The organism is Paenibacillus sp. FSL H7-0735 (assembly GCF_038008505.1).
GTDB lineage: Bacteria > Bacillota > Bacilli > Paenibacillales > Paenibacillaceae > Paenibacillus_AQ > Paenibacillus_AQ odorifer.
Genome location: NZ_JBBOZH010000002.1, coordinates 576715 through 634385 on the forward strand (window position 1 = coordinate 576715; position 57671 = coordinate 634385).

Consider the following 57671-nt stretch of genomic DNA (forward strand, 5'->3'; position numbering starts at 1 on the left):
AGCCGCTTTGTATCGTTAAGAAATTGATTGGACTCGTAAAAAAAGGACCGTCCAGCATAGCCACGTTCAATACTGCCATCAAAATTATCCCAGTGATTAATCATTCGCAGGCCGTTCACCGGACTCATAGACAAATTCAGAGCGTCTATTTCGCTTTCTGTTCCTATCAGCCGTAAAAGATGGAATACGCCATACAATATTCCAACAGGCGTTGAAGCACCGATAGCGATACATTTCTCAGCAGCGTTTGTACGTATAAGGAAACCTTCAGCACCCAGTGAATCGGTTCGCTCTCCTGCGAATACTCTACCAATTAACGGATTCCCCCCTTGGAAGGTTCCTATAACGATACACGGTCCTTCTGATTGCGCTGTGAGCAGTGGCGCTTTGCCCAGCATAGAGGTCATCCCCTGTATGAATTCCGCGGCTGCCGCCTGAATCGTTTCGTTGTCCTCCGTTACAACCAGCTCACCACACCAATTTGTATATTGATTGTATAGAGATCCAGATTTCAGCTGGCCATAGTTGAGCCAAGCCTCATAAGCGGTATTTGTCATGTATATTCCTCCCGTATAAATAACCCGCCCTGGATTGAAAAGGACGGGTTCATAATTCGCAAGCTTGAGCAGGTTACCCGCTCTATGATTTGGTGACAGCGTTAAGCAATTGGTGATAAGCCGGCTTAGGATTATGCTGCTCATCGAATAGAAATGGCCAATTTTTCCGTCCCCGAACAGGGAAGCCGTCCAGCCATGTATAGTCATCCGCTGCTCCCCAGAAAGTGACTGAGCTAATCACGTCGCGGTATTCTTTCAACAGAGCAAACATCGCTTCATACCGCTCTGCCTGCAGCTCGAGCAGTTCGGCAGGTGCAACCTTTAAATCCATTCGTTTGTCATCGAAACGGAACATGGACACATCCAGCTCTGTCAATTGGAGCTGAAGCCCTAAAGATGCATACTTCTCAATAGCAGCACGTATATCGTCTAAGTCCGGATCGTATAGATTCCAGTGTGCTTGCAATCCGACGCCATGGATCGGCACTCCTTGTTCCAACAGCGACTTCACCATTTTATAGATTTTATCGCGCTTAAGGGGATTAGACTCGTTGTAGTCGTTGTAGAATAATAAAGCCTTAGGATCGGCTTCATGAGCATATTCAAACGCTTTGCCGATAAACTCCGGTCCGACAATATCCAGCCACTTTGACCGGCGAAGAAGTTCTTCTCCTTCATCTGCAATAACTTCATTTACAACATCCCAAGCATAGATATCTTCCTTGTAACGCCCAACCACGGTCTGAATATGTGATTTGAGCCGTGCAAGCAATGCCTCTTTGCTTACAGGCCCACCCTTCTTATCCTCAAACAACCAGTCCGTAGTCTGGTTGTGCCAGACTAAAGTATGCCCGCGCATAACCATATGATATTTTCGGGCGAAGGCAACCAACTCATCTGCTAGCTTAAAGTTATAAATATCTTCAAGCGGATGCAGACTTTCAAACTTCATCTCATTCTCAGCGGTAATGCTATTGAAATGATAGGCGAGCAAGTGCTCCTGTGATTGAATCGTCAACGGGTTAACGGCTGCGCCAATTTTGTAATCCTCAGCAAATATTGTTTTTAGTGCAGGTTCTGTGTAATCACTAGCTTGTCTCAACAAGTTCCCTCCTGACAAACGCATTTATATCAGTATTCGAATAATTAAGACTGATAATCGAACCAATCGAAGTAGGCAGGCACCTCAGCTACCTTGCCATGACCTGTTGCATATAATCCGATAAGTACACCCGTAAATCCATTTCCTTTTACAGCTTGAGGGGATAATGGATACGCTGCTGCTGTTGATAGCTTATTCCACTCCTGCCCATCCAAAGAATACAGGAAGCTGTATTCGGTAAGCTCAGCCTTAACTTTCAAATAAATTCGCTCGGCAGTAGTTGGAACCTCTGCCGCTGTATGGGTTACTCCATCCATGGTCACATGAGCTGTAATCACTCTTTGGCCGTTTTTTTGAACAAGTCCAATTTCATAATGAGCGTTCTCATCTAATCTGGCGCAAAGTCCAGCCTCCACATCAGCAATAGATGAAGCCATTTCAAGCAGTGTGCTCCATTCTGCTGAAGTATGCTGCTGTCTTCTGCCTACAAAAGCCACTTGGCCTACTTCACTGAGACCTTTCGGTTGTCCTCGAAGAGATAACCATCCCTGCCGTTCGTTTAAGGACCAGCTTCCCTCAGCCGGATTCCGCAGAAAGGCTAATCCCAGCGGCAATACATGTTCATCAAAATCATATCTTCCACTAGTCTCAGGTTTTGGTGATTGACCAGGTACACGTGAAACCTTCATTTCCAGTCCGACAGTGTCTTCATTATTATCGATCATCGGCCATCCGTCTTCAGTCCAGCTTACGGGAGCAAGGAAAGTCTCTCTTCCAAGCACAGTAAATTTTGCATCTACTAGTCTTACTCCAAGGAATACGGCCCACCAATCCCCGTTACGATCCTCAATCAAATCGGCATGCCCTAAATACTGAATGGGATTGTCAGTACCGCTGTGCGTCAATATCGGATGCGGCAATCGTTCAAACGGTCCATAAGGAGAGGAGCTGCGGCCAATGATCTCCCGATGTTCCTTAGCCGTTCCTCCTGAAGCCGTCATGATATAGTACATTCCATTTATTTTGTACAAATGGGGTCCTTCCGTCCAAGGTCCGCCATCCCCAGTCCAGATGACAACAGGTTCTGTTAATGCTGCTCCCGTAGCGATATCTATCTCATATTGGATGGCATGGGAGTCATAATCTGCCCCCTGCTGGGTGGTTACATATACTTTTCCATCCTCATCAAACATTAGAGAAGGGTCAATTCCTCCATAAGGAATACTAATCGGATCTGACCACGGACCCGCAGGGTCCGTAGCCGTAACATAGAAATTTCCTTTCCCGTGTACTTCGGTCGTTATCATGTAAAACGTTCCTTCATGATACCGGATCGTTGGGGCAAATATCCCTCCAGAGCTCTTGCTTTTACGAGTATCCAGCTGACTTACACGATTGAGCACATGACCTATTTGTGTCCAGTGAATCAAATCCTGACTATGAAAAATAGGTACGCCAGGGAAATACTCAAAGGAGCTGCAAACTAAATAGTAGTCATCCCCTGCCCGAGTGATACTTGGATCAGGATAGAAGCCTGGAAGTATCGGATTCGTGTATGTGATTGAAGATGGGGTCATAATTTAACAGACAACCTTCCTATTACTTAATAGTGATTGCAAGCTCCTTATTCCTTCACGCTTCCTACGTTCATTCCAACTACAAAATATTTCTGCATGAATGGATAAACTAGCAAAATTGGAACCGAAGCAACAATAGTAACGGCTGCACGAATGGACTTTGGAGTAACCATTGACCCCGCTGACTCAGCAGTTACCCCTGCCCCGTTAGCTACACTTGCGTTACTATTCGCATTCATACTAGATGATATTAATTTCATTAATTCATACTGCAATGTACTCAAGTGTTGGCGGGAAGAAGTGTAGATAAAAGCATCAAACCATGAGTTCCATGCACCTACCGCGACAAAAAGGGCGATGGTAGCAAGAACAGGCTTACACAAAGGGAAAACTACTTTCATGAAAATCTTGAATTCCCCTGCACCGTCGATTCTCGCGGATTCCATAAGACTTTCATGCAAGCCGCCAATGTAAGTACGGATGACGATCATATTAAATGCACTTATCATAGTCGGTATTACATATACCCAAAACGTATTAATCAAATGAAGATCCTTAATTAGGAAATAGTTCGGAATCAGACCCGCATTAAAATACATGGTTAGGACGAAAATAAAGGTAATCTGTTTGCGGAAAACATATTCTTTCCGGCTTAAAGTATAAGCAAGCATTGTGGTCAAAAATAGATTCAGGATCGTAGATATCACTGTTCGTGCTACCGAAATCCAAAAAGCAGGAATAATTGTACCAGAGGCAAAAACTGCCTTGTAGTTTTGTATGGTCCACTCTCTAGGCCATAGATAAATGCCGCCACGGATGGTATCATTCCCCGCATTAAAGGAGACTGCTATAGTATTCAGGAATGGATACAAGGTAACAATAACTAGACAAACCATAAATATAGTATTGAAGGTGCCGAACACTACGGGTTCGAACCCCAAATTTCTCATCCGTTTTCCAGCATTGCTTTTTGGAGATTTTTGAGGAATCAATTGAGTTTTTTCCATGATTATAACAGCCTCTCTTCCCCTAGCCGCTTCGAAGTCCAGTTAGCTAATAGCAGCAACGTTACACTTACGACTGTTTTAAATATACCACCCGCAGTGGCTAAGGAATAATTCCCTTGCCCAATCCCGTATTTCAATACAAATATATCAATCGTATCCGACCAGTCTACAGTAAGCCCGTTCCCTAATAAGTACGGAACCTCAAATCCGACATCCAGTACATGTCCTATGGACATTATCATCAGGATTACAATGGTTGGTCTAATTCCCGGCAATGTTACATTGAACATTTTTTTGTACCGGTTAGCCCCATCAATCTCAGCAGCCTCATATAAAGCTGGATCTATAGAAGCAATAGCAGCCAAGTAGATGATAGTACTCCATCCAACCTCTTTCCAGACGGTTGAAGCACCCACAATACCCCAGAAATACTTCCCTTCACTCAACCAAAGAATCGGTGAATCAATAAGATGTAATTTCATGAGTACGATGTTGATAATCCCGTCGTTAACCGAGAGGGAGACACCTACAATCCCTGTTACAATAATCCAAGAGAGGAAGTGAGGCAAGTAGGATATGGTCTGCACGGTTCTTTTCCAAAATACGTTTTTGATTTCATTAAGAAGTAAGGCCAATGTTATCGCGGTTATAAATCCTAGAAAGAAATTAATTAATCCCATAGCCAGTGTGTTTCGCAGTACCCTTAAAAAGGTATCGTCCGTAAATAGAAACTTGAAGTGTTTCAAGCCAACCCACGTTTGTTCGCCAAAAGCCTTAGCTGGTTTATAATCCTGAAAAGCCATGGTCCATCCCCAGACGGGTACATAAGCAAATAATATAATATAAAGCAGCAATGGAACCGACATCCAAATTAGCTGTTTCTGATTCTTAATCAAGGTCATAGTAATCGGTTGCTTCTTTTTTCTTTTAGGATGCCGGTTAACTTTTTTTCCCGTTAAAATCTCATCCATATATTTTCTCCCCACATCATCCATATATTTCAGAAAGTGGTTGGCTAATAAGCCACCACTTTCTGATTTTTAAGCAAGCTCTAACTATTTAACACTCCAAGTATCAAATCTCCATTTAAGCTGTTCATTGATTCTGTCTTCGTAGGCTTTGATATCCGCTTTATTAAGTTCTTTAACAAATTCAGCCCAAACTTTATCGAAATCGGAAGGACTAGCCAAGATTGCTTTTGGCAAGAACTTGGTTTTAACTTCTCCCATCTTCGTATCGGCAATTTTTGCTGGAGAATTTTCAACAAGATCTATGGACCAAGCAGGGTAAGCTACTGGGTTCGGTCCAGGCTTACTGAAGAAATCTACATAACTGTTGAATCCATATGCGTCGAGGACTTCCTTGTCAAACGCTTCCAATCCTGCCTTATATTCTTCTGGTTGGGCTGCCGCATCCGTTGAGTTACCGTCTGCAAAGTACCCTTGCATTTTCGGAGCGGTAGCATACCAAGCTTCTGCTTTGTTACTCAGCTTCCATGTAGCATCAACTGCGTTATCCCGTTGTTCTTGGGTTCTCATAAAGCGGCCGTTTTCCACAATATAATCTTCGCCTTCAATACCCCAAGTGAGAGTTCTTTGCCAATCTTCTTGAATCAATGTGTCCATCAGTTTAAGGATTCTCACTGGATCCTTAGCATTGACAGTGATCCCGAATCCATTATTCAAGTTAAGCGCAGGGCGATCCAGATAATAATCTTTGGTGTTGGTATCATACACAAGAGGCAGACCTACATAAGTTCTCATATCTTTCTCTTGTGTCTTGAGTGAATCTTCTGCTTTACCAAAGTTCCAGTGCTGATCAAACATTCCCAGAACGGCTCCGCTGGACAATTTAGCTAAATATTGGTCATAATCCATTGTAAATGCTTCTTTATCAATAATACCCAATGCATTCATATCATTAAGCTTCTTGTAGTACTGCTTAGCATAGTCTTTATCCGCAAAGACTTCTGCCACGTTATCATTAACCACTACTCCGCCATCATTAGGATGCCCGATCAGATGCTGAGGAGCATTAAACAATCCCCAGTTTCTCCAGTCTTTGTTATGAATCTCAAACCCAACTGTTGGTTGTCCATCAATGGTTGGATTCTTCTCTTTATACTTAACGATAAGATCGAAATACTCATCCAAAGTTTTAACCACTGGATAGCCAGCATCTTTAAGTACAGCTTTCTGAATCCAGAAAGCTGGGCCAGAGTAATAGGTTGAATTCACATCACCGTTATACGCACCATAGTTTGGAAGTGTATAAATATGTCCATCATTTGGATCCTTCATCATGTTCCAGTAAGCTGCGTAATGCGCTTTCAAATTTGGAGCGTGTTCTTCAATCAAGTCCTCGAGAGGAATAAATGCACCTGCTGCCGTCAGTTGGGTATTAGAACTCATTAGATCTGGATAATCCGAACCGGCAATCATAACGCCAAGCTTCTGTTTAAGATCTCCTGCCAAGAATTCGAAATTGAATGAGGCGCCTGTTTTTTCTTTAATCATTTTATAAATTTTATTATCTGGTGTTGGTTGCTGGCCTGCTTCTCCAAGAAAGATACTAATTTCGAAAGGTTCAATCTTATCAGAATCTGTTCCTGCTGCAGTTGAAGTGGCTGTTTCTGCTGGTTTGTCTTCCCCCTTAGCCGTCGTATTGTTGCTGTTATTTCCTCCGCACCCTGCTAAGGTAAAGCTTAGGGATAACACAGCAATCAGACTAAGTTTCCATTTGGATATTAACTTGCCCCCCATAAAGCACCTCCATATATTTGTTGGTGTAACAATGTTGTAAGCCCTTACAAGTTAAATTATAGAGGTGATAATCTTCTGAAAATACGCCAGAATTAAAGATGTACCCCCAAAAAGTTTAGGTATTAGTGTTTTTAAATTCGTTAGGACTCATATGTAGCTTTTTTTCAAATTGCTTGAGGAACTGACTATAATTGCCATAGCCCACTTTCTCAGCGATTTCACTATTTTTTAACTTATTTTGTTGAAGTAAATGTACTGCCTCTTTTATTCGGAGGTTATGCAGCTGTTCATTGAAGTTAATTCCGTTCTTCTTGATCAATAATTGTCCCAGATATACCGGGTGCAGGAAAAACACCTCTGATAGCCTCTTAATGGTAAGACATTCGCGAAAATGCTCTTCAATATAATTGTTAATCTCCTGAACAATCCCCTGTGATCTTAGGTTTTGTTCCTTAAGAAGGATATCAATACTGGCCTCGCCGCAGAATAGCAAATTACGCATTAAGTCCGTCAAGGTGATCATTGAGTCTAACATCGCGGGGATTCTAATTTGATTAGATAAGGAGGACTCATGAACTTCACTGGCTTCCGAGGTAAACTCAATAATCTTATACATCATATGAATAACAATTTTCTTCACAACCTCTGGAGCGATGCGCTGTTCCCGGAAACTGCGGGCTGCCGAGTTCACAGCTTGGCTAAAGCCTGCGGAGTCCAGGGTGTTAATCGGTCTTATCAAGTCATCCATCAGTTGAATTTGATCATAATGATAACTGAAGGGACTATCCTTAATCTCTTGATAACTCAGGACCTCTGCATTTTCAGGATAATAAAAATAATACATTAATGCTTCTTTCGCCGTTCGGTAACTGTTCCCGATCTGAAGCAAGGAGCCTACGCCAGCGCCAGCTGCAATATACAAAGCTTGTTTAGGGTGTTCATTCAGCAAGGGAGTTGCGATCTGATCGATCACAGCTCCCTCAGTGGACAATGAATGGTATCCGTATACGATTCCAAAACAATGACTCTCCAGATCCATCAGAAACATCGAATCTTTATCGGTTAGGAGGGCTGAGGCTTGCTCTCTGATCTCTGTATATAAAACCGGCTCTGTCTGTATCAGACAAATATTCCAATGGCTTTTCCCTTCCGATAATCGGTTAAGTACCTCCTGATTCGACTGCTCAGCTTTCTCATGCAGTATTCCTTTCAGGAGAGAAACAGCCTCCTCCGCGGAGGCTATTTGATTTAAACTGCGCTTCTGAGCTTCCTGCTCCAGCTCCTGATAAATCTCCAGTAATTCTTCTACCGCTTCTTCTGGAAACACTGGCTTCATCAGATAATGATTAATTCCATAGTGTATAGCTGTCTTGGCATATTCAAACTCACTATAACCACTTAGTATGGCAAACTTAATCTCCTTAATCTCAGCTCGTTGCCAAGCTGCGACCATCTCCAGCCCATTCATTAGCGGCATATTAACATCCGTAATTACAAGATCTGGTTCGAGCTGTTTCATTAACTCCAGCCCCTCTTTGCCATTGCTGGAGGTTCCACATACCTCAAAGCCAAGCTCCTGCCAATCAATCCATAGCTGCATCGCTTCAAGCGCACTAGGCTCATCATCGATCAACAATACTTTGTATTTCATAGGGGGTCCCTCACTTTCTAGCTATTCTTCCGTTCCAGGAGTTTTAATGGAATGTCAAAAGTGACAATGGTCCCTTCATCCGGAACGCTGCTGATATCAAAACGGACCTGATCTTCATAATACAATTCTAATCGGCGGTACACGTTGCGGATTCCGATATTCGTTCCCGAAGACGCTTCATTTTGAACATTACCTAATAATTCTTGCAGCTTCTCTGGCTCTATCCCTTTACCGTTATCAGAGACGGTAACTTTTAAGCGTCCCTCCTCCACTAACGTCTTCACTTTTATCACACCAAGTCCCTCTATGGCCTGTAGACCATGTTTGCAGGAATTCTCAACGAGCGGCTGCATGCTTAGCTTGGGAATCTTATATTGAAGCGACTGCTCATCGATCTCAAATTGATAATCAAATTTATCCCGGAACCGGAATTTTTCAATTTTTAAATACATCTCGATGAAAGTCATTTCTTCTTCCAGAGTGACGAGATCTTCTTTCCAGCTCAGCAGCCGTCTAAGTAATTTGGATAAACTCTTAATAATATCTGTAACATCCGAATAATTATTTTTAGTACAGACCACCAAAATGGCATTTAACGTATTAAACAGAAAATGCGGATTCATCTGGCTTTGCAGAAAATTCAGTTCAGCTCTTACTCTTTCCATCTCCAGATTATTTTTTTGAATCTCCAGTTTATATACATCATTGATCAAGGAATTAATGGTAGTGGTCATCCTGTTAAAATTACGGATCAGTCCCCCGATCTCATCCTGGCCTTCATCGATTCGAATCAGCTCAAATTTCTCATTGGATACTTTCTGCATATGTCTGGATAACCGTTTCACCCGATAATTATAGGATCTTAACATCACATATAAAAAAGCGGTGGTGATTAGCGTGACAATGGACGCCAGAATCCCTGCATAAATCCGAATCTCCATTATCGCTTGGGTAATACGCTCACCTTGTGTAATTCCTATTATCCGCCAGCCCTTTATATAACTAGCTCCGCCGACGGGTACAATATGAACGTCCTCCTTGCGCTCATCATCCTGCAGCTTGAACACGGGATAAGGTTCCGCGGTGCCTCTTTGATAGCCGCTTTGTGCAGACATAATAATCTCGTCCTGCTCGTTAACTAAATAAAGACTCAAGTAATCTTTTTCTCTGATAATCACGTCATATATTTTACTGAGATCCAAATCAATTCTAAGCAGCTTTTCAAACTTATTGTATGAGCTGTAAGCGTCCATTCGCTCAATAACACTCAAATAAGGCGCTGTAGAAATCACACTAGAGGTATCACTCATATGATAAGCGGCAAGAAACAGATGTTTATCCGCAGCCTTCGACTGCTTATACCATTCACTATTCATTACCTTTTCATTGATGACCTGATAGTTGCTGCCGGAAACAATGGAATCATTGTTCGTAAATACAGTAATCCGTTCAATCTGATTATTCACCGGCATATAGCTGTTCATGCGGTCTCTCAGCTGTTCATCAAAAGTGTCATAAAATTCAATAGAGTTCCCATACGTCCGCTCAAGCAATTCATACAGGTTCTTATCGGCAGAAAGCGTATAGCTGACAGCTACCCCACCTTCAATGAAATCATGAATGTCCTTTCGGGCTCTTTCTAAAGATATTTCCAGGTTCTGCTGCTCTCTCGATTTGATCAGATCGGAAATCCGATCCAAAAAAACAAGGTTAATAATAATGATAGGGAGAAGAACACCTATGATATAAATAAGGGAAAATTTATAATTCAAGGGAATATCATTCACTACTTTTCTAAATCTGAATTTTTTTCTCTCCATATGAAACACCTTGCTTCCCCTAGAGCTGTTGGTTCTTATTCTCATTTTTATACACGGATGGTACTACCCCTACAAGCAACTTAAACTTATCTATAAAATAATCAGTGTTAGAGAATCCCACCTGCACCGCTATATCCGATATCTTTAGCTGTGTTCGTTTCAGCAGACTTTTCGCCTCTTCAATCCGTTTGGCATTTAGGTATTCACTAAAGCCCTGACCCGTTTGCTTTCTGAACAGTTGTCCCAAATAGGTAGAATTAATATGAAATTGTTGTGCCAAATCCTGAAGCTTTAATTTATTCCGAAATTCACGATCCACATACTGAATAACCTTGTAAATCGTATTTCGTTCATTCTGCTGCTCTAATTCAGACAGATAGACGGCAGCCCGTTCACACAGACTTTGTACATAACGGCTTAATATAAAATAATCACTAAGCTCACCTAGATTTCCGTATTCTTGCTGAAGCTTAATCATAATCGTATCCGGGTCTCCATTCATTTGAGCTATAATTCTACAGATCGTAAGCTCTAAATGGGCCACTTTTGCTTTTACAACTTCAAGGGTCAGCAGATTCTCGACGAAAGCAGTGAACGCTTCTTTTACACAAGGCTGGATCTGTTCCGTATCATTCGTTTGGACCTTATGCAGCAGCTGTCTGAAATGATCCTCATGAGGTTCTTCCTTTTTCAGGTTTCTAAGCTCACTATAATAAAAGACCCCTCTTTTCTGCTGGTGCGTTTTTCGTTTCCATACCTCAAGTGCCTGCCTATAAATCTCTCGAATAGAGCTCACCCCGACCATTCTGCTGCTAAGTGCTAGAAAGACCAGCTCCTGTGATTGTTCAGTGAGATCTGAATGCATCTGGTTGACGATAGTCTCCAGGCTCTCATTGCCGATAGAAGCAGACTGAAGAATGATCCCCGCTCTTCCCGATCCGTCTTGAAAGAAGCAGAAGTGTTCCTCGGAAAAATAATCACTTATCTGCGGTTGGAATGGATTCGTAGAGGAGGCGGGTTCGATAAGAATACACATTAACTCTGCATCCGCTTGAAGCTTCAAGGTGTTTCGGGTTAGAAGCTCTAAATTTTCGTTATACTCCCCTTGGATCAGGCGGTTGATGATATTATTTACGATAAAAAATTGCTTTTTATCAAACTCCTCATTGGAAGCGATTTCATTTTGGATTATTGGAGTGATCCTGCTTAATAAAGCCTCTATTTCTTCATCATCAATGGGTTTTAATAAATATTCATTTACCCGCTGGCGCAATGCCGTACGTGCATACTTGAAATCATCATATCCAGACAAAATCACAAATTTAGGAGGTTTCTCCATCACCTCATTCAACTTTGTAATAAGCTCAAGACCGTTAATTACAGGCATATTAATATCCGTAAGAACCAGTTCCGGTTTATTCTCCTGGATAAGCCTCATCGCATCCGTGCCGTTTTGAGCTTCACCACAAACTTCATAACCGAATTTTCCCCAGTCGATCATCGTCCTTAGCCCCTCAAGAACCCAGGGTTCATCGTCCACGATCAGAACCTTAAGCATGATGTTCGCTCCAATCTTATTAAGATAAGCCCGCGCTTTACACCAAAATATATAGATCATGCTATCATACTTGGATAATGATGTGAATTCATAAATTTTCCTTCTTTTGTTTAAAACAGTACTTTTTTTACTTGAAAAAACATACTAAAAACAGCGTATCCTAAATTTCAGACACACCTTTACAAGGGCCCATCATTCCATTATTATAGTTTACATCGAGTAAACCTTTACACAGTGTAAACTATATGGGAGGGCTATGATATGAGCAGCTTATCTAAGTCTGCTAGATTTCCACTTTTCATTCTGATGTTGAATCTATTTATCGCTTTATTGGGGCAAGGTATGGTCATTCCCATTCTACCTGAATATCTGAAACTGTTTAATGCGTCAGGGGCTGCCGCCGGATATCTTATTGCGGCTTTTGGAGCAGCACAGTTTATTTTTTCACCTATAGGGGGACAGCTCTCGGATAAATGGGGCCGAAAATCAATGATCATTTCCGGAATGTTTTTAACCGTCCTTTCAGATCTGATATTTGCTGTATCTACGACATTGCCCCTACTTTACATCGCTAGATTTATTGGGGGTATAGGTATCGGAATCATGGTCCCTTCCAATATGGCCTATGTCGCTGATATCACCACCCATGAAACCCGTGCAAAAGGTATGGGGTACTTGGGGGCTTCCATGAATTTGGGTATGGTACTTGGTCCAGGGTTAGGCGGGATTATCGCTGGGTTTGGAATACGGGTGCCTTATTTTTTTGCGGGTGGACTTGGGCTTATCGCTACGATACTTTGTTTTTATATGCCAGAGACACTACCAAAGGAAAAACGGAAATCCGTTAACAAACAGGACCCTCGGGAATCCATTCGTAATCAAATCGTAAATTCATTCCGGACGCCCTATTTCCGCTATCTTCTGCTCATTCTGATCATGACATTTGGTCTGATGAATTATGAAACGGTGTACGCCCTTTTTGTGGAACAAAAATACGGTTTTGATGCAACGAAAATCTCAATCATTATTACGGTTGGTGCTATTATAGGCATTATTGTGCAGATCTGGCTGCTTGATCATCTGATTAAGAGACTTGGCGAGATAAAGCTTATACGTATATCATTGGTGATGACCGCTATAACCTTATTGTTGATGATATTCAAGATCAATTTAGGTTATTTATTAGTTGTATCAGGTTTATTTTTTGCTTTTAATGCTTTTTTGCGCCCCACAGTAAGTACATTGATTGCCAATTCAGCTGGCGATCGGCAAGGATATGCTGCCGGATTAAATACAACGTACACCAGTATAGGAAACATACTTGGACCCATTTTAGCGGGATTGATGTTTGACAAACATATTAATATTCCCTATATTTTTGGGGCAATTATCCTGGCATCTGCCTTTTTCATCACCTTACAAAAACCAAAAAAAGAGCAAGAAAGGAGTGTCGCCCATGACTGAGAACTGGCACCAGAATTTAAAAAACAAAAACCGGGAAGAATTAATTGCTGCGGCGAAGGATCTTTTTATGAAGCAAAGCTTTCTCAAAGTTAATATTAAGGATGTCTGCGACGTGGCTGGTGTAAGCCGGGTTACCTTTTATAAGCATTTCCAGTCCATGAACGAACTGATTTTTGAGGTCCAGATGGAAATTCTGGAGAGCATGACCCAATTTGTTAGAAGCGCACCTTCTTCAATTGAAATGAATGGTAAGCAAATGCTTGCTTCGATGCTTAATGCTTGGATTGATTATGCCCGGCAACACCCAGGTTACATCAAATTCATTCTTCTATTCGATTTGCATTTTGAAGCCTATGATTACAGTAAAGAACTCAAAGAAAAGTACAAAGATTTTGTGATGCGGGGAAAAGAACGACATTTCTTAATGGATGCTCTGGAGGCCGGAGTTAAAGATGGATCGTTAAAATTTGATACAGAACCCTTATCCACTGCTCATTTCATCTTCACGTCTATGATGGGTTTATTACAGAAAATGAGCCTGATTTCCAAAGACGATTTCAACAACGAACTTCAGGATATTCAAATTGCTAACCGATTTGTGGACATGTTAGTTCAGTATTTAAGTACAGAAAGTGATGAATCTCCTGCCTTGAAGTAAGGGGATCCATCACATTCTACGTAATAGAGAGGAGTAGTTTAAATGAAATTATTCTTATTTAAGGAGCGGTTAGACTCATGTTTGATTAACCATTCTTTTCTGGCAAGCCCGCCTCCATAGCCACCCAATTCACCATTGCTGTTTATCACTCGATGACATGGAACCAAGATTGAGAGTTGATTGGTACCATTCGCCCTTGCTACAGCGCGGCAAGCAGAGGGATTATTGATTTTCTCTGCAAGCTCCCTATAAGAAGCTGTCTGTCCCAGAGGTATTTTCCGGAGTTCATTCCACACCTTTTGCTGAAAGTCTGAGCCCAGATAACGAACCGGCGTTGTAAATTCCGTAAGTTCACCTGTGAAATACAGCTTCAATTCCTCCTCAATTTGGTGAAGGACGGCTACCTTTTCAGGTAATATAGTTGCATTTAAGCGAGTGCGTAATCTTTTGATTTCATTTTCAAGACCCTTGCGATCCACAAATTCCAGCAGTAAAAGACTCTCTTCATCGGAGATGGCCAGCATGGAACCCAATATCGTTTCTATCCAAGTACAGTACAGCACTTTAATCTGCTTGGAATGATTCGGGACAGTCCCCATCGTTCGTGAAAAGGCATCCCTAAACCCATTGCTCGAATCGTACCCGCTTTCCAGTTGTGCGTTAATGATTGAATCCCCATTCCTAATATGTTTGAATGCCAGTCCTAAACGTCTAGAACGTGCATATTCGATAAAGGTCATCCCGAATTGTTTCTTAAATTGGCGGCGTGCCGTGTTTGCACTAATAGACAGCTCATCAAAATCTTTATCTGTCCATTTTCGTTCCGGATTGCTCTCAATAGCTTCTACAAGCAGCTTTACTTCAGGAGACATTTTTGTTGGATTGGATAACGGCTGACACCTTTTACATGGTCTATATGATGCTAATAAGGCTTCCTTGGCTGTAGCAAAAAACTCACAATTTTCTTTTAATGGCTTTTTAGCGGGACAAGTTGGCCTACACATGATCCCCGTTGTCTTCACTCCTACAAAAAATACGCCCTCATAATTCGAGTTTTTCTCGACCAGCATCTTATAATATTTATTGATATCCTGCTCATTAGTTATCATAGTATGGTTAGCTCATTTCTAAATAAAGTCCTGAGGCGTCAAGCGTTTGCCGGGCATTTTCCTGAAGATTATGTTGTGCCTGAAAGAAACTACGCGGGCCATAGCTAATACGTTTCACGCCAATTTTTTGCAATTCATGATTTGAAAGCATACCGTCCATAACCATGATATTCACAGGCAGTGGCGATTTTTTGACAAATTGTTCAATCAAGCTTGGATCAGCGAGCCCCGGTATAAAAATCCCATCCGCTCCAGCGTCAGCATAAGCATAGGTACGTTCTATAGCTTGATTCACTAGATCCATCGAATGTTCCTTATCCTTGAAAAAAATATCCGTTCTAGCGTTAATAAACACACGCTTTTGCAGTTTGGAGGCTACTTGTTGTATGGTTTTGATCCTACGGCTTTGTTCGCTGGTCTCCCATAGTTCATTGTTAGGATGATTTACAATCTGATCTTCAAAATTGATACCACAGATGTCTAATTGAAATAACTGCTCCATGTTATGCGCTAAAGTATCCTCATCTATAGCATATCCACCTTCGATGTCTACGGTCAATGGAACCGCTACTCGTTCGGCAATCTTTGAAATCATCCAAAGCATAAGCTCAAATGTAAGCTGTTCACCATCCGAATATCCCCACGCTTCCGCCATGGAATAGCTGCTAGTTGCTACCGCCTTTGATCCAGCTTGCTCTATTGCTTTAGCTGAGGCTACATCCCAGCAGTTGTACAGGATCAGTGGATTTTTTTGATCATGCAGCGTTTTAAAATAGTCATAGTTTTTACTGTTCATAAGTGGTCATCTCCATTTAGTTAAGAATAGAACCACTATATATTAGACATCCATTATCGATACCAGAAAAATTAACACCAATCTTTTTTTCCACAAAAAAAACACCGATAGATAATCTAATCCTCTCAGGATCAGATCATACCATCGATGTCAGTTTGCCGATTAAAGTTCTACCTTACGGAGTGATTGTTTTGGTGATGGTTTGGATGACTTATTCCCTGTCCCCATCGGTAGGATTTGTGGAGCTGCGATCCCGATCAGAACTACGATAATCCCGATCCAGCGAAGTAATGATACCTCTTCTTGCAGAACTAACACGGAGGCTACTACAGCTGCCGGTAACTCCGCTGCCCCTAAAATCGCGCCTAGACCTGAACCCAGCTTCGGAACCCCGATCGAAAAGAACAGAACTGGAATTACGATGCCCAACAAACCTAGAGGTAGGCCGTATTTCCAAAGCCCATCGGTAATCGCACCGTCATATAAAAACGAAGGAGAAAAAACAGTCATAATAATAACCATTGCACTAGTGGTCATATACAAGCTTTTATTAACGGCAGGTACCTGCGTAGCTACTCTTCCACTCACAAAAATATAGAAGGCAAACGACACGGCTGACATTAAGCCAAAAACCACACCAGTGGTCGTGATTCCACCTACACTCGGCTCAAGGATGCCCCCCGCTAATACCGTACCAATTAGAAGGATAACCATCGAAATCACTTTTTCCCGACTAGGAAGTTTTCGATCTACAACCGCCTCCAGAATTACACCGATCCAAGTAAATTGGAATAACAGTACAATCGCAATCGAAGCAGGCAATTGTTCAACGGCGAAGCCATAAAATATGCCAGTTAAACTGATAGTGATCCCAGCGGCTAATAATTTCCCGCCTGTTTTTAGCCCTAATTTCTTTCGAGAAAATAATAAGACCAGCAAGAGCAGCATACACCATCCAAAAAAGTATTGTGATCCTACCAATTGTTTCATTCTAAAGCCATCGTTCATTCCAAGCTTGACGATCGTAGAGAGTGAGCCATAACTACAAGCACCTAAAAAAACTAGTAAAGCATATTTGAATAACTTCATATTCATCGTAAACCTCTTCCCTTTCTCTTGAGCAAGCTCATTAACATAATAAAGCCCCTTGTCATCGAAATGACAAGGGGCGATTGAAACCAAAGAATACATCTTTGACAAAATTCCGCCACTCCATCCACTGGATAGAGTTTGGTTTATTTACTTATAACAACTCCAATCATAATATGATAAATCACACAGGGTGTCAACTTGAAATTTAAGGATTTAGCTGGAACAATCGATAGACAATAACAGCTGCCTGAGCACGAGTTGTATTGGCTTTAGGTGCAAAGTTATCTTTGCCTACACCTTGAATAATCTTTGCTCCGCTCATGAATTGTACAGCCTCACGAGCGTAGGATGAAACGTCAGCGGCATCATTGAAACTCACTGGCTGGTCCACTCCCACGACCGTAAGTTTGGCGAGTTGTGCTGCACGATAAGCCATCAACGCCATTTCCTCACGGCTAATTGTTTCATTAGCACCGAAGGTTCCATCAGATCTGCCCTGAATAATTCCTAGCTTCTGAGCAGCAGCAACGGAGCTGTAGTACCAAGCATCCAGCGAAATATCCTTAAATGTACTTGCCGCACTACCTTCCTCCAGCTCTAGTGCAAGCATCAGCATCTTCAGGAACTGCGCCCGAGTTACATTCAGCTGTGGCCCGAAGTTATGATCTCCGGTGCCATTCAGAATATCTCTGGCGGCAAGGGCTTGAATGCTATTTTGTGCCCACCCTAGTCCAGCGATATCCTTAAAGGAATTTTCCGCATATCCTACTGCGAATCTGCTGGAATTGTCTGGTCTGAAGATGATCTTGCCAGTTGTCGGATTAAACTGGGAGTTTCTAACCACCTCTACAGTCCCGTCTTCACGGATTTGGTAGGCTACTATTTGTTCTACACCTGAAGTTGTCTTTGGTTTGTAATCCCGTTCAACCTTCAGTCCACGCCCAAAGCTGTCAAACTGTTTGCCATCAACAAAGAACTTAAACTCATAAATATCCCCGACATCCGTCTGAAGCGACAGTGTCTTCGCGTCAACTTTGCCAACTACAAGCTTAACGCTTGCGGCGTCAGATCCTGCCATCGCAAGAAGCAGGTCAGCATTTATTCGGAACGTAGACAATCCCATGTCTATTTCCAAAAGTTGAATTGCTTTTGCTCCCGCTCCAGCCAACTCACGAGCTGGCAAGGTCAGTTCAACCACCGAGCTGGCAGAGGATGGCTTCACTGTGATTCTCAATACTCCATTCTGCATTGAGCCAATTGCTTGTTGCAGAATCGTCGAGGATACCTCTGCAATAGCTTTACCATTCACATCCGCTGTCACGGAAAGAGTAACTCCATCTGCGTTCACAGTTGGTTCCGGTTGTTTCACTGGTTTGACTGTCGTTGAAGATGAAGTACCGCCCGATTCTGAAACCTGCGATTCTGCCTTAATCTCAATGGACATCGTACCTACAACACCGGAGTCATCTTTAGCTGTCGCTCTCACCGTTACTTTGCCTGCTGCAATTGCAGTGAGCAAGCCGGTATCCGTAATAGTTGCTCGCTCAGTAGCTGATCCATCCTCATTCACTACTGACCAGGTCACTGCTGGATCGGATGCATGGTCCGGCAGGATTACAGCTGCCATTTGCAGGGTTTGCCCTGACTTGATTTCGCTCACATTATCTTTGGAGGAGACTTTTATCTCCATGACGGATATAGGAATGACATGAACAACCGATTGTGCCTCATGCAGGATGTCAAAATCAACATCTGTGTTGGATCCTCGGAAAGAAATAAATCCAAGCGGCACGGCGATTTCACGATTTGTCTTCTTCGCTTTGAAGATGATTTCTAAGAATTCCGCATCATCGGTCAGGATATTTCCTGCCTCCGTTCCAGCTACACTAACTGTTATTAGACCTGGACTGTCCTCATTAATATGAGTGATGCTGAATCCGTCTGGCAAGGTCTGAGCGGATATGAATTCCACACCAGATACGTCATATGCCATGGTAAAGTCTACAGCATACACTTCCTTGTAGACGGAGGTAGTAACATTTGTAAGCCCTACACGGTAAGTGAAATCCTGTCCTGCCACCACTGTGACCGGTCCGTTCAGCGTTGCAGCGGGCAGATTACGGGCAATCTCATCTTGTCCGCTGATATTAATCTCTAGGCTTCCGGATACTCCACTTCCATCTAGAGCTCGCGCAGTTACTTGTACGCTACCGTTCTTTCTAGCTGTCAGCAAGCCCTTCTCATTAATAACCGCTTTATCCGTAGAGGTTATCCCATCTGCTTCAGTTACCGTCCAGATAACTTTAGGATTCGTCGCATTCTCTGGAAGCACAGAGGCTTGCAGCTGCAAGGCACCGCCCTTCGACTCAATGCTGCTAATTCCATCTTTACCCGTTACAGTAATTGAAGAGACTTGTACCGCAGGTATCTGCTCTTGATCCACTAAGATCTTGGATTGCTGTGGATTCCAGCCATCACTTCCACCAAGCACAGCTTCAATCGTATAGGCAGCTGCCTCTTCTGCTGTTAATTGTTTGGACCAGCTGTAACGTGAAGCTGCATTAGCCCCCTCTCCGTAACTTAAAAACTCAGAGAACCGTGCAGTTTTGGAACGACCTTCATACCATTCATGCCAGCCAGTAGCACGAATATGAGCTCCCATCTCCGTGTTAATGAAGGTAGAGCTGCCATATTCTCTCCATGGCCGGCCCAAATCAACGGTTCCAGCAGCAACGCCCTCACTGGCAGTTAGTCGATTATTGATGAACACATAACCAGGCTTACCCGTTGCCGTGGAAGGCGCAGTAACATAACCAGCACCCGCACTTTGAATCACATTATTCTCGAATACAGCAGCGGAATTACCAAAGATAAAGTCCACTGTACCTTCAATATGGCTGTCGACGAAATAAGCTCTTCCCTTGTCTGCGAACAGGGTATCCTGATATCCAAGAAGTTTAACATTTCTGTACACTCCCCGGTCTCCTTCAGCATATAAAGCGACTGCCTGACCGGCATCCCGCCCAGCACTGTTCTCAACCGTCATGTTCTCCAGTGTGAAATCAGTTGCCGCAACCTTTAATGTATAGCTACCGCTGGTGCCCATTTCTTTACCATCTGAGCCAATGGTTTTCGCGGAGTCACCGTTAATAAGTACGGTACCTTCCCGGCTCTCACCGATGATACTAATATTCATCTTACTAGAAGGTACAAGCACCTTCTCCTTATACGTGCCGTTCTTCACTTTAATAATCGTGGTTAGGGCACTATTATCAGGTGCTGCTTGAATAGCGTCATTAATCGTTTTATAATCTCCTGTCCCATTCTGAGCAACAATAATGACAGGAGCTGGAATTCCCTTGACCACCTCGGATGGAACACTGGCACCCTTATCACCGATGGCGATTACCGCATATTGATAGGCAGTCCCGTTGCTCAAGCCTTTATCGGTATAATCTGTTGCTTCGATGCCGTCGGCCACGACCGCATAGCTGCCACCGCTCTCCGAGCGTAGAATTTGATAGCTGCTAGCTCCATCAGCTACATTCCAAGTCAGATGGATATCAGTGTTGCCAGGCTCAACGCTAACTCCTTGTGGAGCCTGCGGCTGGCCGGAATTCTTGTATGGAACCGCTGGGGTAGCAGCTGAATCTAGACTACTACGGGTACCGCTTATTGCTTTGACTTTGTAATAATACGGTGTTCCGTTTACGAGCCCAGCATCAGTAAAGCTTGTGTCTGATAAATCAGACCCGAGCACTTCATAAGGACCATTCGCCGATGAGGCACGTTTGACAATGTACTGGCTCGCCTCCTCAATCGCTGGCCAGCTTAGTTTCATTACACTGTCACCAGCTTCCGTGGAAACGACAGGTGTTCCCAAAGGAGATTCCGGAGTAGCTTCAACAGGCGCTGATTCTTTTCCCTCCCCGGCCACATTTGTTGCAGCTACGACGTAACGGTAGGTTTGCCCGTTGGCCAAACCTCCGACGCGGTAAGTTGTGCCGGTGATTTCTTTTGCCACGAGTTCATAGCTACCTGAAGTCTCATTCCACTTCTTGATGCTGTAGCTGGCTGCATTCTCCACAGCTTTCCAACTGAGATCCAGTTGTGCATTCCGACTTACAGCCGCAAACGATTCTGGCGCAGGCAATTTCACCGCCAAAGCGGATGGGGTAATACTAATTTCATTGGAATTTCCCGATTCACCAGTGGGCGCCGTCGCCGAGATAACATAATAATAGGTAGTTTCGTTGGTAACTTCATTATCAATATATGATGTCTCTGTAATAGCATTGGCAATAGTCTCATAAGGCCCCCCGCTCTTAAGACTTCTCTTAACATTGTAGGAAGTTGCGCCTTCAAGAGCAGGCCATGATAGCTGGGCTGCTTGGTTTCCTGGAAGCCCAGTCAGTCCAAGCGGTGTTTCAATGGGCTCAACATAGATCTTTAAATTGTCTAAGTAATAATTTCCTGAGCCGCCGCCCGGTGTCTTGGACAAGATACGCCCAATGCCGTAGCTGGCGAAATTCGTGGTTGTGAACGGAAAAGAGCCAGCAGGCTGATCATCGATATATACATCCACTTTATCGTTGTTCACATCCACCTTTAGCTTCAGGTTGTACCATTGTTTTAGGGAATAAGAGCTCATCAGTTGATGATACTGGCTGCTCCCCCTGCTCATGGTTAGCGTATATTTACCTGTAGCTTCAGGAAGCGTTGGCTTTCTGCTCTCAATGGAGAATGCCGTTTTGCTTCCATCTGTACTCTGGGCCTGCAGGAACACCGAGGTTCCCGATTCTGTCGCAAACATAAAGTCAGTGTCAATAACCAGTGCACCTGTAATTGGCGCAAATTTACGGATAAACTGCACGCTGCCGTTCGCACCATCGAACACATTCAACACTTGATCTGACGTATTCCCTTTACTGTCAGACGGTGTGGGAGATACAATAACCTTTTGAATTTCAGTCTGTGGATTTGGAGTTACATCATAATACTCTGGTGTCACACCTACGGCAACCTGCTCGAAGTCTTCATCCACATAATAGACATTACCTGCTTCACCTTCAGCTGTAGCGCTGGCCTCATCGGAATCAAAGCTTTCACCAAGCTCATTCACCGCGCTGACCACGTAATAATAAGTTTTTCCGGAGCTGAGTCCGGAATCAGTATACAAGCTATCTTTAATTTCAGTATTAATCGTTTTGTAGGGACCGCCGGAAACCTCGCTACGTTTAACACTATACGACTTGGCAGAAGCAACGTCCTCCCAATTCAACTTCACTTTCTCTTCACCGGCTGTGGCTGTAAGTCCACGGGGTGCAGCAGGAAACTGATCACTAAGCGGTTTCAGCTCCACCTCACTGAAGACAGACGCATTATAACGATTAACCTCGTTATCTACCTTAGCAGCATCGGCTGCAAGACCAAAATAAACCGTATCATTCAGGTCAAGCTTCACCGTGCCTACCTTGCTCCATGTTACTTTATCCGGCGATACCAGACCTGTCACTTCGTTACCAAGACGAACCAGCTTCACCCAATAAGGTGTATTGATGAAACTGTCCGGTTCTGTTTTTACCACCTTGGCTCCTGTGGTGGAGCGGGTAATCATAACTCCCTTCTTGCCATATTTGACATAAGGGATTGCCAGCATCGTCATTTTAGAATTGTCATTGAGATTATCACGAATCATGACACCTGCTTTGGCATAATCATCAGTTCCCGTTACGGAGTCGATTCTAGCAATAATTTCACCATTGCCTGTCAGGGTTTGATAAGCAAACTGAAAGTTATCAACAGCAGTTTCGCTCTCCGATGTAGCTCCGATAAGTCCAGCCGATTTGAGCGTAATTTTCCCGCTATCTGGATGAAGTGTAGTCACTCCCGCTATCCCTGGACCACCAACATCCACTGAAGTCCACGGAAGAACGGATCCAGAGGTGTTGACATGTATAGCTACGTTATCGGATTGTGTCTTAAGCCCTTTATTGTCTATAGCCTGAACAACAAGATAATAGGTACCATCCTGCACATTGTTCCAATTGAAACTATAAGGTGCTGTGGTAGCTTCGTCTTGCTTCACACCATTAACGATAAATTCCACCTTAGCAATACCATCGCTATCACTGGCAGAAGCTGTAACATTCACCTCGCTGCCTGACTCTATGATTTGGTTATTCACAGGATAATTGATAGCGGTTACAGGATTGTCCGTATGCTCATTCCCTGATTTCCCTAACACAATGAGATCATTCAAATACACTTCTAAATTTGTATATCCCTCCGAAGATAACGTCGACTTCTTGCCATCCTCAGGATCGGTAGGATCTAGTCCATTAGCAATCTCCCAGCTATCATCCATACCGTCATGATCCATGTCGATTACATTGGAAGCTGTCTCTGTATAGTCTGGGTAACCGCCTATTTCAATAGGTGAATTAATATGCTGTCCAGTGCGATTCTTCACATCATTAATGACACGCGCATCGTAAGCATCACGTCTTGGCAAAGTGGCACCAGCATCAGCCATTACATTTGCGTAGGCTTCCTCCGCCGACACTGCCGTATATGGGTTAGGCATCTTTGCCGGCTCCGCAAGCTTAGAGATATTCGAATACTTTTGCACACCCTTCCAGTTGTCTTCGGTAACCTTCGGATTACCATCCATGATGTTCCCATCTATAAACAACCGGGTTTCTGGAGACACTTCCCCAAACAATTGATTTTTTACACTGGTGTAGGTGTTTGGACCATTTTTATAATAATTGTTAGTGATATTATATCGATAATCTTCTGCTCCCCCACCATAGGTCGAAGCGAATCCCCAGTTATAGATAACGTTATTAGACATTTCCGTCAGGTCCACCAATTTGGTCACCGTCGGCAAACGGGGGTTGCGGCTGGTGCTATGAGCAATCAGATTGTGAAGGAAACTGGCATTTTTCCCACCCCAGATTCCTCCGTAGCCGTGACGTCCCTTCTGGTGAGTCGTCATCAGCATACTTTCAGCGGATATCGACCATTGTACGGTAGTATTCTCGTTGTCATACAGACTGACCACTTCATCCACCGACCAGCTGAATGAGCTATGATCGATAATGAGATCCTTATGGTACCTTGATCCAAAAGCATCATCTTCACTAGCTACCCGGTCGCCTAACCGGAAACGCATATAGCGCATAATAATATTGTCAGCTTCAACAGAGGTTGTGTAGTCGGCAATTGTAATTCCGTCACCTGGAGCCGTTTGCCCGGCAATCGTCAGATTTGAGCCGGTAATCTTGAGGGATTCCTTCAGATGGATGGTTCCCCCCACTCGAAAAACAATGGTCCGATTACTTTGACTTACCGCATCGCGGAAGGAGCCGGGGATCGGAGTTTCCTTGATACCATAATCAGCCAACGTCGTCACTTCATACACAGGTTGAGCTCTTCCGCCGGTTACATATTTGCCGCCACCTTCCGCACCCGGAAAGGCAGGAAGCGCTTCCAAAGAAGCGGCCTCGACACCACCAAATGGCATACATGTTGCAAGAAGACTCGCGACCAGCGCCCCAGATAACCATTTTTTCTTCATACAAGACCTCCTAATATCTATTGGAATAAGAAGGGGGCCCTGTCCTCAGAGCAACCCCTTCCTTAGTAAAGCCGTGTGTATTATTCCTTGCCCTGATAACGGAAATATGCGAAATCAGCACTGCTGCCACCGAACTGCTGCATATCATGCGCCGCAATGCCAACAAAGTTCCCAGTGAAGCCTCCCGATAAAAAGCTGATATTCTGCGGATCGCCAAGTGGCTTCCACTCCGTATCGTCACCCTTAAGATAAACAAATTGCCCAGTCACTTCCTGCACCTCAACCGCGATCCGCAGTGTCTCCCCTGCATTTAGTTCAATCATTACAGGCTCCGCAGTGAATTCATCCCGCTGACAGCGCATTAACCGCAGCACCTTGCCACGTCCTTCTTCATGGCTGATATACGCATAAAGATAGTTATCTTCATTCAGGTATAACAGTAGTCCTGCCATCTGCAGATAAGTATTCGGTTCATATTCAAGCGCTGTTTCGGCGCGGAAGCTTATATCCGTCTGGCGAATAGCCAGAATATGATGCTCAAACAGACTCTGCACGGATTCCCCGGCCCTGATTCTTAACCAGCCCGGTCTTTCAGCAAGGGAACACCAGCTTTCATTCCTAGGAATCCGCAGTGTATTCCAGTTCTTTTTCAATTCCGGGCCGTTAAAATCATCCTCGAATTCAAGCGTCCGCACTTGTTTCAGGACCTTCGTTCCTTTAGGTGCTGGTACCTTGAGCTGTGGCGCATTTCCGCCTGAGGTTAGTCTTAACCAGCCCTCCTCATTCCAGTGCACCTGCTGAACGGCAGTCTCTCTCCCCAGTATGGCGTATTCGCCTTCCAGGGGTCGGGTACACAAATGGGCCATATACCATTCACCTTCTGGTGTCTCTACCAGACTTCCATGGCCGGCACATTGAAGCGGCAGCTCGGGATTATCCCGTGAGGTCAACATCGGATTGAGCGGATCCACCTCATACGGTCCAAGTAGCGCCTTGGAGCGCGCTACGGTTACGGCATGCCCCGATCCAGTGCCGCCTTCTGCCGTAATTAAGTAGTAATAACCTCCCCGCTTGTAAATATGCGGCGCTTCCGTCTTCTTCAGCGGCGTGCAATCAAAGATTTTCACAGGTTCACCTATTAATTGGCATTGCTCTGGATCGTACTCCTGAATTACAATTCCGCAGGACTTGTTGCCTTCCGTAATCCGGTAATCCCACAGCTCATTCAGCAGCCATTTGCGCCCATCCTCATCATGGTACAGAGATGGATCAAACCCGCTGCTATTCAGGTATACCGGGTCAGACCAAGGTCCCTCAATATCCCCCGCAGTAATCAGATAGTTATGACAATCTTTAAAAGGCCTTTTAGTGCTCTTAACATCGGTATAAATCAGATAAAACAAACCGTCATAATAGCTAAGCTGTGGAGCCCAGATACTGCAATTTTTCGGATTTCCCCGCAGATCCACCTGATGAGTCAGAATATCTGTGCAATGCTCCCAGTCTGCTAAGTCCGCTGATTGATACACCCTTACACCGGGCAGCCATTCAAAAGAAGAAACAGCAATATAATACATCTCCCCCGCTCTTACAATACAAGGGTCAGGATTGAAGCCTTTTAATATGGGATTGTGAATAATTCCAGTCTGAATATTATCTGTAATCATCTTCATACTCCTTCCTATTTCCATACATCCGCACCCTTCACCCTAAGCAAATCTGCAGTCTATCCTGTTCAATTATCAGTCTGTCTGCTCACTTAGATCTTCCTGTGACGGGATAACGGTCACCTGCTGTACTAATTCTTCCACTTTACGGGTGTTTCTCGATTGGCAACCGGTGATATCTACCGTTTCTCCATTTTCAATATAAAAAGCCGGTCCCTCATGATTCTCGATCGTCACTTGGCGGAAGCGGATATCTCTTACGTTGCCAAGATAGAACCCACGGTTGTTCATATCCTGGATTCCTGACATCATGGCTGGACGACCAGGGATTGCATTCTCTGCCATGGAAATATCAATATTGGAAAAGGTAATTTCTGAAATGTATTGCTCCGCAAGGCCGTAAAGAAAACCTGCAGCAGCGTGAACATTCCGAGCAGTAATATTAGCAAAATGAATCCGTCGGAAGCAGGGGGTCTCCTCCGTCACCGGATAAGGATTCTTGTCCCATACGTATTTGTCCTTACCACGTGGTCCGCAGAAATAATAAAGATTAAGAATAAACGGACAGATCACGTCCTCCATCACGATATTACTGACACGAATATCTTCGACAACACCTCCGCGCCCGCGTCTGGACTTCAGCCGAATTCCGCGGTCTGTCTGCTTGAACACGCAATTGCTGATCACGATATTACGGATATCTCCGCTCATTTCGCTTCCCAGCACCACACCGCCGTGACCATGAATCATCGTGCAGTTAGTTATCGTGATATTCTCACACGCAACCCGCTCCTTCGTATCCTCCGTCCCTGCTTTAATGGCGATGCAGTCATCACCCACATCGATATTGCAGTTGCTGATGCGGACATTCACACAGGATTCTGGGTCAATGCCGTCTGTATTAGGCGAATCCGCCGGATTATAGATCGACAGATTATCAATCGTAACATCCTGGCAACAAATAGGATTCACAGTCCAGCTTGGGGAGTTTACGAGTGTCAGATCTCTGAGCGTAACTCTACGGCAGTTGTCGAAGCTGATAAGCTTCGGGCGGGGATACAGCAGTGAATCAGGAGAATTCCGATGTTTATCCCACCAAGGTGCGCCCCTTCCATCCAGCTTGCCTGCACCTGTAACCGATACATTCTCTAGATTTATTCCAAAAATACATGAAGCATGGACGTTCTGTTTCACGCCCTCCCAGCGGGAACTCACCACCGGATAATCGTTAGGATCAGAGCTGAAGCTAAGCTCAGCTCCAGGACTAAGCTGTAGCTCAATATTGCTTTTCATGAAGATAGCGCCTGTCTGATAGTGCCCGGAAGGAACATAAACTGTTCCTCCCCCTGCCTCGCTTGCCGCATGAATGGCACGGGCTATCGCTTCCGTTGAAGGCTCTGCACTATTAGGATGTGCTCCGTAGTCATTTATATTGTAGATAGACATGCGCTTCACTCGCTCCCTTTCGTCACGGCAGGACGCTGCAAATATTCATATTCTCCGCAAGCCAGGAGGAATGCGCCAAGCCCCTTCTGATCATTGGTAACAATCGGTTCACTGATATAATAGGTGTAAGTACCATCTCTCCGGTCTTCACCACCGAGTCCAGCGACCTGGCAGTTTTTATTCAGGTTAACCCAGCCATTTTTGGTTTCCAGCACAAATTCAGTAATAAGGCCTTGATAAGCACGGTCAAGTGTCTCGAACCAACTAGCATCCAGTACACCAATCCGAATGCCCTTAGCCATTGCATAGGTGATCATACTTGAGGCAGAAGCCTCCAAATAATTGCCTTTACGGCCGCCCATGTTTACAACCTGATACCAGACTCCGGCATCAGCATCCTGAACCTGACGAAGCGCTGTCAGCGTATCTGTCAGAATACGTGCCAAGATCTCGTAATCCGCGTGTTCCTTAGGGAGCATTCCGAGTACATCCACTAGCGCCATCACATACCAGCCCAGCGAACGCCCCCAAAAGTTCGGAGACAACCCCGTTTCAGGATCGCACCACGGCTGTACCCGCTTTTCATCCCATGCGTGAAACAGGAGACCCGTCTCAGTATCCTTGGTATGACGCTCGCACAGAATAAATTGCCGGGTCACATCGTCCAGACCCTTGCCGCCTTCATACTCAAGTAAATACTCCAGATAGAAAGGAGAGCCCATATACAAGCCATCCAGCCAAATCTGATAAGGATATACATTCTTATGCCAAAACGCACCTTCCGAGGTTCGAGGATGCGTTGTTATCTGCTTTCTTAATAAATCTGCTGCCATTTTATATTTCGCTAACCCAGTTTCTTTATGGAGCACAAACAGGATCTTCCCGTTATTTAAGTGATCAATATTATGTTCGCTCAGGCGATACCCCTTCACAGAGCCGTCTTCCTCAATAAAATAATCCATATTATCTTTGATGAATTGATAATATTTAACCTGCCCGGTCTGTCTCCACAGCAGCTCAAAACCCTTCAAGATGACTCCATAATCATAAGACCATTTTCCATGATATCCGTTATCCTCATATAATCTTGGCGTTCGCTCCATAATCGAATCTGCCATTCGAACACCCCAGCCCATACTCCTAAGTGCATTATTGTCTTTCATTTTTTCCTCCTGTTTGAATAGATATGGTCCTAAACGCAGCCTCCCCATTTAGGACCCATCTACTATTTTCTTAGAATATAGTCTGTAGTACTTCTTAAGGATTTACAGCTTTATAAGCAGCTTCATATTCAGTAATGATTTTGCTGCCGCCGGATTTCTTCCACTTTTCAACCTCAGCTTTAAATCCGTTCAAATCAATTTTGCCAAGAATATATTTATAAGTGGCATCTGTCATAATCTTCTGCAATTCAGATCCTTGAGTAGAATAGGTCTCAGATTCCAGAGAGTAAGCAGGATTCAGTACAGCATATTTAGCATTCTCAACGATCAGCTTATCAGCTTCAACTTTGAGTGGATCAGCATCATGGATAATGAACCCATTCTCTAATGGACGAGATGCCGAAAATGGCTGAACTTCTTGCTTCCAGAGATCCGTATCCTTAATCGTAACCGCTTGTTCTCCATCAATTGTGTAGTGAACATCCTTAATACCGTAGGTCATCAAGCCATAGACATCTTCATTCATAAGATCATTAACAAATTTCAGGATCCGTCTTAACTCATTTTCATCCTTAACTTCGGATTTCGGGAAAGACAGCAGTCCCCCAATTCCGTTATTACCAGCCCAGATGGCACGATCTGCTTCATTGCCAGTGGAAGTGATATCGTTAACCATAACCAAATCCATGCCATCCTGTATGCCTTTAGACAGATTCAGCAGGTTCTTGCTGTCAAACAAGGCACCCACATAAATTCCAGCCTTTCCTTGCGCAAAATTCTGCTGCTGATCTGTTTTAGCCGTCACAGCGAAATCCTGATTAATATACCCGCCATCATAAAGAGTCTTCATATAATCCATGGTTTTAACATAAGCCTCTGTATCGAACTCAGGTGTCATTTTACCCGCATCGTCAACGCTCCAATAGTTCGGTGTTCCAAAGTATGAGCCCAATGTCTTAAATGCTCCATATACAAGATCGCTGCGGTCCATGAAGCCTGTGGTATCCTTTTTGCCATTACCATCAGGGTCTTTTTCGGTAAACGCTTTCGCAACTTCCATCAACTCATCTGTTGTTTTTGGAACCTGCAGTCCAAGCTTATCCAGCCAATCTTTACGGATAACAACGCCGTTTCTAGCCAAGGACTTCTGGAAAGGAACCCCGTACAGCTTACCTGCAATCGATGCCGATGTACGTGTATCCTGTGAAATTTTAGCCAAATTCGGGAACTCATCAAGATAAGGACTTACTTCCCAGAACATACCGGCCTTCAGTGCATTACGTACAGAAGAGTTATCAAGAATAGTCAGGGTAACGATGTCCGCTAGGGAATTCGATGCTAATGAAGTATTAATACGTTCTTCTTTGGAAGGATCCGGAATCCATGAGAATTCAATCTCTGTATTCGTTAATTCTTCAATTTTTTCCAGAATAGGACCCGTTGGTGTTGTAGACGTTTGTAAAATGTTCAGCCAGCTAATCTTTGCTTTAGCATCTAGCACATCTGCAGGTGCAGCAGTTGTTTTAGCAGTTGAATTCGTTCCCCCATTTGAAGAATTTGACTCCTTCGCGTTATTGCCTCCTCCGCATGCAGTGAGTACTAACCCGCTACACAACATTAAGGCTGCAATTTTTTTGTAATTGCGATTCATCAACATTACCCCTTTTACTAATGTATTTGTTGTTGTATCTTCCACCTCTGCCCTTAAGGCAGAGGTAAGAATTCAGCATACTGTGAAGCCTAGTAAACACCATCTTCGCCGATTTTTTTAGCTAACTTGTTCGACAGCATTACGAGAATCAAGCCAACCACACCCTTGAACAGACCTACTGTGGTACTGAAACTCAATTGTCCGTTCTTTAAACCAGCTGTATAGATATAGGTATCGAAAATTTCTCCAACTTCGCGGTTCAAGGAATTGATCAGCAAGTACATATGCTCAAAGCCCAGATCCAGCGTGTGGCCAATCTTCAGAATAAGCAAGGTAATAATGATTGGACGAATCGCCGGCAGGGTGATATGCCATGTTTTGCGCAATCTTGCCGCTCCATCCATCTCAGCTGCTTCATATAACTGCGTATCCACTACGGTAATGGCTGCCAAATAAATAATGGTTGACCAACCAATTTCTTTCCAAATGATCTGTCCGATATACACGGTACGCAACCACTCGGGAGAAGTCAAAAAGCTGATCTTCTGCATCCCAAAGGCCGCCAACATCTCATTCAGCACCCCTCCATCCACATTCATAAATACATAGGAAATGGAGACGATGATAACCCATGACATGAAATGGGGGATATAAATAATCGTTTGAATGGTGCTCTTAAATAACTTGTGCTGAACTTCGTTAAGCATCAGCGCCACTATAATAGGTAGCGGGAAGAAAATAACAATGTTTAATGCAAACAAGATAAGTGTATTACTCAATAGCATAAAGAAGGTAGGTTCTGTAAACAATCGGACGAAATGCTTAAACCCTACCCACGGGCTATCCGCTATGCCCAGAAACGGCTGATAGTCCTGAAATGCAATGATAAGACCGCCCATAGGCAGGTACTTAAAAATAACAAAATACAAAAATCCCGGGAGTATCATTAGATACAATAACTTGTTTCTTTTTAAACTCAGCCAGCTAGGCCCCGTTCGCTTTTTTCTTAATGGATTAACTTTCGTGTTCAGCATGGTGACGTTTGCCTCTTTCACCTGATCGGCCTCCTTGATCGCGTTTCTTTACGATTCCCAGATTACGATCATTCGTCCATTACGTATATAATCATCAGATACTGATACTCCAAGAACCCTACAGCTATAAGGTTTTCCAGACCCGTGCATCTTATAGTGATTACTACAATACATAAAGATCATCTATGCCTTATCACGCTTTTTCCTCCCAAAACAAAGCCCAAGCTAATGATTATATACGGAATAACAGACCCCTGTTAAAGTTTCAATGAAACGATTACAAGGAGGATATCTGCATGTCGCAATCATCTTTTAAAAAAGAAACTATGGGTAGCCGGCTGTTTACTATTGTAAATACCACACTGCTTACACTCATTGCCCTAGCCTGTCTTTTACCCTTTGTCAATGTGTTTGCCAGTTCCTTTGCTTCAACACAGGAGGTAGTAGAAAAAAGCTTCATCCTGTTCCCGACGACATTCTCTTTGGATGCTTACCGTTATATACTGTCAACGCCTACTATCTTTAAAGGGCTTGGCGTATCCATCGGTGTAACCTTAGTGGGTACAGTTGTTAGTATGGTTCTTACCTCTTTAATGGCTTATGGATTATCTAGAAAATATCTGTACGGAAGAGATTTTATCAATTTCGTAATCGTGTTCTCCATGCTCTTCAGCGGAGGGATGATCCCTACTTTCCTAGTAGTTAAATATTTCGGGTTAATCGATTCCTACTGGTCCATGATCATGCCTGTTGCGATCAATGCTTTTAACCTGATCATTATGCGCAACTTCTTCCAGGCGCTGCCGGAAGGGCTAGAGGAATCAGCCAAGATTGACGGCTCTAATGATTTTGGTGTATTTTTCAAAATCATGCTTCCGCTGGCGATGCCATCTATCGCGACCCTCTCCTTGTTCTACGGGGTAGCTTACTGGAATACTTATATGAGTGCAGTTTTATATATGACGGACTCCACAAAGTGGCCTATACAAGTCCTGCTGCGCCAAATTGTTATCGTCGCCAGCGGGATGCAGGGAGATAATGCTTCTGTTGATATTATCCCACCTGCTCAAACCATCAAGATGGCGGTTATCGTAGTCGCAACCGTTCCAATGCTGCTCGCCTATCCTTTCGTACAAAAACACTTCACCAAAGGAGCCCTGCTGGGTTCTGTAAAAGGCTAAAACATTGCAGCTATACAAAACAGCCAGCCCCGGTCTCCCGGGGCTGGCTGTTTGTGTTCAGCGCCTTACTTCTCCTGTTTCTGGGTTCGGTATGCACCTGGTGTTACATGTTCTTTTTTACGGAAGGATCGAATAAAGTTCTGCGGATTATGGTACTGCAGCCTTTCAGCAATTTCTTTAATGGTCATATCCGTTTCTACAAGCCACTTCTTAGCCATTTCCAGGCGATAGTTCATTAGATATTCGCTAAACGTCATCCCGTACTCTTTTTTGAAAATACTGCTTAAATAGTTCGGACTGTAATGAAGGCGATCACCGATTAATTCTAACGTTAAGTCCTGATCAAATTCTGAGCGGACAATCACCGCAATTTTATCAGATAAAAGGCGGAACTGACGGTCTGTCTTCTCCTTAACACTGGTCACCATCGGATGAATAACTTCTTTGACCAAAATGCGTTCGATCTCTTCCGGATTACGGATGTCTAACAATCGGTGGTACAACGTAGAATTGTCCTCTGTCAGCAGAACCTCTACACCCAGCAGCTGCTCCAGCTGAATCAGATTGTTGACGAAACGTATTAATGTGACTTCGAAATTCAAAGGATTCTTACTGTGCTTCATCATTTCCCCGAGTAATGGATACAGAGAACAGGAGACTTGTTCTTCATCTCCAATCCGAATCGCGTCAAATAACTGGGACTCAAACTCAGACGGATAATGCAGTAGAACTGGACCCGAGATTACCTTCGATATATCCTCATAGAAAATGATGGACTCTTTGCCCAGATTTAAACGATGGTGCAGCGCCTGCTTACTCATCTCACAAGCTTCCTTACTAAATAATAAATTATCGTAAAAATTGCTTATTCCAACACTAACGGATAGTTTCAGGATTTCTCTAGCTGTTCGAATAATTGTCTTCGCATAGTCCAGTGCTATTCTCCGGTTCTCCTGTTCATTCGCTCCCTCAAAAATCAGGATGGTCGCTTGTGTACGGTCATTTAATAGGATAGGAATCATCCGCTTCTCCTGCGGAATCAGCTCTTCCACCAGTTTGTTGACCGCCACAAGCAGAAGGTCCTTGTCGCTAGCCTGCCGTTCCCCATAGTTATCCAGCTGTATCAGCAGCGTTGCATACACCGAATTCTGTGACAGCTCATAACCGAAACGAGGCAAACCTTGATTCAGCTCTTCTTGAGATATCCGGCTACGAAATAGATTTAGAATAAACTGAGTTTCCAACTTAGGCATCTCAGACTCAATGAGACCCTCTAGGCTTTCTTTCTCCGATAAGATGGTATCAATCGAATTAATAATCCAGTCTACCTCATTCTTGGGCTCTAGCTCTGCATTGGCAGGTAATAATCGGCGCTGAATCTGCCGGAATGGCTTGGTGAAATACAAAGAGATAACGTAAGCGACTACCGCAATCAACAATGTAATAAGCAGTACCATCATCACAATCCCGAATCGGGTTGTCTTTAGTGCATCTGAAATTTCCGATTTATCCAAAAGAGTTACGTAAATCCAATTATTATAAGAAGATTTAGCATAAATAGCTTTTATCGATTGGTGATCAGCCCGCTCCATGGCAATCGTCCCCAATTGCCCCCCGCCTCCGGCAACATTAGTAATATGGCTAAGCTGATTACTAGTCAGCAGGGACTTCCCGGTTTCCGACTCATATAGAAGCTCACCCTCCCGGTTAAGAATAAACACCGGTGTGTTTCCTTCGGTCTGAAGGGTGCTCTGCAAGGTCTGAAGTGATATATCAGATAAGGCAATCGCCTGTTTGGTCTGTGAGAATACCGGCAGGGTATTTACAAAGCGGATGCCTTTATCCGTCTTAACCCAAAATAAACCCCGGCTACGGTTATTGATATAGCTCTCATAAAGTGTCCTGCTCTCTTCTTCCGTTAAATGTGAAAGCTTCCCATTAGAAATCTGCCATTTCTGCTCCAAACTGATTAGAGAATAATTAACAAAATCCATCCCCATACTGGCAATGTAGTTAAGCTGGGAATTAATCTCGCGATACTCCTCAAAATCCTGCTCCGTGATCGGATTCTGCACAACCTCTCTGAAGGAACTGGTGGTACTGTAAGTATTAAAAGCGTATTCGATGGTCTGAATTTTCTGTTCCAGAGTGTTTTTAATTTGGGTAATTAAACTCTGTTTATCATCCGCTACTCTCTCATTTACCGAATTAATCGTCGTCAGATAAATATAGCCACCGAAGCTAATAACCAGGCCAATCCCCAGCACTAGAATAGGAACAAAAATCTTGTAGAATATCCTGCCTTTTTTCATGATAGACTCCTTAAGCATGTAATTATTTTCAATTATAGCGCTTCCAATAGGTTAAACCAAATGTTTTAAATGTGTATAATCGCAACCCTATTTTTATTAAAAATAGAAAACAAAAAAACAAGGCAAAAAACGCTTCATCAAGCCCAGTGCTCAATGAAGGTTTTTTGCCTTATATTATAATGCCTTTATTCCCTATCCTTATATTTCAATCTCTTCCGTTGAATCCGAAAGACCACCACTCTGCACGCCATTGTTATTGGCTACCGCAAGAACATATACTTTATATTTAACACCCTTAACAATTAATGCACCATTAACATCTCTTCTCGAGGCTACAATTGTAGGATTCGTTCCGTTAGGCGTTATCGACGTATAATACGAGGATTTCACCTCAATTGCTTCCGCTGATCCAAAACCTTGTTTGGACGGAACCACCAGGATTCGATATTCCGAAATGTTAGACTCGTTAGAGGAACGGTTGAAACTTACTAGTATTTTACCCTCATCCACACTGTACGTTACATTAGTGACAGAGGTTACCGGCAGCTTAGTGGATAAAGTGATGGCATTCGACTCTGAGGACAACACATTAGTGCCTGAGTACTTGCCGCTGCCAATCGTTAACACATACAATCTGTAACTGATTCCACTCTTTATTAAACTTCCGTTTACGTCTCTGGCTGAAGAATCCAAGACTTGACTGGTGTTATTTCCTGAAGTGCCTACCGCAGTGTAATTGGAGCTCGAAACAGCATTCGCCTGGGTTAAACTAAAGCTGCTGTAATAGGAAGTAGGAACAATCAGGATTCGATACTGGCTAATGTACGTTTCATCCGTGGCATGGTTAAAGGATACTTTTAAATCACGGCCGTCTTCGTAATCATTAACGTCCCTTACATCCAAGCTCGAAATAGGAGCCAATCTGTAATCTACATTCAACGTAATTAACTGTGAACCAGAAGAAAGAATATTGCTGCCCGAGTAATTCCCGCTTCCGACCGTTAACACGTACACTCTGTAATTGATTCCACTCTTTATCAGGTTACCGCGCACGTCCCTTGATGACGAGGTTAACACTTGATTGGTGCTGGATCCTGTTGTGCTCACTGCTGTGTAGTTGGAACTGTACACATTATTGGCGTCAGATAAACTGAAGCTGTTGTAATAGGAAGTAGGTACAACCAGGATTCGATACTGGCTAATATACGTTTCATTCGTAGCGTGGTCAAAGGATACTCTTAAATCCCGGCCATCATCATAGTCATTTACGTCGCTTACATCCAAATTGTAGACAGCACTCACATTGTAGTCCACAGCCAACGTAATTAATGTTGAATCCGTTGAGAGAATGTTGGTGCCCAAATTCTTCCCGCTTCCAATCGTTAACACATACACTCTGTAAGGTGTTCCATTCTTAATCAAATTACCACGCACGTCTCTTGCAGATGAGGCTAACACTTGACTGGTGCTAGATCCTGTTGTGCTCACCGTTGTGTAGTAAGAGCTGGAGACATTATTCGCCTCAGATAAACTAAAGTTGTTGGAATAAGCTGTAGGCACAACTAGAATCCGGTACTGGCTAATATACGTTTCATCTGTAGCGTGGTTAAAGGATACTTTTAAATCCCGGCCATCTCCAAAGTCACTAACGTCGCTTACACTTAAATTAGAAACATTGACCGAGGACAGCGTAATCGCAGATGAAGCAGCAGACAATAAATTATTGGCTGTATTACTGCCACTATCTACCCCCATAACAAACACACGGTAACCAACTCCCGTCTTAATGAGGGCACCATCCACATCCCTCGCTCCAGACGATAAGATCTGGGTAATATTGGAGCCTGTTTTGTTGACCTGTGTGTAATTTGAACTGCTAACAGCATTTGCTGCCGCCAAATTAAAAGAAGAATAATTAGTAGCTTTGACTACAAATATCCGGTAAGAACTCACCTTGGATTCATCCGATACCTTATTAAAACTTACGGCTAAATCGCGGCCATCACTATAATCGCTCACATCACTTACTTGTACATTACTTGGGGCAACGACTACAGTATTAGTGTTAAGTGATATAGTCGCAGAACTATACGAAAGAGCGCTGGTATTATTGCCTTTACCCACTGCGAAAACATAAGCTACATAGGTCTGATTACCTTTAATGAGATCACCATCAACATCCCTTGAATTTGCGGTCATTCTAATCGTAGGATTAGTGCCTCTAGCTAAAACAGTAGAATAATTGGCGGATGTAACCTTTTGTGCAGATGAGATATTAAAAGTGCTCCAAGCCTTTACAATCATTACCCGGTAATGATCCACAAGAGCTTCATTAGAAGATTGGGTGAAGCTGACCTGAAGATCACGGCCGTCACCGTTATCACTTACATCCTTCAACTGTACATTCGATGCCGGATTTACAGTTCCAGTTTTACCGCCGGAAGTCGTTATGGTCACTACTTTGGTGCTTGGGTTCCAACCCACATCATGACCCAGTGCCTCACTGACAAACCGTGTAGGAACCATCGTTCTCCCTTTCAAATTCTGACCAGGCACATCTAGAGTTACAGCTTTATTGTTAATCGTGGCTGTCTTTGAGCCAATCTTTAACATAATCGTTGTATCATCTTTAGTTGCTGTTACAGTTTGTGTTTTCTGATTCCACTTGATAGAGGCATTAAAGGCTTCAAAAATTGCCCGTAAGGGTACCATTGTCCGTCCATTCACCATCACCGGTGCTTGATCTGTGGACAATCGAACCCCGTCAATAAAAATACTGATGGGCGCAGTAGCAGCTTTCACTGAAGATTGAAACATCATCGGCAAAACTAATAAGCCCACTAAAATAGAAATCCATAACTTCTTCACAGATTCACCCTCCTGGAATGACGAATACATTTTTTTCCTACCCCTTTGACGCTCATACTAGGATAAAAGTTTCACGCTTTATGGTTACAATATTTTAATCTAGAACCCGTTCCTTTCATCCGCCACAAACCGCTCTGTAAAAAGAAAAAGAAAGCGCAGTTCGCGCTCTCCTTTTGGTTATTCGTTGATACTTTTATCCACATTTTTCTTCGGAATTCCATCCAATCCGTACTCCCAATCATAAGCATCAAAAATTTTTCTCGCTACAGGTGCTGCACTACTAGATCCAAATCCGCCTTCAGGAATAACTACAGCTACAGCAAGTTTTGGATTTTCACGTGGTGCAAAAGCTATAAACACTCCGTTATCACGGTTTATGTTTTTACTATCCGTCTGTTGTGAAGTCCCTGTTTTACGTGCAAAATCATAGGGGAAATCACCGAAGGCACTTTTAACGTCACTGTTCATCCCTTTCTTTATCTCCCGCCAATAGGATTTATCGAAAGTAGTCACTTCATCAAGCACTTCCCGTTTGAATTCTTTGATAACTTTACCTTTGGAGTCCGTGATCTTGCTTACTAGCTGTGGTTTGATTCGTTGCCCTTCATTGGCTAGTGTAGCCGCATATTGCGCCAACTGTAGAACGGTATAACGCCCCTGCTGCCCAAAAGAAGCATACACAAGCGCAGACTGAACTGAACCTGCTTTAGCTTCAGCTTTATAATTTAAATCACCCAAGTATTCCCTTGGCAAACCTATCCCTGTTGGAACACCCAGACCGAATTCTTTCATATATGTGTCCCATACCCCAATGCCCTTAGACTTGTATTTTTCGTACAATTTTTTCCCGATCATATCAACCATATATACGTTTGAAGATTTTTCAATGGCTGTATAAGGGTACAAAGAGCCGTATACATGATTGGATGAGTTCCTTACATTAGTCTCATGTCCTTCTCTACCAAATGAGGTGATCCCCTTATCTTGATAAGTAGAAGAAGTACTTATAAAGCCCTCTTTTAAGCCAATTAACACACTCAATGGTTTTATGGTCGAACCGAGCAGCACGGTAGATTCAAAATTATGCCCTGATCTTCCCGATGAGTATGGAGTTATCGTTCCATTTTGGTAATGCTTTTCAATTTTTTTATACACCTCTGGAGAGATCGAACCCGTAGCCCAGTTGTTGGTATCATAGTCAGGTATGCTTGCCATAGCAATAACATTACCTGTATCCACTTCCATGGCTACAGCGTAACCTGTTAAAGCATCAGGATGTGTTTCTCCCTGAACGGTGTGTGAATGCAACCACTGAATCTGATCTTTAATGGCTTCTTCGGTCTTTAGCTGAATTTTTTTATTAAGGGTAGTCCAGATAGTGCTTCCTTTGACCGGGGGTTCAATACTGACAATTTTTTCTGCCATATTCTGCGGATCTACGGAAACTTCCTTATAACCATTCTGTCCCCGAAGCTCCTTCTGGTATTGCAGCTCCAAGCCATCAAAGCCTACTAGCTCATCCTCTTTATAGTTAAGTCCAGGGTTCTGGTTATTTTTCATCGCCTGAAGTACATCCTTATAAAGATCTAAACTAGTAGAGGATTTGAAAAATTTCACGTAGCCAACAGCTTGTACAGCCACCGTATCGGTATCATAATGTCTGCTGCTTTCCTCTATCACTTCAAGGTTTGGATATTCGTTTTTGTGTTCTAAAAAATAAGCGATTTCTTTCTTAGTTAAACCTGATTTAATTCTTCGCGCTACATAACCAGAGAGTTTTTTTGAATATAAATCCATAGACTCAAGGATCTCTTCTGTGGTTAGTTTTTTCTCATTAGGATCACCATAAGTTTCGAAGGCTTCTGCTAACTTGCTGGCGAGTGCCTTTGATTTATTATTTGCCTCAGCAGTTAAGGTAACTTTTTTCGTAGTTTTATCTGTTTTTGTTGCGGTATATTCCTTATCCAAAGTAAGGTACAAAGATTGAACGGGCGTTGAGTATGCCAATTTCTCACCATCAGCGGCGAGGATATTCCCTCTCAATGCCGATAATGCCACTATTTTCGTATCCCGGTTAGCCTCAGCTTCAGATAACGTAGGTCCTTCGACAAATTGCAAGACCGCAAGGCGTAGGATAATTACACAAAAAATAATAAAAGTGCTAAAGAAAAAAATATTGATTCTTAATTCGCCAGAGTTGTTAATAGTTTTGCTTCCGTCTTGTACACTTTTTCTGTCGAAAAGCCTCACATAATCCCACTCCTTATTTCCAAAATTCTACAGTATAAGATTAAAGTATAAACTAGCAAACGGAAATATACAAAATTAAGAATAATAGTTAAATAATTGTTCACAAATCGATAATATCCAATTAAAAAAGCAGCTTTCCCCGGTATGGGAGAATCGCTGCTTTTTGTTTATGGGCGTTGGTGGCCTGCACCAATAAATTGTCATCATTCGCCGAGGCTTAAGGACTCAGATGACGTTATATGCGGATTTTTAGCCTTTGGAGCTTGGTTTCGGACTCCAGCGACGTTACTCCTTAGGAAGAGGGGCAAATTAAGCACTTTTCATGCCAATTGCGACTATGCGGTCCGTTGTCACTTCAAATGCGAGATAAAGCTGCGTTTAAGGTCAGCTGTGTCCGATAGCTGTAGCGTAAGCGAAAATCTTAATCGAATGAAACGAAGTTTGAGGTGTTCTAGATGGATTAAGCTCAAATTAATCAGGGGGTGCCCCAGCAGCTATTTTTACAGCTGATGGGACCCCCCCTGATTTTTCCATAGCAAAATCTACACTTTTCTAACCTGTGACCGGTACATTAAAAACAAGAAATACGGAGCCCCAATCAGCATAATAATAAGGCCTGAAGGGATTTCTTTCGGCGCCATTATGGTTCTTCCGAGCGTATCGGCAATAACGAGCATCAAGCCGCCAAGTAATCCTGACAAAACAATGGATCGTCTCGTATGATGACCAATCATCATCCGCACCGCATGCGGCGCCATGAGTCCGAGAAAGCCAATTGTTCCCACACTTGCAACGGCTCCCGCTGCAAGCAAAACGCCGATAATCATAGCCCAAAGCCGCGTTCCTCGAACCGGCAAGCCCAATCCTGTTGAACTCTCGTCACCAAATGCCAACAAATCGCATTTTCGACCCAAATAGTATGCAATCGGAACAAGTACAAGCAGGAATACAAATAAGATGTAAAATTGATTCCAGCTTCGTCCATAAGTCGAACCCGTTAACCAAATTAAGGAGCTACTGCTCCATAAACTTCCTTTGACGATCATGACCTGGATTCCCGCAGAGGCAATTGCAGAGACTGCGATTCCAAGCAAGATCAGAACCGATGGATTCAAGGACCTGCGCCAAGCCATAGAAAAGACAAAAGCTGCAGCCAGTGCCCCACCCACGATTGCGGCAAGCGGAACTGCGAATACCGTTAAGGCTGGCCAAACGATCATTACGGCCAAAGCACCAAAGCCAGCCCCTGAGGTCACACCAATAATAGAGGCATCTGCCAATGGATTTCGAACAGCACTTTGAATCAGTACACCACTGATTGCAAGTGCGATCCCTCCTGCAGCCGCTACGAGTGTACGGGGAAGTCTTAAATTCAGCAGGACGGAATAGGATTGATCCCCCCTATGGAACAGACTGCTCAGCAATTCGCTGATCGGTATTTTTGTTCCCCCAAACGATAAGCTTACGAGGATAATAACAATCAGCAGCACGGTCATAAATATAGCCGTCGGCACAAAGCGCAGACGCAGTCCCGCCCCACCGATACTCATCGATGATTGGCCAGTGCCTGAGCCCGATATATTTTTCATCTTGGTGAGTACCAGCCAAATGAGCCACGGAGCTCCAATAATCGCCATAACTGCACCAACAGGCATTTCACCCACACTGCTTCGCACTACACGCGCAAGCGTATCCGCTGCCGTGATGAGCAATGCTCCCCACAACGCGCTTGCAGGAATGAGCAGGCGATGCTTGCGAATCCCACTAAGTCTGACGAGATGGGGAGCCACTAAGCCGACGAAGCCAATCGGTCCAACTACGCTGACTACAACCGCAGCCATTAATACCGATAGGCCAAGTCCTGTCGCCCGAATTAACCCTACTCGCTGTCCAAGTGAACGGGCGGTTGACTCATCGAGCTCCAGCGCATCAAATTGTCTGCCGGCAAATATCGCTGCCAATAGCAGCACTACGACAAAAGGCCAGGCATATATAACACCGTCCCAATCCAACTGGATTAGGGAACCTGAACCCCATAAAAACAGATTTTGTGTTTCTGTTCTTTTAAAAATATGTATGGCCGATGTAAACGCTCCGAGCACCATGGAGACGATCATACCTGACAAAGCCAGCCGAACAGGTGTGGCCGCCTTGCCTCCACTCAATAAATAAGCGGCTAAAGCAGCAAGCAGTCCCCCTGCAACTGCGAGCAAAAATGGAAACTCATGCTGCAAAGCAGGAAAAGCTACCATACCAAGCACGACCATAAAGTATGCCCCGGCATTAATCCCAAGTGTATCTGAGGAAGCAAGCGGGTTCTTCGTTATAGTTTGCAATAATGCCCCAGCCACAGCCAGAGCAGCCCCGGCCAGCAGACCAATAACTGTACGTGGCATGCGGATATCCCAGAGCAGATTATGTTCCATTATATCTTGGCGATTCAGTAAGCCATCTATAACAGTAGCTGCAGGGATCTTGGCTTCCCCAAAGCCTAAACTTAAAACGAACAGAATGAAGAGGACGGCAAAGCCGCCCCCAAATATTCCAATGATCCGCCAGTTCATGCCGATAGAGGCTTCTTTGCTACTCTTTTCGTTCATAACCGCACTCATTTCGTTAATGTATTTACAACTTCATCCACGATAACTTTGGAGGAGATCGGGCCGCCGAACACCCAAGTAGTACTGCTCAATCCGAAGGTGCGATTCTCTTTCACAAAATTAAGGCCATTCCAAACGGAATTATCCTTCAGTTCTTTCGTGAAAATATTATCATCCTCTTGGACGATATAGATCAGATTTGTATCCTGAACCGCAGGCAATGCTTCAACTGTAGAGGTGCTGAATCCGTAAACTTCGAAATTTTCGGGTTTCCAGTCGTTTTTCAGACCGATCCGATCCAAAGTTTGTACCGCAAGTGAATTATCTGTAAAAAGACGCATCGTTGCCGCATTCTGGTAGCTGTATGCTTGTGTCAGTACATAGTTCAAGCCTTCTTTGCCTGCATCAGCCAGCTTTACTTTTGCATCTGCATAATGTGCATCCAAATCAGCAAGAACCTTATCAGCTTCTGCTGTTTTGCCTACTGCCGCTGCAATCGTTTTGAAAGTATCTTCCATCAGCGTGTACTGATTGCCTTCTCCTTCATTTGGATACAGGCCGAAAATCAGTGTTGGAGCGATACTTTTAAGTTGATCATAAATTCCTTCATGCCCACCCGTATTGGCAATAATCAGATCAGGCTTTAATGAAGCAATTGTCTCCAGATCTGGCTCGTCACGGGAACCAACATCAGTCACGTTTGCATCAAGTGGTGCTTCAGAAGTCACATACAGCTTATAGTTTTCGTTATCTGCGTTACCTACTGGCTGCACTCCCAGTGCAATAACATCCTCCGTAAAGGTCCATTCCAATACCACAACTTTTTGCGCAGGTTTGTCCAGCGTAATCTCGCCTTTAGAATCTTTTAATACAATAGGACCACTTGTAGATTCACTACCCGCGTTTTCAGCAGCTGGTTTGTCAGTTGCTCCCGCGTTCGATGTTGAATTATTCTTTTGGTTAGTACCACAGCCTGATACGACCAATATGATAGCAACAACCATAAATAAACTAATTAACCTTTTGTGCATTTACTTTATCCCCCTGGATTCAACGTTCGAAGTTGATTCTATGATAACAGTTATCAATCTATTGATAATGATTATCACAGAAAACATATTAGTAATCTTATACGTGATTCTCCCGAAAGTCAAAGTTAAAATTTAATGTTTAACCGTACCTACTCCATGATCTGGTTTGTAATTCTTTCAATGTGTATGGTCAGATACAGCATTTCATCATTTGTTAACTCCCGATTGTATGTTTTATCAATATAGATTTTAATTTTCTCAACGCTTGCGAAAGCTTCCCTATACTGCTGCTTTACCAAAATAAATAAACCATTCTCATTATCAGGAGGTGGAGTACCGTTGATGAGACGTTGTGCAAAAAATTTCAAATGAGTGATAAAACGGTAATAAGCAAGGGACTCCTCGTCGTACTCTAGCCTAAAATGGCGCTTCACGATATTTAGGATGTCGTTCATGATCTTGGTGATATTCACCATGTTAGGCATCTCTTCATTTAGTTCAGCATTCACCAGATGGAGAGCAATATGTCCAGCCTCATCTTCGGGAAGTCTGACTCCGAGCTTGGAATGTATTATTTGAAGCGCAGCTTTCCCAACCTCATATTCTTCTTTATAGAATTTTTTGATTTCCCAAAGCATGGCGTTTTTAATCTTCATCCCTTTTGAGAATCTCTCCAGCGCAAAACTGATATGATCTGTCAGACTAACATAAATACTGTCATCCAACATTTTACCAAGCTGCAGTTTGGCGAAGTTGATAATCTCTTCTGAGAGCTCCATGTGCTCGATTGGAATCTCGGAAAGCAGCGTTTTTAGCTTATCTGAAAGTTTTTGATTGCTTAAAGTGAATATCTTTTCAATTTTATCTTCTTCTAAAAAGTCTCCACGTTTTTTCTTAAAGGCCAGTCCTCTTCCCATGACTACTAGTTCAAAATTTTGGTCATCTATGACAGTAACAACATTGTTGTTTAACACTTTTTCGATCCGCATATTACAGCTCCTTACCTTTTCATTTTTACGAAGCTAGCACTTTTTTATAGTATTCTATAATAAAAAATCGATCTCTAAGTAGCAGTGCTAAGAGATCGATTCCATTCATACCTTATGACACTTCAATAGATCACACTACAACAGTCAGCAGATCTTCACCCGGTGTAATAGCTGTTTTATTGGTACCAATCACATCACTATAATTAGCCGTATTGGTAATAATTATCGGCGTTGTGCATTGATAACCTTCATTTTTTATTTGTTCAAAATCAAACTCAATCAATAGCTCACCCTGTTTAACTGTTGCTCCTTCTTGCACTTTCACATCAAAGTATTTACCTTTTAGCTTCACGGTTTCTATACCGATATGAATCAAGACCTCAACACCCTCATCTGATACTACCGCAATACAATGACCTGTTCTGAAAATAGTGGATACAACTCCACTTACCGGTGAATAAAGCTTACCTTCTGTGGGTTCAATTGCAATCCCCTTGCCCATTGCTTCAGAAGCAAAGGCAGCATCATCTACTGAGGTTAACGGGATTACGTTACCAGCCAGAGGGCTTACAACGGTTGAACTTTTAACGGCGTGAGGGAGGATAACTTCGCTTTTTTCAGTATTCGTTTTTTCTTCTACAATATTCACTTTCTTTTTATCTTCATAACCAAATACCATGGTAATTACCATAGCCAATACAATGGTCACTCCTGCTATAATCGCTTGAACGGCCAGCGGAGAGAATGCAGGAAGACTTAATACGCTGACAAATGCGAAGACTTCCATCTTCACTTTGAAAAGACCACTAAGTGCTCCACCTACTCCGCCGGCAATGGTTACATAAATGAAAGTCCGTTTGTAACGAGTCAGCAATCCGTAAATAATAGGTTCTGTTACACCTGAAAGCGCGCCTGGTATAAATGTACTGCCGGCCAATGTTTTCAACTGTTTGTCCTTTGTTTTCAGGAAGATCCCCAACGCTACACCCAGCTGAGCGAAGATGGCCATGCCGGCCATTGCATATATCGGATCTCCACCCTTAGCAATGTTCTCAAGAATAATTGGCACAAGTCCCCAGTGCAATCCGAGCACAGTCAAATACGTCCAAGCTATTCCCACAATTGCTCCCGTAACAATACCGCTTTTCGTACTGAGGAACAAAATAGCGTCTCCAATTAAATTCCCTACATTCACGCCAAACGGTCCGAACGCTAAAATAGTTAACGGTACAATCACAATCAAACATATCATAGGGACTAAGAACATCTGCAAATCCTTGTGTATAAACTTTCTTAGCTGCTTATCCAATAAAGCGTATATACAGATGGCGATAAAAATCGGAAATACGCTTGATGAATAGTCCGAAATTACTAAAGGAATACCTAAAAAATGTGGAGATTCAACACTTGCTAATCCCGTAATATTAGGCTCAAGTAAGGCCGCACCGATACTACCACCCACATAAGCATTCACACCCAACCTAATCGATAACGTAATTCCTAAGAAAATGGGTAGAAAATAAAACACGGCATTACTAGCGCCGGCTAATACTTTGTAAGTTTCACTATCCGCACTTAGAACATGTAACGAAGCAAGTACGGTTAATAGCGCTTTCAACATACCCGCACCTGCTAAAGCACCAATCAGAGGCGAAAAGCTTCTGGAAATAACATCAAAAATCAAAGTCCCTATAGGTTTCTTTACCTTGTTCTCGCCAGAGTCACTGTTAGGGGATATGGATTTGGCAATTTCTTTATACACATCAGCAACATGGGTACCCACTATAACTTGAAATTGCCCCCCTTTGCTAACTACCCCAATAATCCCTTTCATTTTCTCCAAATTTTCTTTATCAGCTTTTTGCTCATCGTTAAGTGTGAATCTTAGTCGCGTGGCACAATGAATCACATTGTTAATATTTTTCTCCCCACCGACAGATTGGATAATGTCTTTACTTAGCTGTTCATAACTCATTTTTATACACCCCTTTGTAACAGATCAATTAATTACGGATATCAGGGAACACAAAAAAACCTAAATCACATCTATGTACGAGAGAGATTATCCCCGTAATCATAAATGAAACTTAGGTTTTGCCTGCTATGCAGTAGCAATCCTGATATCCGATTAATTTATTATTTACAAATTAACATGTTCAATTAATGATGTCAACAATAAACCAAGGTCTGTATAATATTGGATAACAAAAAAAGGCCCTGATAGATCAAGAATAACTTGATTATCAGGACTTTTTTTATTAGAACAGGCTTTGTCCGTTAGACTCAATTACTTCTTTGTACCAGTGGAAGGACTTCTTACGGTATCTGTCCAGTGTACCTGAACCATCATCATGACGATCTACATAAATGAAACCATAACGTTTCTTCAGCTCGGCGCTTGTTGCGCTAACCAAGTCGATGCAACCCCAGCTTGTGTATCCCATAACTTCCACGCCATCGGCAATAGCTTCCGCTACTTGAACCAAATGATCTCGCAAATAATTGATCCGGTAATCGTCGTTTACTATCTTCTCACCGTTCCCGTCTACAACCAGCTGATCGACGGCGCCAAGGCCATTTTCCACAATAAACAGCGGTTTTTGGTATCGGTCATAGAACATATTCATCACATAACGCAAGCCCTGCGGATCGATCTGCCAACCCCATTCGCTCGCTTCCAGATACGGATTCGGCACCCCGCCCAGCAGGTTTCCTTCTCCTCTGATCTGTTTCTCCGGATCAGCCGTTTCACATGTGCTCATATAGTAACTGAACGATATGAAATCCACGGTATGCTTCAGAATTTCTTCGTCCCCTGGCTCGAAATGAATGTGAATTCCATGTTCCTTAAAGAACCGTTTCATATATCCTGGATAATAACCTCTGCTATGAACATCCGCAAAAAACATATTTTTGTGATCGCTTTGCATCACCTTGATCAAATCGTCCGGATGCGGAGTGAGCGGATAAATTGGCATGCTCAGTACCATACAGCCTATTTTAAAATCAGGATTGATCTCATGACCGATTTTTACCGCCAAAGCACTTGCAATGAACTCATGGTGAATGGCCTGATACAGATCCTGCTTACTCAATTTCTCCAATGGAGTATTGATTCCGCCACTCATAAATGGGAACTCTAGGATAGAATTGATCTCGTTGAAGGTCAGCCAGTATTTAACCTTGTTCTTGTAACGATTAAAGATCGTTCTCACATAACGCTCATAAAAATCCACCATTTTACGGTTGACCCATCCATCATACTCTCGTGCCAAATGTAGCGGAGTCTCATAATGGGAGATCGTAACTAGCGGCTCAATGCCGTATTTATGACACTCATCGAACAGGTCGTCGTAGAACTGCAAGCCTTGTTCATTCGGCTCCAGCTCGTCCCCTTTCGGAAAAATCCGGGACCAGGCAATAGACGTCCGGAATACTTTAAAGCCCATTTCCGCAAACAGCTTAATATCTTCTTTATATCGGTGATAGAAATCGATACCAATCAACTTCATGTTATCGTCGGTAGGAACTTCTGTAGGCGCAGACTTAATGCCATGCGGCATGACATCTTGAGTAGACCAGCCTTTGCCATCATCCTGATATGCCCCTTCAAGCTGGTTAGCGGCTACAGCCCCACCCCATAGGAATCCTTCTGGAAATTGTAAGTTCATATTTCTTCCCGCCTTTGCTATTGTGATAGTATAGGTTTACTGCTCTAATCCGAATCCTAAACCTTGGAACGCGTTACATGTCAAGGATTAATCTTGCAAAGGAGATAAGCCGATGTCCACACTTGACGAAATTGCTAAGCTGTCGGGCTTTTCCAAAGCTACGGTATCCCGAGTCCTGAACGATTCTCCCCATGTCAGCAAGGAAACTAGGGAGAAAATTCTCGCCATTATGAAAGAGACGGACTATGTTCCCAATCGGAATGCCATATCTTTATCCAAAGGCCAAACCCAGCAAATCGGCATGATTACCTTAGACCTCAACGAGCTTATTTTGTGCTTCATGAACAGCTTCGTCGAAATTTCCGGCCGTTACGGGTATCAGACGATTATTTATACCACCGGCGGTGATAAGCAAAAGGAACTTCAGGCCTTTGAGGATCTCAAACAAAAAAGAGTCGACGCTCTGCTTATTCTGACCGCTGTTAACGATAAAAATGTCATAACTTCCTACTGCAAATACGGCCCGATTGTGTCTTGGCAACGTATGGACCATCCTGAAATCCCGTCAGTTGCCATGAACCAATATGACGGATATGCACTCGCTCTAGAGCATTTAATAGAGCGGGGTTATACGCGTATCGCTAATGCTTTTGGCCGCCCAAGCAGCATAAATACCCAGAGTAGACGACTAGCTTATGAGCAAATCATGGCCAAATATAATCTTCCCATCGTTGAGAAATGGTATTACTCCACGATTTATGGAATCCGTGACGGAGAGCAATTGGTGCGAACCCTAATTGGACAACCCGATCAGCCGGATGCTATTCTGTGCTCCAATGATTTGGTTGCGGTGGGCGTTCTGAGCGAAGCGCGTAGACAGCAGCTGGATGTGCCCCATGATCTAGCCATCATTGGTTTTGATAATTCGGAGCTGTCGCAGACGCTCGGAATTACCACTGTTCGGAATCCGATTGCGGGACAGGCGGAGAACGCCTTTCTTCTGCTGGCTCCAACCCTGCTAGGACTGGATATGGAGCTGCAGCCCCTATCGTTCCAACTGATCAAACGGGAGACAACATAGGTTGCCCATTCTCAGAAGATTACGACTGTACATTCCATAAAAAAACAGTAAAATTGTATTGAAAATTATGATGAAGACGGGTGTTTTTTATGACAAATAAAGTATTGAATCCTAGGGTTGATAAATTCTTAAGTAAAGCGAAACAATGGCGGGAAGAATATGAGCAGTTGAGAACGATCGTGCTTGATTGCGAGCTGACCGAAGATTATAAGTGGATGCATCCATGTTACACATTTGATGATAAAAACATAGTATTAATTCATGGATTTAAAGAATATTGTGCGCTTCTCTTTCACAAAGGTGCCTTGTTACAAGATCCCAATGGGATTCTAATTCAACAAACAGAAAATGTGCAGGCAGCGCGCCAAATTCGGTTTACGAATGTGCAACAAATCGTTGAAATGGAAGCTGTTCTGAAAGCCTACATTCAAAATGCCATAGAAGTTGAAAAAGCGGGTTTGGAAGTCGAATTAAAAAAGAAAGAGGATTACCTCATTCCTGAAGAGCTTAAGAACAAATTCACTGAACTTCCTGGCTTAAAAACTGCTTTTGAAGCCTTAACGCCTGGACGGCAAAACGCATATATTTATCATTTTTCTCAAGCCAAACAATCCAAAACCCGCGTATCACGAATTGAAAAATTCATCCCGCAAATCCTTGAGGGTAAGGGTTTAAATGATTAGCGTTGCTGACAATGAGTCAATTAAGCCTTAGGGTTTATTGGCTCTTTTTTTAATTTGTCTTCTTTTAACTGCTTGTAATAATCCTCAACAAAGGCCTTGAACTTTTTAGCGACATTAGTCATGTACCGGTTGGTATACCATGAGATTTCAATGGTGCGGGTACTTATGGGTTCTTCAATGGGAAGAAGTACCACTGAGGATCCTTGAGAACCACCCCAAGTTACAGCGGGGATAAAAGAAACCCCTAGTCCCGAACGGACTAGACTGCGTACCATCGAAGGCTCATCGCATTCATAAATGATACGCGGAGCAAATCCGGCGGCGTGACAGAGAGAATCCGTCGTTTCACGCAGCTGCTTGCCTATTTTCAAACTAATAAAGCCGTCTTCCGCGAGTTCATTCAGACGTACACTTTTACGGGTTGCGAGCCTGTGCTCATTAGGAACCGCCAGCATGATTTCTTCCGTTAATACCGGTGTGGACGCTGTTCCTGGAATCTTAAGCGGAGTAGAAGAAATACACAAATCAAAAGCCGGATAACGTGAGATCTCCTGATCCTGCTGCAATAGCTTGAATTGAGCTTCCGGGTACTTCTGACGAAATAATGTGATCATATCCGGAAGCAAATAGGAACCCGCTTGGATAAAAATCACCACAGTTCCTGTCGGTCTCTCAGACAAGTCCAATAGCTCTGTTTTCCCCTCCTCTAACGTTTGTAGGGCTGAATCAACTTTTACAAGAAACCGCTTCCCATATTCATTTAATCGAATGTATTTTCCTGTGCGATCAAACAATTTGACGTTTAATTCGTCCTCAAGATTTTTGATCATTTTACTTATAGCAGGCTGTGAGATTTGGAGTATTTCGGCTGCCCGGGTCATATTCTCAAGCTTTGCAACCGTTTGAAAGTACCGAAGCGAAAGTAAATCCAACGAAACCACCCTCTTCTATAACCTTAGAGTTATGTATTTTATATATAATAATATATTTTTCATCATCATAGCAGAACACTATAATAAAGAGAATTAAAAATACATAAGAATCTGCAGGAGAAAGGGGAACTATAAATGAGCACACGAGAACCAATGGAAGAAATTATTACAGTCTCCAGCGGTCAGCTTAAGGGCATACGTCTGCCAGAACTTGGGGCGATCGCATGGTTAGGGATTCCTTATGCGGAACCCCCCATACATAAGCTCAGATGGAAGGCACCACGTGAGATAGAAGCTTGGACAGGTGTATTTCCTGCAAGCGATTTCAAGAATAACAGTGTCCAATTCATTCAAGGGGAACCTGACGGCAGTGAAGATTGCCTCTTTTTGAATATTTGGCGACCGGATCATACCGAGGCAGGCTTACCCGTATTCGTCTTCCTCCACGGCGGCGGAAATATTGGGGGTTCAGGACGGGATTTTCAAGGTGGAGAATTGGCGTGTAAGACAAATAGTATAGTGGTTACAGTGAACTACCGTTTAGGAGCAATGGGATTTTTCCGGCATCCCTCACTCCGAACCGGGGACCCCTTGGATGACTCAGGAAATTACGGTCTCCTCGATGTTCTTCATGCGCTAAAGTGGCTGCACAAAAACATTGTTTGCTTTGGGGGGAATCCAGGGAATATAACACTAGGGGGCCAGTCTGCAGGTGCAAGAAATGCATTAGCTGCTTACCTTTCACCGCTGGGCAGAGGGCTCTTTCATAAGCTCTTTATTATGAGCGGAGGTTTAACAACGGCTGTTACGGAGCAAAGCGAAGAAAAAGCAGATGACATTTTAACAGAGTTATTAATAAAAACAGGAACGGTCAGCACTCAAGATGAAACAAGAGAATGGATTTCCACACAATCTGCGGATAAGATTTCCGACTTCCTATATCGTCAGAATGCCTTTCACTTTGTCGAAATCATTCGTGAGACGGGGCTTCAGATGGCTGCTTTTCCCCATTTGATCGAAGATGGCACGGTCATTCCTATTGGTGGCTTCGACAATCTAAATAACCTCGATCACCCTTCCCTGCCGATCATCCTTGGCAGCACTGCCAGCGAATTCTCCGAGTTCACTTTAGGGGATACTCATTTCTTCTCCCTAGTGCAAAAGGAAGAGTTAGCCGGAAATATGGAAGAAAAGAAGCTCTATGAAGCAGCAGTCCAATACGGGAGCGATCTGTATGCAGAATTTAATGTAGAGCAGACTACAGAGATATTATTAAGCGCGATCCCAGCGATGCCCATTTATGCTTACCGGTTCGCCTGGGGGTTAAGAGACGGAGTGATCGATCCTTACATCCGTTTTCTTATAGGTGCCCCGCATGGTGCAGACATCCCCTTCTATACAGGTGACTTTTCCGGTGTCCAGGAAAGATTTCCTGCAGATGTAATTTCCGAGCATAACGAGCCTGGGCGTAACATGCTCTCTTCCCTAATGAGGGACTATTTACGGCATTTCCTATATACCGGTAATCCTAATACTGAGGGACAACCTGCTTGGCAACGATACACCCCTAATCCCCGGTCTGCGGAAATTCTCTGGTTAGATGCTAACCAGGATCAAACTATTGTTCAATCCGTCTGCAAACTTGTAAAAAAAGATATCCTGTCCCAAATGGACAATGATCCCCGTTTAGCAGCAGAACAGCGCAATTGGCTAAAAAACAATTTATTTGCGGGACGTTTTTTCTGGTAAGATAAATGATTGTAGAATTCTCGTAGAGGAAGGAACATGCTGTTGTGCTAACTTACTTACTGCTCTTAGTCATCGGGCTAGCAGCTGGCATTTCCGGTTCATTGGTCGGACTTGGCGGCGGGTTCATCGTTGTGCCTGCGTTGGCTTTCCTTTTTCCTGATATGGAGCCTTCACATCTGGCTGGCACATCAATGGCGATGCTGCTTTTCAACTCCATCTCAAGCACTTATGTGTACGCAAAGCAGAAGAGAATCGATTATCAAGCAGCGCTCACCTTTGCCGCCGTTTCGATTCCGGGTTCAGTAATAGGTGCACTCTTTACCAAGCAAATGGGCGGGAGAATGTTTTTCGTAAGCTTCGGGATTTTCTTAATCCTTGTCGCTTTATTGCTCTTGTTCAAGCCGAACAAACCCATCCATTGGCCTTTCAAACCAACCGTGAAGCGAAGCTTTTCCGATAATAGCGGTGCTCATTTCGAATATGCTTATCATATGCCTACCGGCATACTCATCAGTTTTCTTGTTGGCTTTGTAGCAAGCCTATTTGGGATTGGCGGCGGGAGTCTTATGGTTCCGACAATGACCTTACTTCTCGGCTTTGCCCCCCATATCGCTGTTGCAACTTCTATGCTTCAAATTTTCCTGTCAGCTATCGTAAGCACCACAACACATGCCTTTTTATTGAATGTTGAATGGTTTATGGTGTTAGCCCTAGCACCTGGCGCAATTATCGGCGGTCAAATTGGCGCACGCCTGGCAAAACGCCTCCCTGCCCAACTGCTTCTAAAGCTATTAGCCGTTTTTCTCATCATCGTTTCGCTTCGTTTGATGATGAAAGGGTAAGCCATTATGTAAAAAGTCCTGATGGATCAAGAGTTTCTTGATCCTCAGGACTTTTTTATTGTGACTGTGGGACTGATACTTGTCTAATTCTATCGAATTTTAAGTCCCTTCAGGATTTCTTTAGAATTCCCCCACCTAATTCCTCAGTTTTTTTAGTTAAGATTTCTGTATTGAAGTAAGCGAAGGAGGCGGCATATTGGCCAGTAATACCATCTTAGAGCTAATCAATCAGTATGGATATCTGATTTTTTATCTTGCTTTCACGTTAGGCCCTTTTGGAATTCCAATCCCTAATGAAATTACAATTCTCACTGGAGCTACCCTAAGCCACATGGGGATTATCAATTCCTGGATGACTTATTTCTGCATTTTATCAGGGCTATTAACGGCCTTTACGGTTGCCTACTTTGCAGGTAAATACTTTGGACAAAAGCTGAAGTGCAAATTTGAAGCTAATAGACATTTTAAAAAAGCAGAGCAGATTCTAAAAAAACGTGGGCGTACAGCTATGTATATCGGCATGTTTATTCCAGTTGTACGTTACATCATTCCCATGTTGATCGGGCTCAGCGGTACAAGCTATAAACGATTCGCCCTTATTTCATATCCCAGTGCTTTAAGTTGGACCTTACTGTTCTTTTTTGTAGGAACATACTTTGGAGATCACATCCTATCAAAATTAATAAACATCTAAATTAATTCTAAAATTATGGAGGAATTCCAAATGAGCTTCAATGAAAAACTCTTATTTCTAAGAAGTTTTATTCATGATCCAAAACAGGTAGGCAGTGTTACCCCGAGTTCCCGGTTTCTGGCACACAGCATGGTTAACCAAGCCCCTTGGCATAAAGTTAAAGCAGTCGCTGAACTTGGATCAGGTACGGGTGCAATCACCCGTGTAATCAATACTAAGGTAACTAGTACAACGAAAGTGTTACTATTTGAGATGGATAAAACCATGAGGAATAACCTAAAGACAAGCTATCCGGACTTTTCCTGTTATCATAATGCTGCTAGTTTAGTAGAAACAATTAAGAGTTCACATATTCATCAGTTAGATTGTATTTTTAGTGGGCTGCCCTTTTTCAATTTTGAGCCCGAATTAAGAAGTACATTGGTTGAACAGATCTACCAATCCCTTAAACCTGAGGGATTATTTATCGCCTTTCAGTATTCACTTCAAATGAAGAAGCAGCTCTCCGAATATTTTAATATTGATACAATAAAATATGTGCCATTTAATTTCCCTCCCGCTTTCGTCTACGTCTGTCGTAAAAGGGAAACATAATAAAATAAATATAGAAGAGGGGCAGCGTCCATTGAATACAATTCTTGTTGCAGATGATGATTCTGAAATTCGAGATGTGATTCATGTTTACTTAAGGAATGAAGGTTACCAAGTGCTTGAAGCCGCAGATGGTCAAGAGGCGTTGAGTACAATACAAACAACACCCATTCAACTGGTTATCCTGGATGTGATGATGCCTCAAATGGATGGTATCACAGCCTGTCTCAAAATTAGGGCAATATCAAATATCCCAATTATTATGCTCTCAGCCAAGCAAGAGGACATTGATAAAATCACAGGTCTAACTACCGGGGCAGATGATTACATGATCAAACCGTTTAATCCACTGGAACTACTGGCCCGTGTAAAAGCTCAGTTACGGCGCCAGTCCTTAATTGGAAAGGAAGAATTCAACTCTCTGCTTATAATTAAAAACCTAATCATAGATAAAAATAAACATTCCGTAAAGTTAAATGGAATTGAAGTTTCATTAACTCCGCTAGAGTTTGCGATTTTAACCCTGCTTGCAAGCCGGCCTGGGCAAGTTTATAGTTCGGAGCAAATTTACGAGAGTGTATGGAAAGAGCCTTACGGATATTCTGACAATACCGTAATGGTTCATATTCGTAACTTAAGAGAAAAATTAGAGGAAAATCCAAGAGAACCTCTGTATATTAAGACAGTCTGGGGAGTTGGTTACAAAGTTGATTAAAACCATACGAAATCTACAAATAAATAAACGCATTCAGTCCAATATTTTAATCAGGATGGTGTTGAGTTTCATAATTACCATTGCGATAAATACCTCACTTAGCATCTTGTTCTTTCATTTTGGAAATGCAACAAAATTGGATTGGGTGTTCAATTTTCTTGCCTACCTTCTTACTCCGATGTTTTTCATTATTTTCGTTATTACATTTTTTACATTGACCCGGCGAATCGTCAAAGATTTAATTGCGCTGGAACAAGGACTTCAAATTATATCCGAAGGTGATTTGAGTTATCGGGTAAATGTTGTTCGCCAAGATGAACTAGGACTGGTGGCTTTGAACATCAACCGGATGGCAGAGCGCTTAGAGCAACAGATCATCAAGGAACGCGAAATAGAAAAATCCAAGATGGAGATGATCACGGGGATTTCACACGACTTACGCACCCCTCTTACAAGTATTATCGGGTATATTGAGCTTTTACGTACAGAATCGTACCAAGATAAAAAAGAATATACACGTTTTATTCAAAACACCTATAACAAGGCGCTTCATTTGAAGAAACTCCTCGATGATTTGTTTGAATATACCCGACTTAATTCGGCTGACTCCCGTTTAAATCTGGAGAGAATCGATTTGTCGCAGCTTTTGAATCAATTGCTATTCGAATTCGAACCGATCGCTCAAGAAAACAATGTCCACCTTATAAAAGATATAGATAAGAGTCCAATCATCACCTTAATCGACAGTGAGAAAATAGCCAGAGCCATAGATAATCTACTTATGAACGCCTTAAAATATTCCATCAGCCCGGGAAGCATTAGCATACGAATGACAACCGATTCTGAACACTGTACCATTGAGATTGAAAATAAAGGGACTCCCCTCTCACAGGATCAAGAAAACCGTCTATTTGAACGATTTTATAAGGTTGACCACTCAAGAAAAAGTCAGGGAATTCAAACCGGGGCAGGACTTGGTCTTTCGATAGCTAGGAATATTGCTGAGTTGCACAAGGGTACTTTAACGCTTAAACACACTCATGACGTCTTCACATTCCAACTGAGATTGCCTTTCGGAGAGGATTACTAATTGATTATGTCTGAATACTTACTTTTCTTACAAGGCTTCCTCAAAGATCCAAAGCGGGTAGGAAATATTCTACCCAGTTCGCCATTATTAGCCGATAAAATAGTTCAGTCTGTACAATGGCATAATGTAAATGCCGTTGCAGAGCTTGGAGCTGGTACAGGTGCTATTACACGTCTCATGACATCACAATTAAAGAATTCTACAAAAGTGCTTTTGTTTGAGCGGAATAAAAAAATGAGAGAACACTTAAAAGCAATTTATCCGGAATGCATTTTCCATTCCAACGCCAGCTACTTACTCAAGAAATTGAATCAGGAAGGCATCCGTGAGTTAGATTGCATAATTTGCGGATTACCATTTTTTAATTTTTCAAGTGAAATGCGTGACAAAATCCTACATCAGATTGTTAAGTCACTTAAACCAGGCGGAATTTTAGTTGCATATCAGCACTCGCTGCACATGAAAAAAAGATGGGCTAAACAACTACTTATTGAGAAAATTGAATTTGTGCCTTACACTTTTCCTCCAACATTCGTATATATTTGTCGTAAAAAAGAATGACATATGAATATTCGAAAAATAGTAATTTCTAAAGAATATATAAGTATTGAGAATGGAAATGGCCAGGCCAATACTGTTGCAGGATTATAAAAAAGTCCTGATGATCAAGATTATCTTGATCATCAGGACGGGATT

At 43.0% G+C, this 57671-nt stretch carries 39 protein-coding genes (1 of these 39 running past the window's edge); 12 read left to right on the forward strand and 27 right to left on the reverse strand.

All coding sequences use genetic code 11. From position 1 onward, the window contains the following. The 9 genes from NSS82_RS30115 to NSS82_RS30155 form a co-directional block, all read right to left on the reverse strand. Nucleotides 1-557, reverse strand: the 5' end (the start) of a protein-coding gene (locus NSS82_RS30115) for an alpha-glucuronidase family glycosyl hydrolase (RefSeq protein WP_076104890.1). 1498 nt of this gene lie to the left of the window's left edge; only the first 557 of its 2055 coding nucleotides appear in the window; its start codon is at nucleotides 555-557; its stop codon lies off the left edge, out of view. An 82-nt stretch (nucleotides 558-639) separates the two neighbouring features. Then, nucleotides 640-1659: an endo-1,4-beta-xylanase gene (locus tag NSS82_RS30120; protein WP_256715484.1), complete on the reverse strand. Its 1020-nt coding sequence runs from the start codon at nucleotides 1657-1659 to the stop codon at nucleotides 640-642. Nucleotides 1660-1703: 44 nt separating this feature from the next. Further along, entirely contained in the window at nucleotides 1704-3236 is a 1533-nt protein-coding gene (locus NSS82_RS30125) for a glycoside hydrolase family 43 protein (protein WP_081386566.1), read from the reverse strand. Between the two features lie 47 nt (nucleotides 3237-3283). Then, nucleotides 3284-4186: a carbohydrate ABC transporter permease gene (locus NSS82_RS30130; protein WP_076098843.1), complete on the reverse strand. Its 903-nt coding sequence runs from the start codon at nucleotides 4184-4186 to the stop codon at nucleotides 3284-3286. Nucleotides 4187-4245: 59 nt separating this feature from the next. Beyond that, nucleotides 4246-5214: an ABC transporter permease gene (locus tag NSS82_RS30135; RefSeq protein ID WP_076098803.1), complete on the reverse strand. Its 969-nt coding sequence runs from the start codon at nucleotides 5212-5214 to the stop codon at nucleotides 4246-4248. A gap of 84 nt (nucleotides 5215-5298) precedes the next feature. Next, the gene (locus NSS82_RS30140) at nucleotides 5299-7005 is read right to left on the reverse strand and encodes a sugar ABC transporter substrate-binding protein (protein WP_076098804.1); all 1707 of its coding nucleotides are present in this window, start codon (nucleotides 7003-7005) and stop codon (nucleotides 5299-5301) included. Nucleotides 7006-7120: 115 nt separating this feature from the next. After that, on the reverse strand, nucleotides 7121-8656 hold the full coding sequence (locus tag NSS82_RS30145; RefSeq protein WP_076272303.1) for a response regulator transcription factor: 1536 nt from the start codon (nucleotides 8654-8656) through the stop codon (nucleotides 7121-7123). A 17-nt stretch (nucleotides 8657-8673) separates the two neighbouring features. Beyond that, nucleotides 8674-10476 (reverse strand): sensor histidine kinase, encoded by a 1803-nt coding sequence (locus NSS82_RS30150; RefSeq protein ID WP_036685623.1) that lies wholly within the window; start codon nucleotides 10474-10476, stop codon nucleotides 8674-8676. Between the two features lie 19 nt (nucleotides 10477-10495). Further along, complete coding sequence (locus NSS82_RS30155) at nucleotides 10496-12034, reverse strand: response regulator (RefSeq protein WP_076104887.1); 1539 nt, start codon at nucleotides 12032-12034, stop codon at nucleotides 10496-10498. 261 nt (nucleotides 12035-12295) lie between these two features. On the opposite strand from NSS82_RS30155, the gene NSS82_RS30160 reads away from it, so the two are divergent. Further along, nucleotides 12296-13498: an MFS transporter gene (locus NSS82_RS30160; protein ID WP_076104886.1), complete on the forward strand. Its 1203-nt coding sequence runs from the start codon at nucleotides 12296-12298 to the stop codon at nucleotides 13496-13498. Next, nucleotides 13491-14156: a TetR/AcrR family transcriptional regulator gene (locus tag NSS82_RS30165; RefSeq protein ID WP_076104885.1), complete on the forward strand. Its 666-nt coding sequence runs from the start codon at nucleotides 13491-13493 to the stop codon at nucleotides 14154-14156. The genes NSS82_RS30160 and NSS82_RS30165 overlap by 8 nt, the downstream gene beginning before the upstream one ends. 38 nt (nucleotides 14157-14194) lie before the next feature. Here the strand turns inward: NSS82_RS30165 and NSS82_RS30170 are convergent, their stop codons facing one another. The 9 genes from NSS82_RS30170 to NSS82_RS30210 form a co-directional block, all read right to left on the reverse strand. Beyond that, nucleotides 14195-15265 carry a bifunctional transcriptional activator/DNA repair enzyme AdaA gene (locus tag NSS82_RS30170; protein WP_076104884.1) on the reverse strand — a complete coding sequence of 357 codons (1071 nt, stop codon included), beginning with the start codon at nucleotides 15263-15265 and terminating at the stop codon, nucleotides 14195-14197. 7 nt (nucleotides 15266-15272) lie between these two features. Beyond that, nucleotides 15273-16061 (reverse strand): isocitrate lyase/PEP mutase family protein, encoded by a 789-nt coding sequence (locus NSS82_RS30175; RefSeq protein WP_076104883.1) that lies wholly within the window; start codon nucleotides 16059-16061, stop codon nucleotides 15273-15275. A gap of 162 nt (nucleotides 16062-16223) precedes the next feature. Continuing rightward, nucleotides 16224-17150, reverse strand: a complete 927-nt coding sequence (locus NSS82_RS30180) for an EamA family transporter (protein WP_081386569.1) — start codon at nucleotides 17148-17150, stop codon at nucleotides 16224-16226. 208 nt (nucleotides 17151-17358) lie between these two features. Further along, nucleotides 17359-24735, reverse strand: a complete 7377-nt coding sequence (locus tag NSS82_RS30185; RefSeq protein ID WP_076104882.1) for a pectinesterase family protein — start codon at nucleotides 24733-24735, stop codon at nucleotides 17359-17361. Nucleotides 24736-24815: 80 nt separating this feature from the next. Continuing rightward, nucleotides 24816-26402: a glycoside hydrolase family 43 protein gene (locus NSS82_RS30190; RefSeq protein WP_076104881.1), complete on the reverse strand. Its 1587-nt coding sequence runs from the start codon at nucleotides 26400-26402 to the stop codon at nucleotides 24816-24818. 75 nt (nucleotides 26403-26477) lie between these two features. Beyond that, on the reverse strand, nucleotides 26478-27848 hold the full coding sequence (locus NSS82_RS30195) for a glycoside hydrolase family 28 protein (protein WP_076272302.1): 1371 nt from the start codon (nucleotides 27846-27848) through the stop codon (nucleotides 26478-26480). Between the two features lie 5 nt (nucleotides 27849-27853). Further along, entirely contained in the window at nucleotides 27854-29011 is a 1158-nt protein-coding gene (locus NSS82_RS30200) for a glycoside hydrolase family 88/105 protein (protein WP_076104879.1), read from the reverse strand. Between the two features lie 94 nt (nucleotides 29012-29105). Further along, entirely contained in the window at nucleotides 29106-30662 is a 1557-nt protein-coding gene (locus NSS82_RS30205) for an extracellular solute-binding protein (protein ID WP_038573245.1), read from the reverse strand. 89 nt (nucleotides 30663-30751) lie between these two features. Next, on the reverse strand, nucleotides 30752-31609 hold the full coding sequence (locus NSS82_RS30210; protein WP_370510932.1) for an ABC transporter permease: 858 nt from the start codon (nucleotides 31607-31609) through the stop codon (nucleotides 30752-30754). A 383-nt stretch (nucleotides 31610-31992) separates the two neighbouring features. Here NSS82_RS30210 and NSS82_RS30215 point away from each other — a divergent pair, with 383 nt between their 5' ends. After that, nucleotides 31993-32877: a carbohydrate ABC transporter permease gene (locus NSS82_RS30215; RefSeq protein WP_036685426.1), complete on the forward strand. Its 885-nt coding sequence runs from the start codon at nucleotides 31993-31995 to the stop codon at nucleotides 32875-32877. Between the two features lie 65 nt (nucleotides 32878-32942). Here the strand turns inward: NSS82_RS30215 and NSS82_RS30220 are convergent, their stop codons facing one another. From NSS82_RS30220 to NSS82_RS30255, 8 genes are all read right to left on the reverse strand, one after another. Continuing rightward, on the reverse strand, nucleotides 32943-35189 hold the full coding sequence (locus tag NSS82_RS30220) for a helix-turn-helix domain-containing protein (protein ID WP_038573249.1): 2247 nt from the start codon (nucleotides 35187-35189) through the stop codon (nucleotides 32943-32945). 198 nt (nucleotides 35190-35387) lie between these two features. Next, nucleotides 35388-38057: a copper amine oxidase N-terminal domain-containing protein gene (locus tag NSS82_RS30225; RefSeq protein WP_076272301.1), complete on the reverse strand. Its 2670-nt coding sequence runs from the start codon at nucleotides 38055-38057 to the stop codon at nucleotides 35388-35390. A 177-nt stretch (nucleotides 38058-38234) separates the two neighbouring features. Continuing rightward, nucleotides 38235-40307 (reverse strand): peptidoglycan D,D-transpeptidase FtsI family protein, encoded by a 2073-nt coding sequence (locus NSS82_RS30230; RefSeq protein ID WP_076272300.1) that lies wholly within the window; start codon nucleotides 40305-40307, stop codon nucleotides 38235-38237. Nucleotides 40308-40849: 542 nt separating this feature from the next. Continuing rightward, on the reverse strand, nucleotides 40850-42907 hold the full coding sequence (locus tag NSS82_RS30235; protein WP_076134124.1) for an iron ABC transporter permease: 2058 nt from the start codon (nucleotides 42905-42907) through the stop codon (nucleotides 40850-40852). A gap of 8 nt (nucleotides 42908-42915) precedes the next feature. After that, the gene (locus NSS82_RS30240) at nucleotides 42916-43938 is read right to left on the reverse strand and encodes an ABC transporter substrate-binding protein (protein ID WP_076134123.1); all 1023 of its coding nucleotides are present in this window, start codon (nucleotides 43936-43938) and stop codon (nucleotides 42916-42918) included. A gap of 149 nt (nucleotides 43939-44087) precedes the next feature. Next, nucleotides 44088-44927 carry a BglG family transcription antiterminator LicT gene (gene licT / locus NSS82_RS30245; RefSeq protein WP_076272299.1) on the reverse strand — a complete coding sequence of 280 codons (840 nt, stop codon included), beginning with the start codon at nucleotides 44925-44927 and terminating at the stop codon, nucleotides 44088-44090. 130 nt (nucleotides 44928-45057) lie between these two features. Next, complete coding sequence (locus NSS82_RS30250; protein WP_076134122.1) at nucleotides 45058-46902, reverse strand: beta-glucoside-specific PTS transporter subunit IIABC; 1845 nt, start codon at nucleotides 46900-46902, stop codon at nucleotides 45058-45060. Nucleotides 46903-47185: 283 nt separating this feature from the next. Then, nucleotides 47186-48598 carry a glycoside hydrolase family 1 protein gene (locus NSS82_RS30255; protein ID WP_076134121.1) on the reverse strand — a complete coding sequence of 471 codons (1413 nt, stop codon included), beginning with the start codon at nucleotides 48596-48598 and terminating at the stop codon, nucleotides 47186-47188. Nucleotides 48599-48710: 112 nt separating this feature from the next. On the opposite strand from NSS82_RS30255, the gene NSS82_RS30260 reads away from it, so the two are divergent. Together NSS82_RS30260 and NSS82_RS30265 are read left to right on the forward strand one after the other, a co-directional pair. Beyond that, a complete protein-coding gene (locus NSS82_RS30260; protein ID WP_076134120.1) occupies nucleotides 48711-49679 on the forward strand; it encodes a LacI family DNA-binding transcriptional regulator in 969 nt (322 codons plus the stop codon). 89 nt (nucleotides 49680-49768) lie between these two features. Beyond that, nucleotides 49769-50362: a YdeI/OmpD-associated family protein gene (locus NSS82_RS30265; RefSeq protein WP_076134119.1), complete on the forward strand. Its 594-nt coding sequence runs from the start codon at nucleotides 49769-49771 to the stop codon at nucleotides 50360-50362. A gap of 20 nt (nucleotides 50363-50382) precedes the next feature. On the opposite strand, the gene NSS82_RS30270 is transcribed toward NSS82_RS30265, so the two are convergent. Next, nucleotides 50383-51294: a LysR family transcriptional regulator gene (locus NSS82_RS30270; protein ID WP_076134118.1), complete on the reverse strand. Its 912-nt coding sequence runs from the start codon at nucleotides 51292-51294 to the stop codon at nucleotides 50383-50385. 135 nt (nucleotides 51295-51429) lie between these two features. Between NSS82_RS30270 and NSS82_RS30275 the strand changes: the two genes are divergently transcribed. The 7 genes from NSS82_RS30275 (at nucleotide 51430) to NSS82_RS30305 (ending at nucleotide 57536) form a co-directional block, all read left to right on the forward strand. Continuing rightward, nucleotides 51430-53043 carry a carboxylesterase family protein gene (locus NSS82_RS30275; protein WP_076134117.1) on the forward strand — a complete coding sequence of 538 codons (1614 nt, stop codon included), beginning with the start codon at nucleotides 51430-51432 and terminating at the stop codon, nucleotides 53041-53043. Between the two features lie 44 nt (nucleotides 53044-53087). Further along, entirely contained in the window at nucleotides 53088-53885 is a 798-nt protein-coding gene (locus NSS82_RS30280) for a sulfite exporter TauE/SafE family protein (protein ID WP_076134116.1), read from the forward strand. Nucleotides 53886-54081: 196 nt separating this feature from the next. Beyond that, nucleotides 54082-54579, forward strand: coding sequence for a DedA family protein (locus tag NSS82_RS30285; protein ID WP_076134115.1), 498 nt, complete (start codon nucleotides 54082-54084; stop codon nucleotides 54577-54579). Nucleotides 54580-54609: 30 nt separating this feature from the next. Further along, nucleotides 54610-55173, forward strand: a complete 564-nt coding sequence (locus NSS82_RS30290; RefSeq protein WP_076134114.1) for a class I SAM-dependent methyltransferase — start codon at nucleotides 54610-54612, stop codon at nucleotides 55171-55173. A 31-nt stretch (nucleotides 55174-55204) separates the two neighbouring features. Continuing rightward, nucleotides 55205-55885 (forward strand): response regulator transcription factor, encoded by a 681-nt coding sequence (locus NSS82_RS30295; protein WP_076134113.1) that lies wholly within the window; start codon nucleotides 55205-55207, stop codon nucleotides 55883-55885. Between the two features lie 55 nt (nucleotides 55886-55940). Continuing rightward, nucleotides 55941-56975, forward strand: coding sequence for a sensor histidine kinase (locus tag NSS82_RS30300; RefSeq protein WP_143761240.1), 1035 nt, complete (start codon nucleotides 55941-55943; stop codon nucleotides 56973-56975). 6 nt (nucleotides 56976-56981) lie between these two features. After that, complete coding sequence (locus NSS82_RS30305) at nucleotides 56982-57536, forward strand: class I SAM-dependent methyltransferase (RefSeq protein ID WP_081383878.1); 555 nt, start codon at nucleotides 56982-56984, stop codon at nucleotides 57534-57536. Nucleotides 57537-57671: the final 135 nt, after the last annotated feature.

Coding starts and splice junctions, on each gene's coding strand:
- NSS82_RS30165 (WP_076104885.1), top strand. CDS start 13,491: ATGACTGAGAACTGGCACCAGAATTTAAAAAACAAAAACCGGGAAGAA.
- NSS82_RS30220 (WP_038573249.1), bottom strand. CDS start 35,189: ATGAAAAAAGGCAGGATATTCTACAAGATTTTTGTTCCTATTCTAGTG.
- NSS82_RS30140 (WP_076098804.1), bottom strand. CDS start 7,005: ATGGGGGGCAAGTTAATATCCAAATGGAAACTTAGTCTGATTGCTGTG.
- NSS82_RS30265 (WP_076134119.1), top strand. CDS start 49,769: ATGACAAATAAAGTATTGAATCCTAGGGTTGATAAATTCTTAAGTAAA.
- NSS82_RS30170 (WP_076104884.1), bottom strand. CDS start 15,265: ATGATAACTAATGAGCAGGATATCAATAAATATTATAAGATGCTGGTC.
- NSS82_RS30190 (WP_076104881.1), bottom strand. CDS start 26,402: ATGATTACAGATAATATTCAGACTGGAATTATTCACAATCCCATATTA.
- NSS82_RS30300 (WP_143761240.1), top strand. CDS start 55,941: ATGGTGTTGAGTTTCATAATTACCATTGCGATAAATACCTCACTTAGC.
- NSS82_RS30160 (WP_076104886.1), top strand. CDS start 12,296: ATGAGCAGCTTATCTAAGTCTGCTAGATTTCCACTTTTCATTCTGATG.
- NSS82_RS30175 (WP_076104883.1), bottom strand. CDS start 16,061: ATGAACAGTAAAAACTATGACTATTTTAAAACGCTGCATGATCAAAAA.
- NSS82_RS30135 (WP_076098803.1), bottom strand. CDS start 5,214: ATGGATGAGATTTTAACGGGAAAAAAAGTTAACCGGCATCCTAAAAGA.
- NSS82_RS30215 (WP_036685426.1), top strand. CDS start 31,993: ATGTCGCAATCATCTTTTAAAAAAGAAACTATGGGTAGCCGGCTGTTT.
- NSS82_RS30200 (WP_076104879.1), bottom strand. CDS start 29,011: ATGAAAGACAATAATGCACTTAGGAGTATGGGCTGGGGTGTTCGAATG.
- NSS82_RS30150 (WP_036685623.1), bottom strand. CDS start 10,476: ATGGAGAGAAAAAAATTCAGATTTAGAAAAGTAGTGAATGATATTCCC.
- NSS82_RS30125 (WP_081386566.1), bottom strand. CDS start 3,236: ATGACCCCATCTTCAATCACATACACGAATCCGATACTTCCAGGCTTC.
- NSS82_RS30275 (WP_076134117.1), top strand. CDS start 51,430: ATGAGCACACGAGAACCAATGGAAGAAATTATTACAGTCTCCAGCGGT.
- NSS82_RS30205 (WP_038573245.1), bottom strand. CDS start 30,662: ATGAATCGCAATTACAAAAAAATTGCAGCCTTAATGTTGTGTAGCGGG.
- NSS82_RS30130 (WP_076098843.1), bottom strand. CDS start 4,186: ATGAGAAATTTGGGGTTCGAACCCGTAGTGTTCGGCACCTTCAATACT.
- NSS82_RS30305 (WP_081383878.1), top strand. CDS start 56,982: ATGTCTGAATACTTACTTTTCTTACAAGGCTTCCTCAAAGATCCAAAG.
- NSS82_RS30255 (WP_076134121.1), bottom strand. CDS start 48,598: ATGAACTTACAATTTCCAGAAGGATTCCTATGGGGTGGGGCTGTAGCC.
- NSS82_RS30290 (WP_076134114.1), top strand. CDS start 54,610: ATGAGCTTCAATGAAAAACTCTTATTTCTAAGAAGTTTTATTCATGAT.
- NSS82_RS30185 (WP_076104882.1), bottom strand. CDS start 24,735: ATGAAGAAAAAATGGTTATCTGGGGCGCTGGTCGCGAGTCTTCTTGCA.
- NSS82_RS30235 (WP_076134124.1), bottom strand. CDS start 42,907: ATGAACGAAAAGAGTAGCAAAGAAGCCTCTATCGGCATGAACTGGCGG.
- licT (WP_076272299.1), bottom strand. CDS start 44,927: ATGCGGATCGAAAAAGTGTTAAACAACAATGTTGTTACTGTCATAGAT.
- NSS82_RS30195 (WP_076272302.1), bottom strand. CDS start 27,848: ATGTCTATCTACAATATAAATGACTACGGAGCACATCCTAATAGTGCA.
- NSS82_RS30260 (WP_076134120.1), top strand. CDS start 48,711: ATGTCCACACTTGACGAAATTGCTAAGCTGTCGGGCTTTTCCAAAGCT.
- NSS82_RS30240 (WP_076134123.1), bottom strand. CDS start 43,938: ATGCACAAAAGGTTAATTAGTTTATTTATGGTTGTTGCTATCATATTG.
- NSS82_RS30250 (WP_076134122.1), bottom strand. CDS start 46,902: ATGAGTTATGAACAGCTAAGTAAAGACATTATCCAATCTGTCGGTGGG.
- NSS82_RS30210 (WP_370510932.1), bottom strand. CDS start 31,609: ATGATACTCCCGGGATTTTTGTATTTTGTTATTTTTAAGTACCTGCCT.
- NSS82_RS30180 (WP_081386569.1), bottom strand. CDS start 17,150: ATGAAGTTATTCAAATATGCTTTACTAGTTTTTTTAGGTGCTTGTAGT.
- NSS82_RS30145 (WP_076272303.1), bottom strand. CDS start 8,656: ATGAAATACAAAGTATTGTTGATCGATGATGAGCCTAGTGCGCTTGAA.
- NSS82_RS30155 (WP_076104887.1), bottom strand. CDS start 12,034: ATGCTTAAGGTTCTGATCGTGGACGATGAACCCTGGGTTCTTGAGGGG.